The 57671-nt window shown below is 36.9% G+C and carries 51 protein-coding genes, 2 tRNA genes and 2 pseudogenes (2 of these 55 cut by a window edge); 20 read left to right on the top strand and 35 right to left on the bottom strand.

Features of this window, described 5'->3' with window-relative positions; genetic code table 11:
• From BT999_RS04645 to rpoN, 7 genes are all read right to left on the bottom strand, one after another.
• A protein-coding gene (locus BT999_RS04645) for a ZIP family metal transporter (RefSeq protein ID WP_072696590.1) crosses the window boundary here: on the bottom strand, positions 1-196 show its start. The gene continues 602 nt to the left of window position 1, outside the view; the window shows 196 of its 798 coding nt (coding positions 1-196); it begins with the start codon at positions 194-196; its stop codon lies off the left edge, out of view.
• A 9-nt stretch (positions 197-205) separates the two neighbouring features.
• Positions 206-1135 (bottom strand): ankyrin repeat domain-containing protein, encoded by a 930-nt coding sequence (locus tag BT999_RS04640; RefSeq protein ID WP_072696589.1) that lies wholly within the window; start codon positions 1133-1135, stop codon positions 206-208.
• A 36-nt stretch (positions 1136-1171) separates the two neighbouring features.
• Positions 1172-1426, bottom strand: a complete 255-nt coding sequence (locus BT999_RS04635; protein WP_072696588.1) for an ankyrin repeat domain-containing protein — start codon at positions 1424-1426, stop codon at positions 1172-1174.
• A 118-nt stretch (positions 1427-1544) separates the two neighbouring features.
• Positions 1545-2072 (bottom strand): hypothetical protein, encoded by a 528-nt coding sequence (locus BT999_RS04630; RefSeq protein ID WP_072696587.1) that lies wholly within the window; start codon positions 2070-2072, stop codon positions 1545-1547.
• 246 nt (positions 2073-2318) lie between these two features.
• The gene (locus tag BT999_RS04625; protein WP_072696586.1) at positions 2319-3608 is read right to left on the bottom strand and encodes an ankyrin repeat domain-containing protein; all 1290 of its coding nucleotides are present in this window, start codon (positions 3606-3608) and stop codon (positions 2319-2321) included.
• Positions 3609-3660: 52 nt separating this feature from the next.
• Positions 3661-3978, bottom strand: coding sequence for a hypothetical protein (locus BT999_RS04620; protein ID WP_072696585.1), 318 nt, complete (start codon positions 3976-3978; stop codon positions 3661-3663).
• Between the two features lie 49 nt (positions 3979-4027).
• The gene (rpoN, locus tag BT999_RS04615; protein WP_072696584.1) at positions 4028-5458 is read right to left on the bottom strand and encodes an RNA polymerase factor sigma-54; all 1431 of its coding nucleotides are present in this window, start codon (positions 5456-5458) and stop codon (positions 4028-4030) included.
• 366 nt (positions 5459-5824) lie between these two features.
• On the opposite strand from rpoN, the gene BT999_RS04610 reads away from it, so the two are divergent.
• Positions 5825-5911 (top strand) — tRNA-Leu (locus BT999_RS04610).
• Between the two features lie 113 nt (positions 5912-6024).
• On the opposite strand, the gene BT999_RS04605 is transcribed toward BT999_RS04610, so the two are convergent.
• A complete protein-coding gene (locus BT999_RS04605; RefSeq protein WP_072696583.1) occupies positions 6025-6627 on the bottom strand; it encodes a hypothetical protein in 603 nt (200 codons plus the stop codon).
• A 230-nt stretch (positions 6628-6857) separates the two neighbouring features.
• Here BT999_RS04605 and BT999_RS04600 point away from each other — a divergent pair, with 230 nt between their 5' ends.
• Positions 6858-7061 (top strand): twin-arginine translocase TatA/TatE family subunit, encoded by a 204-nt coding sequence (locus BT999_RS04600; protein WP_072696582.1) that lies wholly within the window; start codon positions 6858-6860, stop codon positions 7059-7061.
• A 272-nt stretch (positions 7062-7333) separates the two neighbouring features.
• On the opposite strand, the gene BT999_RS04595 is transcribed toward BT999_RS04600, so the two are convergent.
• A complete protein-coding gene (locus BT999_RS04595) occupies positions 7334-8536 on the bottom strand; it encodes an argininosuccinate synthase (protein ID WP_072696581.1) in 1203 nt (400 codons plus the stop codon).
• Positions 8537-8930: 394 nt separating this feature from the next.
• On the opposite strand from BT999_RS04595, the gene BT999_RS04590 reads away from it, so the two are divergent.
• Positions 8931-11354 (top strand): methyl-accepting chemotaxis protein, encoded by a 2424-nt coding sequence (locus BT999_RS04590; RefSeq protein ID WP_072696580.1) that lies wholly within the window; start codon positions 8931-8933, stop codon positions 11352-11354.
• A gap of 59 nt (positions 11355-11413) precedes the next feature.
• Here BT999_RS04590 and recJ read toward each other — a convergent pair whose 3' ends face one another.
• The 7 genes from recJ to BT999_RS04555 form a co-directional block, all read right to left on the bottom strand.
• Entirely contained in the window at positions 11414-13174 is a 1761-nt protein-coding gene (gene recJ / locus BT999_RS04585; RefSeq protein ID WP_072696579.1) for a single-stranded-DNA-specific exonuclease RecJ, read from the bottom strand.
• 10 nt (positions 13175-13184) lie between these two features.
• A complete protein-coding gene (locus BT999_RS04580) occupies positions 13185-14096 on the bottom strand; it encodes an HDOD domain-containing protein (RefSeq protein WP_072696578.1) in 912 nt (303 codons plus the stop codon).
• Between the two features lie 79 nt (positions 14097-14175).
• A complete protein-coding gene (locus tag BT999_RS04575) occupies positions 14176-14976 on the bottom strand; it encodes a tetratricopeptide repeat protein (RefSeq protein WP_072696577.1) in 801 nt (266 codons plus the stop codon).
• An 86-nt stretch (positions 14977-15062) separates the two neighbouring features.
• A complete protein-coding gene (gene pyrF / locus BT999_RS04570) occupies positions 15063-15758 on the bottom strand; it encodes an orotidine-5'-phosphate decarboxylase (protein ID WP_072696576.1) in 696 nt (231 codons plus the stop codon).
• A 37-nt stretch (positions 15759-15795) separates the two neighbouring features.
• On the bottom strand, positions 15796-16422 hold the full coding sequence (gmk, locus tag BT999_RS04565) for a guanylate kinase (RefSeq protein ID WP_072696575.1): 627 nt from the start codon (positions 16420-16422) through the stop codon (positions 15796-15798).
• A gap of 48 nt (positions 16423-16470) precedes the next feature.
• A complete protein-coding gene (locus BT999_RS04560; protein ID WP_072696574.1) occupies positions 16471-16722 on the bottom strand; it encodes a DUF370 domain-containing protein in 252 nt (83 codons plus the stop codon).
• Positions 16723-16725: 3 nt separating this feature from the next.
• The gene (locus BT999_RS04555) at positions 16726-17607 is read right to left on the bottom strand and encodes a YicC/YloC family endoribonuclease (protein ID WP_072696573.1); all 882 of its coding nucleotides are present in this window, start codon (positions 17605-17607) and stop codon (positions 16726-16728) included.
• Between the two features lie 362 nt (positions 17608-17969).
• Between BT999_RS04555 and BT999_RS04550 the strand changes: the two genes are divergently transcribed.
• The 3 genes from BT999_RS04550 to BT999_RS04540 all read left to right on the top strand — a co-directional run bounded on the left by BT999_RS04550 (position 17970) and on the right by BT999_RS04540 (position 23432).
• Positions 17970-18986: a glycosyltransferase family protein gene (locus BT999_RS04550; protein ID WP_072696572.1), complete on the top strand. Its 1017-nt coding sequence runs from the start codon at positions 17970-17972 to the stop codon at positions 18984-18986.
• Positions 18987-19136: 150 nt separating this feature from the next.
• The gene (locus tag BT999_RS04545; protein WP_072696571.1) at positions 19137-21164 is read left to right on the top strand and encodes an HD domain-containing phosphohydrolase; all 2028 of its coding nucleotides are present in this window, start codon (positions 19137-19139) and stop codon (positions 21162-21164) included.
• Between the two features lie 63 nt (positions 21165-21227).
• Positions 21228-23432 carry a CHASE2 domain-containing protein gene (locus BT999_RS04540; RefSeq protein WP_143145492.1) on the top strand — a complete coding sequence of 735 codons (2205 nt, stop codon included), beginning with the start codon at positions 21228-21230 and terminating at the stop codon, positions 23430-23432.
• 359 nt (positions 23433-23791) lie between these two features.
• Here the strand turns inward: BT999_RS04540 and pal are convergent, their stop codons facing one another.
• From pal to BT999_RS04510, 6 genes and pseudogenes are all read right to left on the bottom strand, one after another.
• Entirely contained in the window at positions 23792-24295 is a 504-nt protein-coding gene (gene pal, locus BT999_RS04535) for a peptidoglycan-associated lipoprotein Pal (protein ID WP_072696570.1), read from the bottom strand.
• 244 nt (positions 24296-24539) lie between these two features.
• On the bottom strand, positions 24540-25976 hold the full coding sequence (locus BT999_RS04530; RefSeq protein WP_072696569.1) for a beta-barrel assembly-enhancing protease: 1437 nt from the start codon (positions 25974-25976) through the stop codon (positions 24540-24542).
• 85 nt (positions 25977-26061) lie between these two features.
• Positions 26062-27984, bottom strand: coding sequence for a selenocysteine-specific translation elongation factor (gene selB, locus BT999_RS04525; protein ID WP_072696568.1), 1923 nt, complete (start codon positions 27982-27984; stop codon positions 26062-26064).
• Positions 27985-28118: 134 nt separating this feature from the next.
• The gene (locus BT999_RS04520; protein WP_425429656.1) at positions 28119-28304 is read right to left on the bottom strand and encodes a flagellar basal body rod C-terminal domain-containing protein; all 186 of its coding nucleotides are present in this window, start codon (positions 28302-28304) and stop codon (positions 28119-28121) included.
• A 101-nt stretch (positions 28305-28405) separates the two neighbouring features.
• Positions 28406-28573 (bottom strand): annotated as a pseudogene (locus BT999_RS04515) (flagellar basal body rod C-terminal domain-containing protein); the annotation flags it as partial.
• 119 nt (positions 28574-28692) lie between these two features.
• Positions 28693-30231, bottom strand: coding sequence for a flagellar hook protein FlgE (locus BT999_RS04510; RefSeq protein ID WP_072696567.1), 1539 nt, complete (start codon positions 30229-30231; stop codon positions 28693-28695).
• A gap of 311 nt (positions 30232-30542) precedes the next feature.
• On the opposite strand from BT999_RS04510, the gene BT999_RS04505 reads away from it, so the two are divergent.
• The 6 genes from BT999_RS04505 to BT999_RS04480 all read left to right on the top strand — a co-directional run bounded on the left by BT999_RS04505 (position 30543) and on the right by BT999_RS04480 (position 37840).
• Complete coding sequence (locus BT999_RS04505) at positions 30543-31292, top strand: M48 family metalloprotease (protein WP_072696566.1); 750 nt, start codon at positions 30543-30545, stop codon at positions 31290-31292.
• A gap of 264 nt (positions 31293-31556) precedes the next feature.
• The gene (locus BT999_RS04500; RefSeq protein ID WP_072696565.1) at positions 31557-32039 is read left to right on the top strand and encodes a toxin-antitoxin system YwqK family antitoxin; all 483 of its coding nucleotides are present in this window, start codon (positions 31557-31559) and stop codon (positions 32037-32039) included.
• A 70-nt stretch (positions 32040-32109) separates the two neighbouring features.
• Positions 32110-32736, top strand: coding sequence for a toxin-antitoxin system YwqK family antitoxin (locus BT999_RS04495; protein ID WP_072696564.1), 627 nt, complete (start codon positions 32110-32112; stop codon positions 32734-32736).
• Positions 32737-32816: 80 nt separating this feature from the next.
• Positions 32817-33587, top strand: a complete 771-nt coding sequence (locus tag BT999_RS04490; protein WP_084650587.1) for a toxin-antitoxin system YwqK family antitoxin — start codon at positions 32817-32819, stop codon at positions 33585-33587.
• Between the two features lie 314 nt (positions 33588-33901).
• Entirely contained in the window at positions 33902-35848 is a 1947-nt protein-coding gene (locus tag BT999_RS04485) for an aconitate hydratase (protein WP_072696563.1), read from the top strand.
• A gap of 81 nt (positions 35849-35929) precedes the next feature.
• Positions 35930-37840, top strand: coding sequence for a SurA N-terminal domain-containing protein (locus tag BT999_RS04480; protein ID WP_072696562.1), 1911 nt, complete (start codon positions 35930-35932; stop codon positions 37838-37840).
• Between the two features lie 192 nt (positions 37841-38032).
• Here BT999_RS04480 and BT999_RS04475 read toward each other — a convergent pair whose 3' ends face one another.
• On the bottom strand, positions 38033-38485 hold the full coding sequence (locus tag BT999_RS04475; RefSeq protein ID WP_072696561.1) for a cupin domain-containing protein: 453 nt from the start codon (positions 38483-38485) through the stop codon (positions 38033-38035).
• A 143-nt stretch (positions 38486-38628) separates the two neighbouring features.
• Here BT999_RS04475 and BT999_RS04470 point away from each other — a divergent pair.
• A pseudogene (locus tag BT999_RS04470) lies at positions 38629-38956 on the top strand (winged helix-turn-helix transcriptional regulator).
• Positions 38957-39113: 157 nt separating this feature from the next.
• Here BT999_RS04470 and ahcY read toward each other — a convergent pair.
• Both ahcY and BT999_RS04460 read right to left on the bottom strand, forming a co-directional pair.
• Positions 39114-40553, bottom strand: a complete 1440-nt coding sequence (gene ahcY, locus BT999_RS04465; RefSeq protein WP_072696560.1) for an adenosylhomocysteinase — start codon at positions 40551-40553, stop codon at positions 39114-39116.
• Positions 40554-40995: 442 nt separating this feature from the next.
• Positions 40996-41946: an NAD-dependent epimerase/dehydratase family protein gene (locus tag BT999_RS04460; protein WP_072696559.1), complete on the bottom strand. Its 951-nt coding sequence runs from the start codon at positions 41944-41946 to the stop codon at positions 40996-40998.
• A 195-nt stretch (positions 41947-42141) separates the two neighbouring features.
• Between BT999_RS04460 and BT999_RS04455 the strand changes: the two genes are divergently transcribed.
• Positions 42142-42651: a hypothetical protein gene (locus BT999_RS04455; protein ID WP_072696558.1), complete on the top strand. Its 510-nt coding sequence runs from the start codon at positions 42142-42144 to the stop codon at positions 42649-42651.
• A gap of 384 nt (positions 42652-43035) precedes the next feature.
• On the opposite strand, the gene BT999_RS04450 is transcribed toward BT999_RS04455, so the two are convergent.
• The 5 genes from BT999_RS04450 to hypF form a co-directional block, all read right to left on the bottom strand.
• Complete coding sequence (locus BT999_RS04450) at positions 43036-45600, bottom strand: autotransporter outer membrane beta-barrel domain-containing protein (RefSeq protein WP_072696557.1); 2565 nt, start codon at positions 45598-45600, stop codon at positions 43036-43038.
• A 396-nt stretch (positions 45601-45996) separates the two neighbouring features.
• Positions 45997-46449 (bottom strand): hypothetical protein, encoded by a 453-nt coding sequence (locus BT999_RS04445; RefSeq protein WP_143145490.1) that lies wholly within the window; start codon positions 46447-46449, stop codon positions 45997-45999.
• Positions 46450-46725: 276 nt separating this feature from the next.
• Positions 46726-46815: transfer RNA gene (locus tag BT999_RS04440), tRNA-Ser, on the bottom strand.
• Between the two features lie 94 nt (positions 46816-46909).
• The gene (locus BT999_RS04435; protein WP_072696556.1) at positions 46910-47350 is read right to left on the bottom strand and encodes a PilZ domain-containing protein; all 441 of its coding nucleotides are present in this window, start codon (positions 47348-47350) and stop codon (positions 46910-46912) included.
• A gap of 260 nt (positions 47351-47610) precedes the next feature.
• A complete protein-coding gene (hypF, locus tag BT999_RS04430) occupies positions 47611-50130 on the bottom strand; it encodes a carbamoyltransferase HypF (protein WP_072696555.1) in 2520 nt (839 codons plus the stop codon).
• Positions 50131-50353: 223 nt separating this feature from the next.
• Between hypF and kdsA the strand changes: the two genes are divergently transcribed.
• Genes kdsA through BT999_RS04410 form a run of 4 tightly spaced genes read left to right on the top strand, consistent with a single transcriptional unit; the run spans position 50354 to position 53375 of the window.
• Entirely contained in the window at positions 50354-51172 is an 819-nt protein-coding gene (gene kdsA, locus BT999_RS04425; protein ID WP_072696554.1) for a 3-deoxy-8-phosphooctulonate synthase, read from the top strand.
• The gene (locus tag BT999_RS04420) at positions 51169-51750 is read left to right on the top strand and encodes a KdsC family phosphatase (protein ID WP_084650585.1); all 582 of its coding nucleotides are present in this window, start codon (positions 51169-51171) and stop codon (positions 51748-51750) included. The genes kdsA and BT999_RS04420 overlap by 4 nt, the downstream gene beginning before the upstream one ends.
• A 59-nt stretch (positions 51751-51809) precedes the next feature.
• Positions 51810-52793 (top strand): LPS-assembly protein LptD, encoded by a 984-nt coding sequence (locus tag BT999_RS04415; RefSeq protein ID WP_143145489.1) that lies wholly within the window; start codon positions 51810-51812, stop codon positions 52791-52793.
• A gap of 12 nt (positions 52794-52805) precedes the next feature.
• On the top strand, positions 52806-53375 hold the full coding sequence (locus BT999_RS04410; RefSeq protein WP_084650584.1) for an LptA/OstA family protein: 570 nt from the start codon (positions 52806-52808) through the stop codon (positions 53373-53375).
• 232 nt (positions 53376-53607) lie between these two features.
• Here BT999_RS04410 and BT999_RS04405 read toward each other — a convergent pair whose 3' ends face one another.
• From BT999_RS04405 to BT999_RS04385, 5 genes are all read right to left on the bottom strand, one after another.
• Complete coding sequence (locus BT999_RS04405) at positions 53608-53880, bottom strand: 2-oxoacid:ferredoxin oxidoreductase subunit gamma family protein (protein ID WP_072696552.1); 273 nt, start codon at positions 53878-53880, stop codon at positions 53608-53610.
• A gap of 135 nt (positions 53881-54015) precedes the next feature.
• Positions 54016-54564 (bottom strand): 2-oxoacid:ferredoxin oxidoreductase subunit gamma family protein, encoded by a 549-nt coding sequence (locus BT999_RS04400; RefSeq protein ID WP_072696551.1) that lies wholly within the window; start codon positions 54562-54564, stop codon positions 54016-54018.
• Positions 54564-55307, bottom strand: a complete 744-nt coding sequence (locus BT999_RS04395; protein WP_072696659.1) for a thiamine pyrophosphate-dependent enzyme — start codon at positions 55305-55307, stop codon at positions 54564-54566. The genes BT999_RS04400 and BT999_RS04395 overlap by 1 nt, the downstream gene beginning before the upstream one ends.
• 150 nt (positions 55308-55457) lie before the next feature.
• A complete protein-coding gene (locus BT999_RS04390) occupies positions 55458-56525 on the bottom strand; it encodes a 3-methyl-2-oxobutanoate dehydrogenase subunit VorB (protein ID WP_072696550.1) in 1068 nt (355 codons plus the stop codon).
• Positions 56522-56761: a 4Fe-4S binding protein gene (locus BT999_RS04385; RefSeq protein ID WP_072696549.1), complete on the bottom strand. Its 240-nt coding sequence runs from the start codon at positions 56759-56761 to the stop codon at positions 56522-56524. Before BT999_RS04385 ends, BT999_RS04390 begins: the two co-directional genes overlap by 4 nt.
• 365 nt (positions 56762-57126) lie before the next feature.
• Here BT999_RS04385 and BT999_RS04380 point away from each other — a divergent pair, with 365 nt between their 5' ends.
• Positions 57127-57570 (top strand): hypothetical protein, encoded by a 444-nt coding sequence (locus tag BT999_RS04380; protein WP_072696548.1) that lies wholly within the window; start codon positions 57127-57129, stop codon positions 57568-57570.
• A 72-nt stretch (positions 57571-57642) separates the two neighbouring features.
• A protein-coding gene (locus tag BT999_RS04375; protein ID WP_072696547.1) for a hypothetical protein crosses the window boundary here: on the top strand, positions 57643-57671 show its 5' portion. 1354 nt of this gene lie beyond the right edge of the window; the window shows 29 of its 1383 coding nt (coding positions 1-29); the start codon lies at positions 57643-57645; its stop codon lies off the right edge, out of view.

The following is a 57671-nucleotide window of genomic DNA, read 5'->3' as shown; positions in this document are numbered from 1 at the left end:
AGCTCATTTCAATAGCGGGAGCAAGTAGCGACCAAAAACTTGCGGCGAGCATAACCCCGGCCGCAAAACCAAGCATTAAATCCAAAAGTTTACGAGATACATCTTTGGCAAAAAATACAGTTGCCGCACCCAAAGCAGTGATGCCCCAAGTGAATAAACCGGCAAGTAAGGCAAAAAATATAACTGAATCGAACATGACTTAATCCTATTTTTTATTATTTTTTTTATCGTTTTGTTTTTTCTTGGCTTTTTTTAATATATCCATCGCCTTGTAATCTTTTAATGACTCGGCACCGTCTAAAGCGGTTAATCCGTTTTTGTCTTTAGCGTCTATGTCTGCTCCGGCTTTTATTAACTCTGGAATAATCGCCTGATTGTTTTGATTAAATAAAGCCACAATTAAAATTGGATAGTTTTCATAATTAACCTCAGCACCGCCTTTGATTAATGCTTTTATTACAGCGGGGTTTGCGGCGTATTCTGCTCCACGTATTAAAGCCGTAGTCTTATAGTTATCTCTCATATTAACCTTCGCACCTGCTTTTATCAAGCCTGTTATGATAGTCGGGTCTTCGTTTTCTTCTGCTGCGTGCATTAAAGCTGTTCTACCTTCTTTGTCTTGAGCATTAACGTTTGCACCGGCTTCAATTAATATGCGGATTGACTTATAGTTTTTAGCTCTATATTTCGGAATATCAACATCCCATGGAAACCAAATTGGTTCATTGCGTGCAAGTAACATTAAAGCGGTTAAGCCCTCGTTATCTTGAGCATTAACATCAGCACCACTTTTTAATAAGTGCGTGATTACTTCGTGGCTATGAGTATATGTTACCGCATACATTAAAACAGTTTGTCCTCTTTTGTCTTTAGCGTTAACGTCCGCACCTGCTTTGATCAGTGTTTTTATTGGCTCAAGCGGTTTTGGGTTATATTTTGCCCACATTAACGCCGTCGTACCTTTTTCATCTTTAGCGTTAACGTCCGCTCCTTTTGCTATTGCTGCTTTTATTTGTTTTATATTGCCATTTTCGCATATCTTAAGAAATTCTTCGTTGCTCATGGCAAAAGCTGAAACAACAAACAAAAAGTTGAATAATAACACAGAAATTACGAAAAATAAGCGTTTTGACATGCTCGAAGCCTTAGAAAGTTTATATTGTTATTGATTTTATTTTGCATCAGCTTTCATTAACTCTTTTATTATATCAGAGTTTTTATTTGCTCTCACATAATCTAAAGTGGTCAAGCCATCTTTATCTTTAGCGTTCACATCGGCTCCTTTTGCTATTGCTGCTTTTATTTGTTTTATATTGCCATTTTCGCATATCTTAAAAAACTCTTCGTTGCTCATTGCAAAAGCTGAAACAACAAACAAAAAGTTTAATAATAAAACAGAAATTACGAAAAATAAGCGTTTTGACATGCTCGAAGCCTTAGAAAGTTTATATTGTTATTGATTTTTGATTCAGAACAATCTTAGATAACGATGAATAATAAAGCGTGTTGTAAAATTTATAAAATTAGTGTTTTCTTGAAACAATTTAATCGCTTATCCAAATTCTTTTAAACGTATTTTCTTTATTGTCCCAGTAAAAAAACGAATTAGCCCCTTCTGTTTTAAAATAATCAATCGCTGTATTTTTTATGACTATTTCAGGAGTTTCTCCCTGTTGACAATCCCAATAACCTTTTCCACAAGCTGTCTTATAAACACCACTTGCAACATCTTTAATTCCAAAAACTTGTATTAATGTATGATCTTGCATTTCATCTAAGAGGTAGGTTTTGAAATAATTATCTTTTTGACTTACAAAAGCAAATAGCCCAAAACCCATGCCGTCTTTACGCACTAACAGTTTTGCTTCATCAACTATCTTATCACTGTTAAAATCGCCTTTTACTATTGCATATTTGCCTTTATTTTCATCTCTCCACGTAGCTTTTAGCTCTTTGTCTGTGGGTAATCGCCAGTTTTGTGGAAGCCCGTTCACACATGCAGTTAGAAATGGTAAAGCAATAATGACGAAAATAAATATTTTTTGCATATTGTTCATGATTACGTTTTTCATGGTTAGGTTCTTTTTGATTGATGTAATAAAGGTTAGTTGTTGAAGCTTATTAAATCAGTTAAGCCGAGTTGAGTTAAGTTTTAATACTAATACGAAAAATAGACGAGTAAAGAATAGCACAAACGCTAAAAGAAATAAACGTTTGTGCCTAAACGTTTGTGCCTAAACGTTTGTGCCTGATGAATGTATATTTTTTCTCTATAAAGTTGTTCAGCTTTTTTTTATTGTAAGAATCAACAATAAATTTTATTTAGCCCCGGCGTTGGTTAAGACTGCTATCGCTTGAATGTTATTCCATTCTTGGGCAACAGACAGAGCTGTGGCACCATATCGACTTTTAGCATTCACATCAGCACCTGCGGTAAGAAGGTCTTTTATTACAGTAGGGTTTTTTCTATTTGAGGCTCCATAGATTAAAGGTGTTTCGCCTTTTTCATTTTTAGCGTTAACGTCGGCTCCGGCTTTAAGTAATTCCGCAATCACTTGAGGGTGTTTGTTTGAACGTGAGGCAAACATTAAAGCTGTTTCACCATCTGGGTCTTTGATATTAACATCTGCACCGGCTTGAATGAGTTCTATTATAGTTGTATAACCATTAGAATTATTTTTTGTTCCTCTTATTAAAGGAGTTTCCCCAGCTTGATTCTTTTCATTGATTTCCGCCCCGGACTTAACAAGTTTGGTTATTAGATTAGGATTTATAGTGTTAAAAACAGCCCAAGATAACGCCGTTTCACCCTTTTCATCTTTCGCATTCACATCAGCACCGGCGTTAAGTAATTCATTTATTACTTGTGGGTGGTTGTTAGTTCGTGCTGCAATAATCAAAGCGGTTGCACCTATTCTATTCTTTTTGTTCACATCAGCCCCGGCTTGGAGTAAGGTAGTAACTATTTCAGGTTTTTCGTTATGAAGTGTCGCAAACATTAAAGCAGTAGCCCCGCCTTTCCCTTGAGCGTTTACATCTGCACCAGATTTAATCAGTTCTTTGATAACAGTTAAGGGCGTATTGCCTAGTTTTATCGAATGAATTAAAGCTGTTTCACCATCTCTGACTATAGCATTCACATCAGCCCCGGCTTTAATTAAAGCTGCGATCACCTCAGGGTTTTCGTTATTGATTGCTGCAAACATCAAGGCGGTTTCATCATATTGATTTTTAGTGTTTACATCAATGCCAGCCTTGATTAATTCTTGTATGCGAATCAAAGTATTTTTTTCATTTATACTTACAGCATTCATTAATAAATTTTTATCTTGCCAGTCTTTATCATTTATATCCAACAGCCCGATCTTTATAATTTCTATTGATACGGCAGGGTCAGCGTTTAAAGCTACGGCTCTCACCAAGTCCTTTTTATAATGTCTATCATTCACATCAAAATCTACGCCACTTGCAAGAGCTTCTTTGATTTTATTGATATTGTCATATTGGCATCTCTCAAGAAACTCATCACCACTCATGGCAAAAGCGGAAACAGTAAACAAAAAGTTGAATACTAACACAAAAATTACGAGAAATAAACGTTTTGACATTGTTTAATCCTTATTCCAATTCAAGGTTATTTTATTTGGAAGCAATAGCTATTTATTGCAAATATTTTTTAGGGTTAGCCCCAAACTCTTTTATAAGATCTTGCTCAGTATATTCAATATATAAAGTTCTTAGTTTTTTGTCTTCCGTATCTAAAACATCTGAGAAAAAGCCTAAAGTCAATAGGTCTAAGAGCTTATGAAACCAAACAGATTTTGTTATGCAATTTTCATAATATTGATAAATATAAACGGTTTTTCCGCCATATTGAATATGGTCGGTTGATTCTCCAAGGAGTTTTTCAGCTTGTATTTTGGCTTTTCCTGTTTGAATAAATTCACTAAGTTCATCTTTTTTGAGTAAAGGGGGCATGGCTGTTCTCTGTTCTTGTGAATTAAAACAACTAGTTCTCTAGTGTAAGCTATAAGAGTTCTTTGCGTTTTGAAGAAGAAGGAATTTTTAAAGCTGTGCGATATTTTGCGACTGTACGCCTGGCGATATTTACTTTTAAAACATCTTTCAAATATTCGCCGATTTTTTCGTCGCTTAAGGGTTCTTTTGGGTTTTCATCGGCAATAAGTTTTTTTATCAGGGCTTTTACGCTTTCCGAGCCGACTTCACTGCCATCATCTAATGATAAAGCACTGTTAAAGAAAAATTTCAATTCAAAAGTTCCGTGAGGAGTAGCCACATATTTATTTGTAGTGATGCGACTGACTGTTGATTCGTGCATGTTTATGTCGTCTGCGACATCTTTTAAGATGAGAGGTCTTAAGCCCGAGACGCCAGAGATAAAAAAGTCTCGCTGTTTTTTGATTAAGCTTTCCAACACCTTATAGAGTGTTTTTTGACGTTGATAAACACTACGGATTAGCCAAGTCGCCGAACTTATTTTAGTTTTAAAATATTCTTTTTCTGTTTCGGAATTTAATGACATGCTTTCATCATATAAAGATGAGAGTTGAAGTTTTGGTAACCCTTCGTCGTTTAAGATAATAATAAAATCGTCATCATATTGATAAACGTAAGCATCAGGACTAACGAACATAGGCTCGCTGTCATCATAGTTAGCTCCGGGAAGCGGGTCAAGTGATTGAATAATGTCGAGATATTCTTTTAAATCTTCCATCTCGATTTTAAATTTTCTTAACAAAGGCTTATAGCGTTTTGATTCCAAATCATCGAGGTGGTCTTGGATTAAAGAAACTAAAATCGGATCACGGTCATAGTTTAAAACTTTTAATTGAATAAGTAAGCATTCTTGGGGGGTTCTTGCCCCAACACCGATAGGGTCAAAAAGTTGAATGCGAGCTAAAACCTGTTCTACCTGATTGGGGTCAGTTTTTAAAACCTCTGCCATGTCTTCAGTGCTTGATTGGAGATAACCTTTATTATCGAGGTTTCCTATAATTAATTCGCCTATTTCAACTTCTTTGGGGGTAAATCTCGAAAGATGTAACTGCCACATTAAATGCCCGGATAGAGACGTTTTTGAGATATATCTGGCTTCGGCGCTTAATCCTTCTTCAAGGTCTACCTCTTTCATGTTATGTTGGCGAGTTGTGCTTGCGAAGTCTCCGAGATAATCTTCCCAGTCGGCGTTTTGAGCTATTTCTTTGCTGTAAGCTTCTTCGTTATTTTCTGTTTTTCGTTGTTCGCTGATTAGGTCTTCTGTTCCGGCGTTGGGGTCGTCAAAGCCTTCTTCTAAAAAAGGGTTTTCCATTAACTCTTGGTTAATAGTTTCAATTAACTCTAATCTTGAGAGTTGTAATAGCTTAATCGCTTGTTGTAGCTGTGGAGTTAAAACAAGTTGTTGAGTTAATTTAAGATTTGTACGAAGTTCAAGACCCATGAGACTTACCTTATTGATACTGATAAAGCTTTGATAAAAAGTTGTAAATTTAGACTATTACACAATAATCTCAAAGTGGCTTTCGCCAGAAAGACACTCCAAAACTCAGTTTTGTAATGGTTTTAAATTGATAAAAAGTGGCTTAACAGATTGATAAAGCGATATAAATATGTCGCAAGTTCAGATGATATTGACATACTCTTATAATTATTGCAAGCGATATGCAAAGTTTATGCCCAATAGCTTTAATTTTGAGTCAATTTTATTGTGCTGTTTTTTTTAATTAAGCTAGTATAAGGGATTATTAAAGTTTTTTTGTGAAAAATACTTGATATTTTTTGTTGAAAGCGTATAATTCTTTACTTCGCCGGGGTGGTGGAATTGGTAGACACGCTAGATTCAGGTTCTAGTGTTCGCAAGGACATGGGAGTTCGAGTCTCCCCTTCGGCACCAAATTTTTTATTATTTAAAAAGTTTTTTGATTTAATTTGAGCTTGTAATTTTGGTATAAAAAAAGACTTATGTGGTTCATAAGTCTTTTTTATTTATATGCTTTATTATTTAAACTATTGTTCTATTTTTAGATCTTTACCAAGAAATCTTACGGTTGTTGGTTCGCCTTCGACATTATAAAAAACATAACGCACTCTAGTGTTGGATTTTTGTATTGCGTTTATATCACTGGCGAAAGAGTTGAGAGGGTATGAAAAATCATCTTTATCCAATAAAACAATCGCTTGTAAATCAGATAGATTTGTAATTCTTACGATATAGTCGTTATCGTTTTTAACTGCGAGTGTAACTTGATAGTTTTTAGGTTTATTTTTTTTATCATCAGCCTTTTCGCTTCCGGCAGTGTTCTCTTCAAGCGGTTCAACCTTAAGCACTTTAATTGATAGCAATTTATCCAATTCGGCTGCGTTGGTAACAATTTTTGCACCATCTGTGCTTTCGCCTTGTTTTCTACCTTCGTCTATACCGGCATCTACGCCTGAGAGTGCTTCTTTTCCGACAGAGATGATTTTTGTAACCGTGGACTTTACACCTTTTTTAACCGTGCTTTCTTCTTTAGGCGCAGGTGCTTCTTCGGCTGCTTTTACCGGAGTTTCTTGAGACCAAAGTAATATGCTACAACAACAAATAAGACAAACTTTTATAAAGTTTTTCATTCAAAGCTCCATTTTGTTTTTATTGCTAACCTTATTAAACAATAGATAATTACCCGCATACTGTCAACGGGTTAGAAGAGAATAGATGAGTTCAAGTTGCTTATTAATATTGTTTTATTTTAGTATATTAGTTTGTGGAAATTTGAAAATAGTTAATTTACGCATTTCTGCATTGACTTGCTTGCGTTGACTGCATATATATAACAGAGCAGAATTTTGGAGGGCTATTTATGTTTGGCATCGGAATGCAAGAATTATTGATTGTTTTAATTATCGGTTTAGTGCTTTTTGGCTCAAGTAAGTTGCCTGAAATTGGTGCCGGACTTGGAAAGGCAATTAGAAATTTTAAACGTGCATCATCAGAGTCTGATGAAATTGACGTTACTCCCAAACAAGGCAAAAAAGATTCGGATAAAGAAGACAAACAGGCCTAGTCTTTATCACTAATTAAGGCGATAATTGGAAGCAAGCTTGTGAATTTATTTGTTAAGCTTGTCTTTGACTAAAGGCTCGTTTTTAATTTTAATGTTTGTGTAAACGAATTGAGTTTTTGTCTTAAGGTATTTTATATTTGCCCTTATTATGTCCTGTTTTAATTAGCAGGCAAGTATGTGTTTTTTTAAAACAAACACTATTTTAAATAAATAAAAAAAGCCACTTTGTTTAAAAGTGGCTTTTTATTTTAAATAAGTTGTTTTGATCTTACTTAAATTTTGTTATGTCCTTGAATTCTGAGCCCGTTAAGTTGAATAAAGCCTGTTGCCATAGCTTGATTATAAACGTCGTCGTGTTCAAAGGTGGCGATATCTTTTCTGAATAATGAGTTAGGCGACTTACGACCAACACAAAATACGTTACCTTTAAATAGTTTTAAACGCACGGTTCCGCTGATGTTTTCCTGTGATTTATCGATAAGGGCTTGTAATACTTCTCTTTCGGGAGAATACCAAAAGCCGTTATAAATACAGGCGGCGTAACGGGGAATTAAGCTGTCTCTTATGTGCATAACTTCACGGTCTAAACAAATACTTTCAAGATCACGGTGGGCGGCGTGAATTAAAGTTCCGCCGGGGGTTTCGTAAACTCCGCGTGATTTCATTCCGACAAAGCGGTTTTCAACCATATCTATGCGTCCTATTCCATGTTTTCCGGCAATTTTATTTAAGTTCATTACCAAGGCGGCAGGGGCATATTCTTTTTCGTTAATAGCAATAGGGTCGCCGTTTTTAAATTCAATTGTAATATATTCAGGCTCGTTTGGAGTTTTTTCGATAGGCGTGGTTAAAGTATAAGTTCCTTCGCCGGCTTCTTCCCAAGGGTCTTCGAGTTCACCGCTTTCATAGCTTAGGTGTAGCATATTTCTGTCCATGCTGTAACGTTTTGAACCGGTTGGCAGGGGAATATTATTTTTTTCGGCAAATTTGATTAAGTCTGTGCGAGAGCTTAATTCCCAAGTACGCCAAGGAGCGATAACTTGTAAGTCGGGTGCCAAAGATGCAACGGAAAGCTCAAAGCGAACTTGGTCGTTACCTTTTCCCGTTGCTCCGTGTGAAATTGCGTCTGCTCCTTCCGAGCGTGCGATTTCGACTAGGCGTTTGGAAATAAGCGGGCGGGCGATTGAAGTTCCGAGAAGATAGCTGCCTTCGTAAACGACGCTTGAACGCATCATTGGAAAAATAAAATCTTTGGCAAACTCATTTCTCAAGTCTTCGACATAAGCTTTGGAAGCACCGGTATCCAAGGCTTTTTGGTCGACGCCAGCCAAGTCTTCTTCTTGTCCAAGATCGCAAGTTAAGGTTATAATATCACATTTATAAGTTTGTTTTAGCCACTTTAAAATAACAGAGGTATCTAAACCGCCTGAATATGCTAAAATAATCTTTTTAATTTTGTCTGTTTTTTTAGTCATGTTTTTATTCCTTAATATTTGTTTTAAATTTTGGTGGTTTTGAGTAAATAGTTTTAATTATATACTTGAATATAAATTTAAAATAGTATAGTCTAACAGTAATAAATTGTTTTTTTGTAAAGCCTTAATTTGTTTAAATAAAGTTTTGTCGCAATAGAGACATAAGCGAGCTGAAAAAACTTTTATTCGCAAGATTGTTACTATATTTTTGTGCTTTTGCAAAGCTTTAAAACAATGAATTATTGATTTTGGTTCATAATTTTTGAGATATATTTCTTAGGTAAAGATATTAAGTATTTATTGTTTTTTGCCGATATATCCTTTTGATGCATTTTAGAGTTTTAAATGTGTAACTATAGTTTATAAAATATTGTCTAAAAATTGGGGTAAATCTATGACGATGAAGCATAAAATAATCGTTGGGTGTGTGTTTTTAATCTTTATTATTATTGCAATTTCTTTTATTGGAACCAGAGCCCTAAACAAAAGCTCTGATGGTTTAATCGAGTTTGGACGTTTGGCATCTGTTAGTCAAACTCTTTATGACATTGACGGCGATTTTTATGTTATAGGATATAATGTTTATCGTTTTTTAGATCACCAAGATGCTAAGTTTATAAGTGCAGCGATAGCTCGCACTGACAGTCTGAAAGATAAGATTTCAATCGTCTTAAAGGTTGCTCAACGTTCAGAAAGTGTTAACAGTCTGAAACAACTAGAAGCAAATGTGAGTGTGGTGCATTCTAACTTAAGTGAAATTAACAGACTGTCTACTGTTACTTCAACTCACTATAATGAGCAAATATTACCTGCCTTAAGAGAACTCACCCTGCAGACTACAAAAACCTCAATGTTTGCTTTTGATGCCATTGAGTTTGATGTTTTATCTCAATACAGCAAATTAGCTGACCCCTTCGGAGAATTGAGAGGAGCTTTAGCTCGTTTTTACGTTGCGTTATCTCCGGAACTTGTGAGTGAAGTAAACAAACACATGGAAGAAGTAAAACAAATTTTAACAGAAGCTCTTTCTTTAACTCAAGATAATGCGATAAAACAAGAAATTGAAATTGATTTAAATTCCTTAGATTTATTTCGAGTTCATTTTTTAGAAATGGAAAATAATGCTATTAATCAACGAGTTGCTTTAACTAGCCTGAATGATATTATGCAACAGTCTTTTGTCGCTGTGGGCAGCATTTCTCAAGCTCAACTTGATATTAAAAATACCTTTGAAAATGATTTGCGTACTTCTAACGAAGACTCTCAAAGGCTGGCTCTTTCGCTAGGTATAATTGGGGTGATTGTGGGAATTGGCTTTGCTACTTTAATTATTTATAACTTAGTTAAAGTGCTTAAAGATGTAAGCAGATTTGCCAATGATATATCTATGGGCAATTTTTCTTCTATCATAAATGTTAAAGAAAAAGGCGAAATCGGAAGCGTAATTGATGCAATGCAAGAAATTTCAGGTGTCGTAAAAAATATGACCGGTCAAGTTATTGCTTTAACCGATCTTATTGCGGCCGGTGCCTTTAGAGACCGTTTAAAAGCAGATCAGTTTAAAGGTGGTTTCGGAGAAATAGCTAATGATATTAATACACTTTGTGATACTTATGTAAGTGCTTTAGATTCTATTTCAGTAGGTCTTATGACCGGAAACTCAAAATGTGAATTTAAGTTCTTAAATAAAGCTGCTCAATCTTTCGCCGGTGGTAATAAAGTTGGGGATCCATGTAAAGAGCATTTTAATACCCCGGCTTGTGATAAAAACTGTCTTGGTATGAAGGCAATGGGTTCCACAACCCCTATAACCGGTGAAACTGTTTTACGTCCGGCACTTGGAAAACCAATAGATGTTGCGGTTACTGCAATCTCTCTTTATGATAAACATAAAGAAGTTGTTGGATTTATGGAAATCTTGGTTGATATTACCGATATTAAAACTCAGCAAAAAATGATAGAACAAGCTGCGATTGATGCTTCGGAAATAGCTTCTCGTGTTGCGGCGGCGGCCGAAGAATTATCGGCACAAGTAGAAGAAGTTTCTCGCGGAACAGAAATGCAACGCAGGAGAATGGAAACAACGGCCGGTGCAATGGCTGAAATGAATTCAACCGTTTTAGATGTTGCCCGTAGTGCCGGAGAAGCCGCCGAACAAACAAACAATACCAGAAATGAAGCAAGAGAAGGTGCGGAACTTGTTAATAGAGTAATTGGCTCTATCAAGTCTATTAATCAAGTAACCCATACTTTACACTCAAATATGCAAAGCCTTGGTAAACAAGCCGAAAATATTGGTGGTGTGCTAAACGTTATTTCAGATATAGCCGATCAAACCAACCTCTTGGCTTTAAACGCCGCTATCGAAGCCGCCAGAGCCGGAGAAGCCGGACGTGGATTTGCGGTTGTTGCCGATGAAGTGCGTAAGCTTGCCGAAAAAACCATGCAGGCGACAAAAGAAGTTGAATCGAGCATTACCGCCATTCAACATTCTACTAAAACTAATATAAACGAAGTTACAAGCGCAGTCAGCAGCATAGAAGAAGCCACAGGCTTGGCTCAATCATCAGGAGATGCACTGACCCGCATTGTTGACTTGGCGGCGATTAACTCAAACCTTGTTACCTCAATTGCCACGGCGGCTGAAGAACAAAGTGCAACTTCAGAAGAAATTAACCGCTCCGTTGATGAAGTCAGCGTCGTTGTTACTCAAACCTCTAATGGAATGATTCAAGCAACAGCGGCAATTCAAGATCTTTCTGCAACTGCTCAAGAGTTAAATCGGGTTATGGCAGATCTTAAAAAACAAAATAAATAATTAAGAGCAAGATTAAACAAAATAAAAGCCTGAATAGAGTTTTCTGTTCAGGCTTTTATTTATTCGCTTTTTTTCCAGTCTTTCAAATGAAGCTCTATATACGCCATTCCGTTATAACGATTTATACGAGGTGAAAAAGCAAGAGTTATTTTTTCTCCTCTTTCTGCCGGAGTTTTGACTTCCGAACGTCGCCAGGCCTTTCCCTTCATACTCAGACCGCTTTTTTCATCTTTTACGTCAATTAAAACCAGATTTCCTTTTTGGCGAAAAGTTTGAAGTGTTAAGTCGTTAGTTGAAAATATCGGCTCAGGGTTTCCTATTCCAAAAGGTTGAAGCAACTCTATTTCTTTTAAAAAAGTAAAATCAGCCGCCTTTTTAAGGTCGATTTCTTGGTCTATTTTTATTTGTTGTGGAATTGGTTCAGACCCCAGAGTATTTTTGACTAAACGGTCAAATTCTTGCTTAAAGCTTTCAAGCTTGCTAAACAATAAAGTTAAACCGGCCGCTTGTTTGTGTCCGCCGAACCCTTCTAAAAGCTCTGTCATTTGGGTTAGGGCATCATGTAAGTCAAACCCGCCGACACTACGCCCGGAGCCTTTGACAACCGTATTACTATCAGTGTTTTTTGCGGTTATCTCTATGTTTTTATTACATAAAACAATAGTTGGGCGGTGGTAAAGCTCAACCATGCGAGAAGCGACAATTCCGACTATGCCTTGGTGCCAGTGTGCAGCATATAAAATCAAAGACGAGCTACCTTGTTTGATTTGTTCAAGGGCTTGAAGGTTTGCCTCTTTAACAATTAATTCTTCTTCATTTTGTCTTTCTGTATTTAAGCTATTTAGTTCGCTTGCCAGTTTTTCAGCCTCAGCTCTCTCTTTTGTCAAAAGCAGTTTCAAGGCTGTGTGAGCTTTTCCGACTCGTCCGGCGGCGTTAATGCGTGGAGCAATATTGAAAACCAGTTGACCGGCATCAATTTGGGCTGTGGGCGAATAGCCGGAAACAGCTTTTAATTCGGCTAAACCTATGCGTTTGGGGTTTGCAACAAGCAGTAAACCATTTTTTACCAAAATACGGTTTTGTCCTTTTAGTTCTACCATATCCGCTAGAGTTCCAAGGGCGACTAAGTCTAAAAGACTGCGAATATCTATTTTTTTCCCGTTGTGTTTTTCGAAAAAATTATTTAAAGCCGCCATTAAAAAAAAGGCAACACCCACTCCGGCCAAGGTTTGACATGGACAAGGTACAAGACGTGGATTGCAAATTATATCGGCATCGGGCAGTTTGTCAGAGGGCAGGTGGTGATCACTGATGACAACAGTCATTCCAAGTTCTTTGGCTCGTTTTATTCCGTTGTAATCAGTAATGCCGCAATCAACGGTTAAAATTAAATTAGCCCCTTGATTATATAATGATTCTACTGCTTTAACGCCTAGTCCATAGCCTTCCTCTATACGGTCGGGAATATGATAAACACAATTAAAACCATGTTGACTCATAAAATCTAAAACCAACGCCGTTGAGGTAACGCCGTCTACGTCATAATCTCCGCACACGCCAAGTTTTTTTCCGTTTAAGATGGCTTCGCCGAGTAGTTTTGCCGCGGCGTTAAACCCCGTCCATTGTTCTAAAGGAGCGAGTTTTTGCAAGCTCGGGTTTAAATATTCGGCTAGGTTTTCATAAGACTCAAAGCCTCTGTTGATAAGTAACGAGGCGATTTCATGGGATATATTTAATTTGTCTGCCCATTCTTTGAGCTGTTTTGTGTTTTCGTCAACTTCTTGTTTATCGTTGTTGCGAAACGTCCAAATTGAATTCACAAGTTCTCCGCTATAGTTCGTCGGCTATAGATATATATTTGTTGTCTTCAAATATTTTTAATATATTTGGCATGATGCTGTCTATATTTATATCAAGCTCATTAAGATGTTGAGTTATTTTTTTTGAGAGAAATTCGCTTGGCGTATTGTTTTCTGAGAAAAAGTTTTGCAAATTGTTTTTTTCACTCGCCAGATAATTGGCTATTGCGATAAATAACGCCGTCTTTTTATGTTCTTTTGCCAATTCCGGGTAATGATGCCAGATTATGGGTTCTGTTAAAGAGCGGGGAAGCCCCCAACTTTCTAAAACTCGTCCGGCTATAAGCCCGTGATCAAGCCCCCAATAGCTGTCTTCTGCTTCTTGTGTACTTAATTGTTTTTCTTTTTCAAGTTGGTTGATGGCGAGCCAGTCGTTTGGGCGTAAGGCGGCGATCATTACCTTACCAAGGTCGTGTAAGAGAGAGGCGGTATAAACTTCATCATGGTTTATATTTTGTGAGCCAATATTGTTGTTTTGTGCGTAAGATAAAACTCTGGCACAGGCACCGGTCAAGAGTTGATGTTGCCAGAGCTCTGTAAAATTAAATTCCAAAGGAAATTTTTTTGGTTTTATGCTTAAACGTACGCCTGTAATCAAAATTAAATTGCGGATTTCGTTTAAACCTAAAACAGTTACTGCCGCCAGTGGTGTAGAAACCTGAGAGATTAAAGAGTAACGAGGAGAGTTTGAAAGTCGCAGTATTTTTGCCGTAAGCCCCGGGTCTTTTTCGATTAAACCGGCAATGTCTTTGGTTGCAGAGTCAGATTTTGGGTGAGTCATATCAAAAAGCTTACTAACAATTTTAGAATCATAAGGTAACCTTGGTGGGTTGTTTTGTAATTCTTCTAAAAAAAGTTGTGCTGTTTTGAAGTGATTGCTCATAGCCTACTCTTGTTTTTATATTCACCTTTTTATATATCAAGCTTTTTGAAGACAACGGTATGTATTTTGTGAAATTAACTTAGCTTTGGGGCAAAATGGACTCTATCTTCTTTTTTTGTTCCGGATTTAAAAAGTTTTTTGCCTGTAGCCACATAACGGCTTTAGCGGCGATTTCATGTTTGGGGTCAAGTTCGAGTGCTTTGATAAAGTGTATTGCCGCATTGCTGTAGTCTTCTTTTTCAAGATAAGCACGCCCCATATTGCAGGATAAATTTTCGTCATCAGGCGAGATTTCTATTGCTCTTTTATAATAATCAACGGCTTGGTCAATCATTTTGTTTTTTCTTAGCGAAATTCCAAACTCATTAAAGAGGTGTTTGTGTTCTTGTTCAAACGCTCCGTCTAATTTAACCAATCTTTCAAAAATATTATCGGCTTTTCCCGTATCGCCTCGATCAAGATAAGTAAGGCCGAGTCCGAAGTTTGCTCTAATATTTTCTTCGTCTATTTTTAACGCCGAGCTATATTCCATTTCGGCACTAAAACTTTCGCCGTTGGCACGGTGTCTATCGGCTCTGGCGATTGTTTTATTGATTTCGCGTATTTTGGGTAAGACATTGACGGTATAAAATTCAGGTTCGGGAGAAAATTTAGTTAAAAATTCATCACGCGGAATAGTGCGTTTTGGTCCTGATGGTATATAATTTGAGTTTAGCGGTTGAACTTCGATATTGCCTGAATCTTGTTCAATAGCGTCCCAAAACGCTTTTTGAATAGTTTTTCGTGATGTTGTGCCTGTTCCGACTTTTTTTACCTCTTGAGAGGAAAAGATACCTTTTATTTTTACATAGCCGTCATTATTTTTTTGTTCTTCTGACATATTTTTTCTCTTTTTGCTTTTAGGTTGTAAGAATAAAGCACCTTAACATGTTTTTTAATTTGTTGTTATATAATTTAAACTTAAATTTAATTATTGGAAATAATTGTTAAAATTTCTTGAACTATTTGCTTTGGGTTTTCAGCTTGGGTGATGGGGCGACCGACAACCAAAAAGTTTGAACCGGCTTTAATTGCTTCTTGAGGAGTCATAACCCTGACTTGATCATGATTTTTATCATCTTTGTTGTTATTGGCAAGGCGTATTCCCGGTGTTAAACAAAGAAAATTGTTGCCACACTGCTCTTTGACTGCTGTTGCTTCCATTGCGGAACAAACAACTCCATCAAGCCCCCAATCTTTTGCGTTTTGTGCCATTTTTACTATTTTTTGTGGGTCTGTGTTTTCTTCGCTGGTTAATATTGTAACTCCAAAGAGAAGAGGGCGTTTTTGAGTTTTTTCCAAGTTTAAATTTAAAGCGTTAACGGCCGCTTTCGCCATTTTTTCGCCGCCACTGAGGTGAATATCTATAATGTCAACGCCCAAAGTTATGGCAGATTGTATTGCCGAGGCGACAGTATTGGGTATATCATAAAATTTTAAATCCAAAAATATTTTAAAGCCCATTTGTTTTAGTTTTTTGATAAGGGTCGGGCCTTCGGCAACATAAAGTTGCAAACCAATTTTAAGTAAGGGTTTTGGGTTTAAATCTTTGCAAGTTTCAGCAAGGGCGAGAGCCTTACTTGCACTTGGGTAATCGAGAGCGATAATAAGTTCTGTTTTCATCTATTGTCTCTTAAGCGGTTTATTTGATAAATATTTTTTATGACCATTGTTTTAACAAGTCGTTTAAAAAGTGAGAGCGACAAACGGGGGCAAGGGTAGCCGCAATATAAGCCGAGCGTAACTCATCGTAAGCGGTTTTAATATCATCATTAATAATAACACAATCAAAAAGAGGCGCATCAGCTATTTCTTTAGTAACAACGGATAGACGTCTTGCGATTACTTCATCGGAATCTGTTCCTCTTGAACGCAGTCTTTGTTCCAAGACTCTTCTTGAAGGTGGTAGGACAAACACATAACGCCCAAGATTTTTTAAGCTGGCTTTTATTTGCCTTGCACCTTGGACATCAACATCAAACAAAATATCATTACCGTCAGCAAGGGTGTTTATAGTGTTTTGCAGGGGGGTTCCGTAATAGTTCCCGTGTACTGTTGCCCATTCTGCGAAATAATTTTCATTAATCAGGTTTGAAAATTCTTCTTTCGTAACAAAATAATAATCTTTGCCATGAACTTCGTGGGGGCGAGGCGGTCGAGTTGTATAAGAGACGGAAAAAACAAAACGTGGAAATTCGCTTAGTAACCTTTTTGTAAGGGTTGTTTTTCCCGCTCCCGAAGGTGCACAAATTATTAAGGCTATTCCTTTTCTGTCAACAGTATTCATAAAACACCCTAAAAAGAGATAAGATAAGTTAGAGAGGTTAAAATTTTATTAGTTTCCGTCTTGTACTAAACGTTGTGCGAGTGTTTCGGCTTGTATTGCTGATAAAATAATGTGATTTGAATCAGTTATGATAACAGCTCTGGTTTTACGCCCTTGGGTTGCGTCAATTAACCTTGATTCATCTTTTGCGTCTTCTCTAAGCCTTTTAGCCGGAGAAGAGTTTGGGTTTATTATGCTGATAATTCTTGAGATTAAAACGGCATTCCCAAAGCCTATGTTTAAGAGCTTATATTCCGCCACACCTTACTCCAAGTTTTGAACTTGTTCACGACATTTTTCAAGTTCATTTTTAAAGTCAACAACTATTCTGGATATTTGCACATCTTGAATTTTATTTCCACAGGTATTTATTTCTCTGAAACATTCTTGCATGGTAAAGTCAAGCCTTCTTCCGGCATCATTTCCGAGGCTTAAGAGTTCTCTCAAGCGTTCTAAGTGAGAGGAAAGTCTAGTTAATTCTTCACTTACATCAAGTTTATCGGCAAGCAGGGTGATTTCTTGTAAAAAACGCCCTTCGTCCAATTCTTGTTGATGATTTGCCAAGATTTCGCCAATTCTCTCTTTAACCGCTGAAAATCTTTCTTCTTTTATTTCCGGAGCCCTTTCAATAATAAGATCAAGCCATTCTTCCATGCGGATAATGCGTGATAAAATATCGCTTGATAAAGTTTTTGCTTCGCTTAATCTTGCGTCGTTCCAATCGGTTAAGGCGGCTTCTAAACCTTGAACAAGATTGTCTGATAATTCTTCGTTGTTGCTTAAGTTGTCTGTTTCCCATAAATGAGACAGGCCTAAGAGACGGTTATAATCAGGTGTATAAATATGACCACGTTCTTTGGCAAAAAGCGTTAGACGATCTAAAATACTTGATGCCGCATTGTCGTTAAACGTTAAGACGTCTGAATAATTATTATTGAATTGAAGGCTTAAAGAGACTTCCAAACGTCCTCTTTGTGCAAAACGCCTTAAAGTTTTTTCAAAGATTGGTTCAAAGGACCTAACACATTGAGGCAGACGCCACTTTATATCAAGATAGCGACTATTTACGCTACGTACTTCCCAAGTTTGCACACATTTTTCTTCTTCTTGAGAATAGCGACCAAATCCGGTCATGCTTTTTAACATGGTACTCCGATCTTATTTGAATTATTTAGAGTTTAAAGTATAGTAAGTTTAATAAATAAAAAATTTACCAAAATATAAGATACTCTCTTGTTCTTAGCAAGTTTTAATATTTAATTTATGCTTTTGTTTTAAAGTAAGAGAACTGCAACCCTCTGTTTTACGTGTTTTTTCTCGTTTTATGTTTTGTATACACATAGTATAAAACGTCTTAAGTCGCAAAATTACTTATATTTGTTTATATCTTTCTAATAAATAGCCTTGTGCAATTCTGTTGTTTGTGTTATTATCAAGCCCGATAATTTATTTAAAAAGAGTTGTCAGAGGCTTTTTCTTTTAACAAATCAGGATAGTTATAGTCGTTTATGAAAAAAATGAAAATCGCTTGGATTGGTCATCTTTATTTTCCTTTAGACTATTTTCCCCCATACTTTGATTTTTTTCATATCCCTTATTCAGATCCGGGCGTTTATAATTGGAATGAGCTGGTTGAAAGGGTCGGTTTTACGCCTGATATTGTAGTTTTAGCCGATTATAGTACGCCTCCGCCTTTGGTCAACCTTGAAGAATTTCCTTGTTTAACGGTTTTTTATGCGATTGATACCCATATTCATTCTTGGTATCCTTTTTATGCCCAAGGTTTTGATTTGTGTTTTATCAGTTTAAAAGATCAGTTTGCGGAATTTTTAAATAAACGTCTGAGTAATGAACAAGTCTTTTGGTTCCCGCCTTGTGCCTCTTTACGGTCTATTCCTCTAGATCCTGATCCGCTTTTACCAAAATACCGAGCAATTTTTGTGGGTAATTTGAATCCCGAGCTTAAACCGAGGCGTGTAGATTTTTTTAACGCCTTAAAAGAACAGTGTCCTGAGTTACACCTGCAAGAGCAAGGCTCTTTTCCCGATTTATATGCCAACTCTGATTTGGTTTTAAACTTTTGTGATCATGATGAACTTAATTTTAGAGTATTTGAGGTTTTGGGTTGTAAAAAACCTTTGTTAACACCCTTGATAAAACATGGTTTAACCGAACTTTTTGAACCTGAAAAAGATTTTTTTGGATATGACCCGGGTAATATAGAAGAGACCGCACAAAAAATAAAATTTTTATTGGAAAATCCAGAGTTGTGTAAGCTTGTCGCTGAAAGTGGGTATAACAAAGTTAATGAAAGTCATAGACCACAACACAGAGTAAAGTTTCTTTCGGAGCAAATAGAAAAAATAGTTTTTAACGGGGTTGCCGATTCTCTTATCCAAAAACGTTTATCGTCAAAAGAGTTTATTCATAACGCTTATTTAAAAATGTTATATTTGCTTCTTGCGGAAAAATCTTCTGATTTTATTCGTCAAAAAGCTTATTTAAAAGCTGGCAAAAAGTATTAAAAAGTGTATTCTGTGATTGTTATTTTTCTGGCTGTATAATATTAGATATAAATATTTAAAAAATTCAGGTTTATTGTTTGAAATTATTTAGTTTAATCGATAGTTTTTAGTTATATATTTAAAAATCTTGGCTAAAGAGGGGTTGTAATTATGGAAATAGTCCTTTGGGGCGTACGCGGAAGTATATCAAGCCCATCTCCGACAACACAGTTTTATGGTGCGAATACTACTTGTATTGAAGTTCGCACAGACAATAATGACTTGTTAATTTTTGATGCGGGTTCCGGCTTGCATCATTTAGGAACAACCTTGCCTGATAGCGGGGTTTGTCATCTTTTTTTAAGTCATGGACACGCAGACCATATTCAGGGTTTGGGTTTTTTTAAACCTATTCATAACCCAAATTGGACAATTCATGTGTATGTACCTGCTTCTTTAAAAAGAGTGGTAAAAAACTTTTTTGATGGAAAAACTTTTCCCGTAATGTTTAAACAACTTCGCAGTAAGATTGTTCAACATATTGTTACGCCCGGAAAAGTAATTAATGTTTCTAAAAGAAAAAATAATCCGATTAAGGTTAAACCCTTTTTAGGTAACCACCCCGGTGGTAGTGTTGCTTATAAAGTTTATGCCGATGAATCTGTTTTTTTATATAGTGGTGATCATGAGATTACAAGTGATCCTGTTGTGCGTTCAAATACTTTCGAACTGCTTTCTCGCATAGATGTTGCCGTTGTTGATGCCGCTTATGGAAAAGATGATTACCACGAAGGTTGGGGGCATTCCAAGTGGGAAGATTGGGTTGAACTTGCAGCCAGAGCAAAGGTTCCTTGTTTGGTTTTATCTCATCATATGCAAGATAGAAGCGATAAAGAACTTGATGATTTGCAAGATACCGTTATGCCAAAGACAAGCGGAAGCAGTGATTTATATAACCGAGTTTATGTTGCTAAAGAAGGTTTAAGATTTATTCCCAAAAAAGATACCTCTTTTATTCCTCAACGTAGCGATTGGATGTTTGAGTTCGTAGAAAATCTTGGAATTCATAAAGATGAAAGTATTATCTTAGATCGTATTTTAGCAACAAGCAGGGAAATTACACAGGCTGATGCGGGAACTGTTTTTCTGGTTGAAAATAATCAACTGGTTTTTGCCTATACACATAATGATACGCTTTTCCCTGCTGATAGTTCATATAAACATGCTTATGTAAACGTGCGTCTTCCTATCTCTCTTGATTCAATCGCCGGTTATGTTGCCAGTACGGGAAAAACTCTTAATATTCCCGATGTTGAAACTTTGCCTAAAGATTTGCCTTATCATTTTAATGATAGTTTTGATAAAGCAACCGGCTATCAGTCAAAATCAATGTTGGTCATGCCATTTTTTGACAGGAATAAAAACTTGTTGGGTGTTTTACAACTTATTAACAGTATAAACCCTCGTTCTAAAAAAATACAGGCTTTTGACATTAATATGGAAAATAACGTGCGTCTACTTGCTAGAGAAGCCGCGAATGTTCTGGAAATAAGTGGAATTTTGCGTAAAAACATTTATCGTATGTTAAAAGTAATTGCCATTCATGATCCAACTGAAACCGGTCCTCATGCGGAACGTGTTGGTGCTATTTCCGCAGAACTCTATCAACGTTGGGCAGAAAAACACCAAAAAACACCTGATGAAATTCGCTTTTTTAAAGGGCAAATTCGTCTGGCAAGTATGTTACACGATGTTGGAAAGGTGGGAATAAGCGACCTTATTCTTAAAAAGAAAGCCCGCTTGACCGAGGAAGAATATATAACAATGCGTAATCATACCAGACTCGGTGCTTCTTTATTAAGTAGCGAAACAAAAGATATTACCGAACTGGCACACGACGTTGCCCTACACCATCACCAGAAATGGAATGGACAAGGTTACGTTGGCTCAGACGACTCTGATAGACTTGAAGGAACATCTATTCCGCTAGTTGCCAGAATTGCCGCTATTGCCGATGTTTTTGATGCACTCGTTTCGTCTCGTTGTTATAAAAACGCTTGGAGTTTTGAAGAAGCAAGACTTTTTTTAAACAGAGAAGCGGGGCAACACTTTGACCCTTTATTAGTAGAATGTTTTAACGATATTTTTGATTTGATTCATAAGATTTATGAACGCTTTCCTGATGTTGCAACTGCTTAGGTGTTGTGGCAAAACATATAACAGCTTATAAAAGCGTTATTAACTCATAATTTAGGCTGGTTTATGTATTTTTTTAGAAGTTTAATGAGATTGTTGAGACTTAGATGGGTTTCAATTATTTTTAGTGGCTTAGCGATTATTTTTATACTTATATCTTTATATATTTCTCAAGTTTCTCTTATCCGTCAATTTGATTTTAAGGTTTATGATACCTTGTTGCCACTGGCAAAGCGTGAGGCACTAACGGCGGTTCCGGTTGTTATTGATATTGATGAAGCCTCTCTTGACGCATATGGTCAATGGCCTTGGCCACGTTATTTGGTTTCTAATCTTTTGATTAAGCTTAAAGAACAAGGTGTTTCGGCGATAGCCTTAGATATTTTATTTTCTGAACCCGACCGTTCTTCTCCGACCAGTATAAAAAAATATCTGAAAGAACATGAAAATCTTAATCTAAACCTTCAGGGTTTTCCCCAAGCTATGCTTGATTACGATCAAATGTTAGCAAAAACGCTAAAAGATACTCCAAGCGTTTTAGGGGCTTATGCACACTTTGAAAAAACAAAACCGTCTGAGGCGTTAGATATGCCCGGCTCAGTTAATTTGATTATAAAGGGAAGTCAAGGTGCAAAAGAGTTTGAGTCCAGTGTTTTAAATATCAGTTCGGCGACCCTGCCTTTAGAAAGCTTTTGGAACAATGCTCCTATTGGTTTTATTAATGTTTCGCCTGATAGCGATGGAATAGTTCGGCGTGTTCCTCTGTTGTTTAAATGGAATGATGAAGTTTATTCTTCTTTGTCTTTACGGGTTTTGATGTTGGCTTTGGGAGCAAAAAAACTCACTGTGAATATGAATCCTGAGGGCATTGAATCTGTGCGTGTCGGAGCTTATACTATTCCGCTTAGTCCTGAGGGTGAGTTTCTTTTACCCTTCCAAGGACCTCACAAAACCTATACTTATATTAGTGCAAAAGATGTTTTGCAAGATAAGGTTGACCCTACTATATTAAAGGGGGCTGTTGCTTTTGTGGGAACGTCTGCCCCGGGGTTGTTGGATATTAGGGCGACTCCGTTTGATACTTTTTATCCCGGAATTGAGATTCACGCAACTTTGTTGGACGCAGTTCTTGCTCAAAAATTTATTCAAGATATTCCTTGGGTGCATGTTGTTCAAGTTTTAATCATATTTATTTCCGGTATAATTTCGATATTTATTTTTGGTTTTGCACGTCCTTATGTATATATGCTCGTTGGTTTGTTTATGGCGGGCAGTATTGTTTTTATCAGCCGCTATTACTTTATACAAGGTTATTACCTTTCGCCTTTATACGGGCTTATTACAATAGGTTCGCAAGGTGTTTTTATTTTGTTTTTACGTTTTTGGCAGGCAGAAAGACAAAAAGCCTTTTTATACAATACGTTTTCTCGTTATGTTTCTCCGGAAATCGTTAAACGTATTACAAAGTTACAAGGTAATATTTTTGCCGGTGAGGAACGCAACGTAACGATCATGTTTACTGATATCCGCCGTTTTACCGCAATGTCTGAGAGTTTAAAACCAGAACAGGTGGTTAATCTGCTTAATCGATATTTTACTCCTATGACGGCTTTGGTGCGTGAGAACAGCGGTACTTTAGATAAATTTATCGGTGATTCTCTGATGTGTTTTTGGAACGCTCCCGTGCCTGTTCCTTATCATGCGGTTAAGGCTGTGGAAACTGCCATTAAACTGCATGAAAACTTGGAAAAGTTGAATGTTGAACTTGCAACAGACTTTGGTTTAACTATGTCTATGGGCGTAGGGGTTCATACAGGTAAAGTTTATGTTGGAAATATGGGGTCTGCTGACCTTTTAAACTATACGATTATTGGCGATAACGTAAACTTGGCTTCACGTATAGAAGGGCTTTGTGCTATTTATCAAGCAGGAATAGTTATTAGCAGTATAACAAAAGAAGAGTGTGAATCTCACTTTGGGTTTCAGTTTTTAGATGTTTTAAGGGTAAAGGGGAAACAACAGCCTATAGCCGTTTATATTCCCATGACACTCGAAGAAGCAAAAAAGCGGGAAGAAGAGTTGAAAACTTGGGATACTGCTATTGATAGTTATCAAAAGGGTAACTTTGAAGATGCCTTAATTGATTTTGAAGCCTTAAGAGAAAAATTCCCCACAACCTATATTTATGAATTGTATGTTGAACGCACTAAAAAACTACTCGCCAATCCACCTGAAAATTGGGACGGAGTTTGGGTTTTAAGTATTAAATAGAAATTATAAGACGAGGGCTTTTCTCTTTGTTACTCTCTTTTCCTTAATTATCATCTTAAGGTCATAATAAATCGTTAATAATTAAAGTCTTGTGATGTTGAGGCTATTGCATAATAGTCTTACAGTGGCTTAAGACGTTTTATGTTATTTGTATACAGAGCTTAAAACGATGAAAAACACGCAAAACCTAGTTTTGCAATGTATTTGTTAAAGAGATATAACTCGCTTGTTAAAGACTACAGTGAATAGTCTTTGATTGTATTAAAATTTGATTGCATTAAAAAATATTTAGCCAATAAAAAAAGCACCCGCAATTAAACGAGTGCTTTTTTTGTTGATTTTAGAAACTTTTTAAATTCTTAGTTGATAGGTGGGAACACAACGCGGAATTCGCAACGACGGTTCTTAGCCCAAGCGGATTCGTTGTTACCTTCAACGGCTGGACGTTCTTTACCGTAGCTAACCATTTCTAGTTGCTCAGGTCTAACACCTAAGTTAACTAAATATTCGTAAGCAGCACGGGCACGACGCTCACCCAACGCTAAGTTGTATTCAGCAGTTCCGCGGTTATCTGTGTGGCCTTCGATAAGTACACGCACGATTGGGAATTGTTTAATTAAAGCAGCACTTTGGTTAAGGGCTTCTTTTCCTTCAGGTTTGATTTCATAGCGATCAAATGCAAAGTAAATAGTTTTATTAGAAAGAACAGCTTGAACTTTTCTTGCATTTTCAACATCAGCTTGGGTATATCCGCCACCTTCACCAGTAGGGGTATCAGTACCAACTTTTTTGGCACAACCAGTAGCAACAGCCATCGCCAACAACATAACAGCCATAAAAGCATAACGTAATGCTTTATTCATAAGACCTCCTGCAAACAGCAAAAAATATAAAGTTATAATATAAATACCAAGACGAAATATTTAGCTACAACGTCTGTAATATTCTTAGTAATGCTTATCTATATGTTGAAATTTGTCAAGGAATAAGTTTAATTTTTTTGACTAAAATCATATTTTTTACTTAATTTTCAAAATATTTAAACGTCAAATATGTTTAGAGTTGCGGTTAAAAGTTGTTTTTTTATCGTTAACATATTGTAATAAATTATCTTATGTATTTTTTTCTTTCTGTCATAATATTTTCTATTTTATCGGTTTCATCTTTTTCATTTTGGGTCTTTGCCAGCTCTTTTAATTTAACAAGTTGAGCCTCATATTTTTTTCGATTGTTTTGATAAACATAGCTGTAAGCTAAATGTAGATTGGCTTTAAACATTTCGCCTTTACTGCCGAATACTTTGGCGATTGCTTCATGTACATCAGGGTCATTGGGCAAATAACGCAAAACTTCTTTAAAAAGTTGTTCCGCTTCTTTTAAGTTTCCATTATCGGCCTGAAGTCTTCCGTAATAAAAGTTTGTTAAAATATCTCTTGGGTTTTTGGCGAGTGCTAAGTTAAGATATTTTTCCGCCTCTTTTATATTTCCTTTATAATAGTTAAAAATACCAAATTCTCTAATTGCCATATTGTCATTCGGGCTACATTGTAGAGCCTTGTTGAAAAACTCATTAGCCTCTTTAACCTTGTTTTGGCGTGATAAAACTATTGCCATTCCTAACTTGGCGAGGCATTTTTGTTGTTCTGTTCCACTTTGTAAAATTTCATTAAAACGAGCCAAGGCTAATTCTTTGTCGGCATATTTTGCGGTTATTAACGTTTGGATACGCCAAAATTGAGCGTTATCTTCTTTTCTGTTTTGGATCGCTTTGGGAAGCTGTCTTACCCTTGCTTCTATGTCTTTGATACGCTCGCTAATTGAAGGGTGAGTAGAGAGATAGGCGGGAATGCTTCTTCCCGTTGCCCATTGCCTGCGTTGCATTTTTTTAAAGGCATCTACCATTCCCTCTGGTTTATAGCCTGCGTCAACGTAATATTTAAAGCCAATTTGGTCTGCTTCGTCTTCATCGGCTCTGGAGTAACTGAGCATGGACGATTGTCCGAGGGCCATAGAACCGGCGACGCCCGCCCCTTTAGCCTCGCCTTGTCCAAATATGGCGGCGGCTAAAGCTCCGACCAAGGTTAAGGCAGTCATTTTTTTTCCGTGTTCTATGCGTCCTGCGATATGTCGTTGGGTTGCGTGGGCTAATTCATGGGCAAGCACGGCGGCAACTTCGCTTTCTGAGTCCATATTCATAATAAGACCCGTATGTAAAAAAAGATAACCGCCCGGAGCCGCAAAAGCGTTCATTGCACTATCTCTTAAAACGGCAACTTTAAAATCAAAGGGTTGGGGTGGAGCTTGTTTTAAGAGTTTTTGGAACATCTCTTCCACATAGTTTTTTATTTCCGGGTCTTCTATTAAAGGCAAGCGAGATCTTACCATAACATCAAATTGTCGCCCCAGTTCTATTTCGTCTTTAATTCCGAAACTAAACAAATCGGCTTTTGCAGACAAAGGGAAAATAGATGTAATGATAAAAATGTTCAGCATTAAAAAAACAAGTATTTTTTGTGTAAGTATTGTATAAGTTTGATTTTTCATAATATTGACCTTTTGTTGTGAGCTTTACAAAGTTAAACTGCGTTGAGTTTTTACGATTATATACACAAATATTTTGTTTTGTCGTTTATTTTTTTGAGCCTCTGAGAAGGCGTTTATCACCCACTCGCACGGTCAGTTTTTCCCTGTCAAAATATTCTAACAGGGCAATCAAATATTTTCGTGAAAGACTTGTTAAATCTTTTAAAACAGCTAAATTCAAATCGTCATTGCTTTCAAACCAAGCTGTTACCGCTTCCCAAATTTTGTCTAAAACAGGACGATAATAATAAATTTCGTCGCTTATTTTAACTAGTTCGCCACTATCTTGCAGATTTTTTAATAGGGGCAAAGCTTCTTTTTGATTTAAGGCAAGACTTTCTAAAATTTCTTTTATGTTTAATGGTGTTTTGTCAGACTCTTTATATATGTTTAAGAGGGCTGTTTTTATATCTTGTTGATTTGTTTCAAGTTTTGCTTGGTGAGACGGAATCCGCACCAAGTCTCCTTCCACATGAAGCAATTTCTTTTTTGATAAACGCTCAAGTAGAAAATGTAAGAGTTTAGGGTATAAAGAAGCCCCCCAGCCGGAATAAAATTCATTTTTGCCCAAGCCGTTTTTCGCAGGGTTTTGTTTATGAAATTCATTAATAAAACTCAGGGCGGAATTTTCCAAAGCTTGCACTATACTTTGAGCAATATAGCGTTTTTCCTCTTTGTCAAAACAGGAAAGTTCTTGTTTTCCGTTTAATAAAGCGAGTTCTTTTTCGAGCGTTTTTGAGTTAAGGTTGGTAAATGCTAAAAGTTCATTATAATTAAGCCCTTGTTTTTCTGCTAACTCAAGACGCATCAAAATTAAATCTTTTGCTTCTGCGTTTCCAAGTTGTAATAATTTTTCGGTTTTTTCTTGAAAGAGAGGGTCTTTTTTCTTTAACTCGAGAGATAGGGGATTTAACAATTCGGCTCCGGCAATGGTTCGAAGCGGTGAATATGCCCTTATAACACAGCGATCTCCAAAAACTCCGACCATGGGTTCAGTAAAGCGAACTTGACATAAAGCCGTTTCGCCGGGGTTAAGTTTATCTCGGTCAAAAAAATACAGACGGGCAAGAGTTTCTTTTGTGCCGTGGTGAAAGTGGATTTCGGTTCTGTGTTTTATGGCAGTGGGCGTTGAGCTTAGACAAGTTAGTTTAATATCCCAATGTAAAGAGGGAAATAATGAATCAGGGCGAGCCAAAACTTCGCCTTTTTGAATATCGCTTACTTCCAAATTACTTAAATTTATGGCTGTTCTTCCCCCAGCTTCGGCTATTTCAACGTTTTTGTCATGACTGTGCAGGCTACGGACTTTGGTGTTTTTTTCTTTTGGATAAACAGTTAATTCTTCACCGTTTTTAACTTGTCCTGCGATCATTGTTCCGGTTACGACGGTTCCGTGTCCTTTTAATGAAAAGATTCTATCGATAGGCAGGCGAAAAAGGTCGCTACGTTTTTTATTGCGTAAGTTTTTTTCTCTGGTCAGCAGTTCTTTTTTTAATGACTCTAAACCTGAACCTGTTTGTACGGAAACGGGGAAAATATCGGCGTTTTCCAGAAAGCTTCCTTTAAGAAAGTCTTTTATTTCTTCTTGAACCAAATCAAGCCATTCTTGTTCAACTAAATCTGTTTTGGTTAAAGCGATAAGCCCTTGTTTTATTCCCAATAAAGAACAAATTTCAAGGTGTTCCTTGGTTTGGGGCATAATACCTTCGTCAGCCGCTATGACTAAAAGCACCAAGTCAATGCCGCTTGCACCCGCTACCATGTTTTTTACAAAGCGTTCATGTCCGGGAACATCTATGATACTAAGGCGTTCTCCGTCGTCGTTGTTTAAAAAGGCAAAGCCAAGCTCTATTGTTATGCCACGTTTTTTTTCTTCGATTAAACGATCGCAGTTAATGTCGGTGAGTGCATTGATCAGCGAGGTTTTACCATGGTCGATATGACCGGCAGTACCTAAAATTACGGGCATGGAGACTTCCTTCTTTTGGGTATATTTTTTGATAAAACATAAAAATAATAAAGATTATAAATGAAAAATGACCGCCATAAAAGCATAATATGAATACTTTGTATAGCGGTCAAGTTTTAAGCGTTAAATATATTTTAGCGTTTTAGTTCTAGTGCCTTTTGAATCATTTGATCCGAGGTTGTAACAACCTTGCTGTTCATTTGAAAACCCCGTTGAGTTACGATCATTTGAACAAACTCGGTGGTCATATCAACTTTTGAAGTTTCTAAAGAATAACCCGTTAATGCCCCATAATTTTCTGTTTGGGTATATTTTTTGATAAAACATAAAAATAATAAAGATTATAAATAAAACTTGACCGCCATAAAAGCATAATATGAATACTTTGTATAGCGGTCAAGTTTTAAGCGTTAAATATATTTTAGCGTTTTAGTTCTAAGGCCTTTTGAATCATTTGATCGGAGGTTGTAACAACCTTGCTGTTCATTTGAAAGCCTCGTTGAGTTACGATCATTTGAACAAACTCGGTGGTCATATCAACGTTTGAAGTTTCTAAAGAATAACCAGTTAATGCCCCATAATTTTCTGTTTGGGTATATTTTTTGATAAAACATAAAAATAATAAAGATTATAAATAAAAAATGACCGCCATAAAAGCATAATATGAATACTTTGTATAGCGGTCAAGTTTTAAGCGTTAAATATATTTTAGCGTTTTAGTTCTAAAGCCTTTTGAATCATTTGATCCGAGGTTGTAACAACCTTGCTGTTCATTTGAAAGCCACGTTGAGTTACGATCATTTGAACAAACTCTGTGGTCATATCAACGTTTGAAGTTTCTAAAGAATAACCCGTTAATGCCCCATAATTTTCTGTTCCGGGAAAACCTTCTTCAATGCTACCAACTCTGTCAGAGGCTGAAAAAAGGTTGTTTCCGCTGTGGGTTAAGTTATCTTGACTGGTAAAACGGGTTAGTGGAATCCTGTAAAGATTTTGGCTTTCTCCGTTGGTATATTGTCCGACAAGATAGCCGTCGGGGTCTATTCTTACTCTTGAAAGATAGCCGGTAGTATAACCGTCTTGAGAAACTTTTGAACTTGAAGTGCCTTTATATGCGGTAGAGCTGTGTGTTGCAAGCTTGCCCGGAGTCGGGTTTGATACCCAATTTTGTCCGAGTGTATTCATTTGGGTGGGGTTATCAATAGCGTTATCCCAACCGCTTGGAAAAGACATTCCAAAATCTATTCCGACGTTTTGACTTGCGGTAGAAGCCGCATTTTTGCCCTTAAAGCTGATATTGGCAACGGGCACTCCTTGGGCATTCATTCCCGCCTTTTTCCAAGTAGTAAAATCTTCGGGGTTTTGAGAACCATCAGGCACGAACGCAGCCATATCTTTCATATTTCCGGCTGAATCAAAGACGATTGTTCCACTCATCAAAATACCCGCACTTTTCGTGCCTTGTATTCCGCTTCTGGTATCAGATTTAGGGTCAACGGTCATGATAAATTCATAGGCTTTGTTTCCGCCAGCCACGTCTCCAACATATTTAAAGAAGCCATTGACAATTTGGGGGTTCCCTTCACTGTCATAAATTTTTACCCCTGTGGAATAGTCGGAAATTTGGGCAAAATTTTTAGTATCAGTCTGTCCATTCCAAGAAGATAAGAGCCCTGTAAAGCTACTTGCATTGGTGATCTGTTTACTCTCGGCAAAGCCTAAATTTAAGATAAAACCAGCATTTGTTGTTGCTTTTGGTGGAATAACGTTTTGACTGCCGTTTGTGTTGCTAAAGTCTATTTTTATTGGTTCGGCAGTTCCGGAAGTAACGCCATCGACAACTTTATTTCCCATTAGGTTAAAGCCGTTTGGTGTAATTAGGTCGCCGTCTTTGGTAAAGCGAAAGTTTCCGGCTCTGGTATAATATACTTCTGAGGATTCTGGCTTTTGTACCGCAAAAAAGCCTATTCCCGTAATAGATAGATCGGTTGCGGTTGTGCTTGATTCATAACCACCGTTTTCAAACATGGTTCTTACAATTCCGGGGGTAACCCCTTTACCGGCTTGGCTAAAGTTAGTCATACCGTTTGAAGAGGTTGGGACATTGGTACTGCCAAGGTCTTGATATAACATCATGGCCCGTCTAAAGCCAACAGTATTTTGGTTTGCCAAGTTATTTGAGACTACCGCCAAACCTTCACCAAGGCTTTTCATTCCGGTGGCGCCTACATAGAGTGAACTCATCATTTGCTTAATTTTCCCCTTTGTGCGTCCTTGCACTTAAAAAGATTTTTATAACGTTTTTTGTTGAAATTTTTATTATTACATAAAAATAACAATATGTTATAAACATCTGTTCTATTTTTTAATGATATTGCCGCTTTTTTCTTCCCCGATAAAAAACAGCCTGAAATAGTAATTTGTGGGAATATTTTTCCCTTTTTTCTTTTTCTGAGTTATTAAAAGCATAATGTGTGCCTAATATTTTTTTTATAAAACCCCCTTGTATATTTTATTGATTCATGTATAGAAATATAAAATTATTTTGGGAGGGTTTCATGAAAAAATTATTACTTTTGTGCCTTAGTTTCAGCTTGTTCGCTTTTGGCGGTTGTGTCGTTAACACCAATACGGCTTTAGATGCCGCTGCTGATGGCTATAAGGCCGCTACCTTGAGTGAAGCTGATGTAATCAGCATGTCTAAACAAATGCGCGAAGCTGGCGACAAAGAAAATAAAGTTGCATCTAAAAACAGCAAATACACTAAACGCCTCAACAAGGTTGCCGCTAACCTCAAAAATGTTGAAGGTTTACAGATGAACTACAAAGTTTATTTAACCGACGAAGTTAATGCTAACGTTACTCCTGATGGCTCTGTTAGAGTATATTCTGGTTTAATGGACAAGCTTAATGATGACGAACTTTTCTTCGTTTTAGGTCATGAAATCGGTCACGTTAAAGGTGGCGATACTATGGATAAAATGAGACTGGCTTATGCTGCTTCCGCCGCTCGTAAAGGTGTTGCCGCCAGCAACAGCACTGCCGGTGCGTTAGCTGCTTCCGAACTTGGTGCAGTAGCTGAAGCATTTTTAAAAGCTCAATTCTCTCAAGACCAAGAATATAAAGCTGATGCTTATGGTTTAGAGCTAATGAAAAAGTATAAGAAAAACACCAAGGGTGCTGAAACAGCTTTGCGTAAGTTTGCTGATATGGAAAGCTCTTCATCTGGCGTTGATGCTTGGTTCTCAACTCACCCAGGTTCTGCAAAACGTGCCGACAAAATGGCAGAGATGCGTGCAGGCAAGTAATTATTTGATTATTTAATACTTTTTTATAATCGTATATAAACGAGAATAAAAGAGGATAAAACTTAAAAGACCGATATTAATTTATCGGTCTTTTTTTTGTTTTTGATTCACTTATAGAATAAAAGCAAGGAAAGTGTTTTGTAAATAAGGCTATTGTGCAAGGTCATTGCCTTTTTTTTAAAAGGCTTATAAGTAAATTAATCATATAAACCATATAACCCATAGACCCCAATAAAACCCATAGCCACCTAGGAGACAGCCTTTATGAAAAACTTTATTGTGATAGTTACGTTGTGTTTATTTTGCCTATTATCTATTCATACCCCAAATGCTTTTTCACAAGAGTCCTGTCCAAAAACTCTCGAAGAGGTAAAAAAAGATAAAAAATATAAATTGGTAACAGAGAATTTATATGAATTTAAGCAAGCAGATTTTTCTCTGCGTTGTTTTTATGGAAAAACTGAAAAGCTCGAAGCTGAAATTCCATTTGTCGCTGATAAGATAGAGGGAATTTGGAAAGCATATTACGAAAGTGGCAAGATCAACTCTGAAACTCCATATGTAGCAGGTAAACGAGAGGGGGTTGCAAAAGGATATTACGAAAATGGCAAGCTAGAATTCGAAATTGTGTTAGCAAATAGCTCACCCGTTAGTGGTATTTGTTATAAGACAAATGGAGAAACAAGAGCTTTGACAGATCAAGAATTAGCAGATTTTAGAAACGGCAAGATGCCTAAGTGCGATTAGTTAAGATCGCGAATAATAGAATAAAACCCATAGCCCCCATAAACTTCATAACCCCGAGGAGACAGCCTTTATGAAAAACTTTATTGTGATAGTTACGTTGTGTTTATTTTGCCTATTATCTATTCATACCCCAAATGCTTTTTCACAAGAGTCCTGTCCAAAAACTATTGAAGAAGTACAAAAAAATAAAAGGTATGAATTGGTAAAAGAGAATTTATATGAATTTAAGCAAGCAGAATCTTCTCTGCGTTGTGCTTATAGAACAAATGGAACGCTGAGATATGAAATTCCATATAAAAATGGTAAAGTAGAAGGAACTGGCAAAGAATATTACGAAAATGGCACGCTCAAATCTGAATACCCATATGTAGCAGGAAAAAAAGAGGGAATGTTCAAATCCTACTCCGCAAGCGGCAAAATTTTGCTAAAAACCCCATATGTTGCTGGTAAAGTAGAGGGAATGGGAAAATCTTATTATGAAAGTGGCAAGCTCAAAGCTGAAATTCCATTTGTCGCTGATAAGATAGAGGGAATTTTCAAACACTACAACGAAAGTGGCAAGCTAGAATTCGAAATTTCATATGAAAATAATTTAGCAGTTAGTGGTATTTGTTATAAAAAAAATGGAGAAACAAGATCTTTGACAGATCAAGAATTAGGAGACTTTATGAGGGGCGAGATGCCTAAGTGCGATTAGTTAACTGAGCGAGTAATAGAATATAAAACATATAACCAATAAACCCAATAAACCCCATAGCCCCCAAGGAGACAGACTTTATGAAAAACTTTATTGTGATAGTTACGTTGTGTTTATTTTGCCTGTTATCTATTAATACCCCGAATGCTTTTTCACAAGAGTCCTGCCCGAAAACTCTCGAAGCGGTAAAAAAAGATAAAAAGTATGAATTGCTAAAAGAGAATTTATATCACTTTAAGCAAGGAGATTTTTCTCTGAGTTGTGCTTATGAGGAAAATGGAAAGATTCATTTCGAAATTCCATATGTAGCTGATAAAAGAGAGGGAATTAGTAAAAATTATTACGAAAATGGTAATCTTAGCTCCGAAGTTCCATATGTAGCAGGTAAAAAAGAAGGAGTTGAAAAACTCTACTACGAAAGTGGTAATCTTAGCTCCGAAACTCCATATGTCGCAAGTGAAAAAGAGGGAATTCAAAAAATCTATTACGAAAGTGGTGCACTCGGATTTGAGTTTCCATATGTAGCAGGTAAAGTAGAGGGAATTATAAAAGCATACTACGAAAGTGGTAGGTTAAAAGGTGAGTTTCCATATGTAGCAGATAAACAAGAGGGAGTTGAAAAACGCTATTACGAAAATGGCAAGATCAATACTGAGATTCCACTTGTAGCTGGCAAGCTCGAGGGAACTGCCAAGTACTACAACGAAAGTGGCAAGTTGGAATTCGAAATTTCATGTGCAAATGATTTAGTCGTTAGTGGTATTTGTTGTAATAAAAATGGAAAAACAAGAGCTTGGACAGATCAAGAATTAGCAGACTTTGAAATAGGAAAGATGCCTAAGTGCGACTAGTTAACTTAGCGAATAATAGAATATAAACCACTCTAGTGCGTGCAAATGTAAAAACAACCTTCAATAAAAATTAGGCAGTACCGCTTTAAAACGGCATTGTCTTTTTTTATTTGTTTCAGCAGGAAAATATAATTTTAAAAAATATATACTTTATTTAAATTGAGTAATATTATAGAATCCTTTTGGTAATAAGCTAGTGCTAGATGATTAATCAAATTACCAGTTATAAATTAAGGCTAGTCTTAATTGCATGGCATTGTATTTATTTATCATCTCATAAAAACTCTCTATAAAAATTACTTTAGGAATTAATAATGAATATTACAAAAAAAATTATTTCTGCTCATTTAATGTCCGGCAAGCTCGAAGATTTTAAACCCGGCGACGAAATTGCCCTTAAAATGGATCAAACTATAACCCAAGACGCAACAGGCACAATGACCTATTTGCAGTTTGAAGCCATGGGGATTCCTAAAGTAAAAACAGATCTTTCCGTAAGCTATGTGGATCATAACACCTTACAACAAGATTTTCGTAACCCTGATGATCATCAATTTTTACGCACTATTGCCGCTAAATATGGCTTGGTTTATTCCCCAGCTGGCTTAGGTATTTGTCATCAACTACATTTAGAAAATTTTGCTAAGCCCGGTGCGACTTTAATTGGTGCGGATAGTCATACTCCGACCGCAGGCGGTATGGGGTCTTTAGCTATGGGAGCAGGAGGTCTTTCCGTTGCTTTGGCTATGGCAGGGGCAGCTTATAAAATCCCTATGCCAAAAGTAGTAAAAGTTGAATTAACAGGAAAGCTTAAAGGCTGGGCGAGTGCTAAAGACGTTATTTTAGCCTTGTTAAAAATACTCACTGTTAAAGGCGGTGTTGGGCGAGTTTTTGAATTTACAGGCGAGGGCGTTTCAAGCTTATCCGTGCCTGAGCGTGCTTGTATTACTAATATGGGAGCAGAACTTGGAGCAACAACCTCTATATTCCCTAGTGATGAACGCACAAAAGCATTTTTAAAAGCCCAAGGGCGTGAGCAGGATTATAAAGAGCTAAAAGCTGATGCAAATGCCCTTTATGATGAGAGTTACACCATTGAATTAGATAAACTTGTGCCTATGGTCGCTTGTCCTCATATGCCTGATAAAGTTAAAGCTGTGGCTGAATTAGCAGGCTTAAAGGTAGACCAAGTGGCGATTGGTTCTTGTACCAACTCATCTTTTTCTGATTTATCTGCTGTTGCACTCATTTGGAAGGGTAAACAGGTGGATAGAACTACAGATACTTTGGTTTCTCCCGGTTCCAAACAAGTTTTACGCCTTTTAGCCAGAGAAAATTTATTAGATAATATTATTGATTCCGGGGCGAGAATTTTAGAATGTGCTTGTGGCCCTTGTATTGGTATGGGCGGTGCTCCTATTTCCAAGGCTGTGAGTGTGCGTACTTTTAACCGTAACTTTGAAGGGCGTAGCGGAACAAAAGATGCTTCCGTTTATCTTGTTAGCCCGTTAGTGGCGGCGAAGCTCGCTCTTGATGGTAAATTTTCTGACCCAAAAACATGGGGAGAAGCACCAAAAATGTTAGACTTCCCTGATAATCCACCATCTATTCGCCATTTATTTATTGACCCGTCAAAAGATGATAAAGAGAGAAGTAAAGTAGAAATTTTACGTGGGCCGAATATCGTAGCCTTAGAAGTGTTTGATGTTTTACCTCAAAATATGAATGCAAAAGTAAGTATCAAACTTGGCGACGATATTACGACAGATCATATTATGCCGGCTGGTGCGGCTATTTTGCCTTTACGTTCTAATATTCCTGCGATTTCGGAATATGTTTTTTCTAAAGTTGATAGTGATTTTGTTAAGCGAGCTAAAGAGTTTGGGACTAGCGTAATTGTTGCTGGTCATAACTATGGTCAAGGTTCTAGCCGTGAACACGCTGCCTTAGCCCCAAGACATTTAGGTATTCGTGCGGTTATCGCTAAGTCTTTTGCACGTATTCATAAAGCAAATTTGGCAAATTTTGGAATTTTAGCCTTAACTTTTGCAAATCCTGATGATTATGATAAAATCGAACAGTGTTCAAGCTTAGGGTTTGATTTTAGCCCTCTTTTTGATAAAACAAAAACTCATGCTTCTTTAACCGTAAAACTTGATAATAAAGAAAAATTAAATCTTAATCTGGAATTGTCCGATAATGAACTCGAAATGGTGCTTGCCGGTGGTCTTTTAAATCAAGTTAGAGCCAACAAAGCCTAAATTTGTGTTATTGATTTGGTTTTATTTTATTAAGTGATGTTTAAAAATTAAAATTTATATTTTTTAAGGATAAGGTGTTTAATGTTAGACTATATTCGTAATAATTCCAGCTCTTGGATAGTAAAAATCATTTTTGCTTTGATTATTTTTGTGTTTGTGTTTTGGGGTGTTGGAAACATAGGGCAAAGCAACTTGAATGTTGTTGCCACTATCGGTGATGAAAATATTATGATTCAAGAGTTGCAAATGCTTGAATTTAGAGAGGTTGAGGCGATTAAAGCTCAAAACCCCGAAATTAGCGAGAGCGACTTGATCAATCAAGGCTTGAAAGTGCAAGTTTTTCAAAAGCTTGTTATGCAAAAACTGCTTGAAAACGAAGCTAAAAAACTTGGAATTACGGTTACTCCAAACGAATTATTGGAACTAGTCAAAAATAACACCGTGTTTTTAAATGATAAAGGTGAGTTTGACCCCGAAGTTTATAAAAGAGTCTTGGCGGCAAATAATAGAACTCCGGCAAGCTATGAAGCAGATATTTCAAAAGGTATTTTAATAGAAAAATTACAAAATTATATTAGCGAAACCGTTAAGATAGATCCAATTATCGCACGTATGGAATTTGAATTACAAAGCCAAAAACGTGCTATGCGTTATCTTTTGTTCCCGATTAAAGATTTTGTTGGAGAAGTAAAAATATCTGATCAAGAGATCAAAGATTATTATGATAAAAACCAAAGTCTGTTTTTAGTGCCTGCAAAAAAGAAGATTGAATATTTAAGCCTTACACCCGAAACTTTAAAAGGCGTAGCTGTGTCTGATGCCGAAATTCTGGAATATTACAACGCCAATAAAGATGCTAACTACAGCGTTCCGGAAGCATTCAAGACGCGTCATATTTTATTGCGTTTAGCTAAAGATGCCACAAAAGAAGAAGAAAAAGCCGTTAATGATAAAATGGAAACTATTTTGTCAGAACTTAAAAAAGGTAAATCTTTTGAAGCGTTGGCAAAAGAATTTTCTCAAGACGGAAGTGCTGAACAAGGCGGAGAACTTGGTTGGATAGCAAAAGGTGACACAGTTAAACCTTTTGAAGCTGTCTTGTTTCAATTAAAAAAAGGTGAAATCAGCCAGCCTGTACGCACTGATTTTGGAATACATTTAATTAAAGCCGAAGATTACCGCACCGCAGGCGTACAACCTTTTGAAGAAGTAAAAGATGAAATAAAACAAGCTCTTAATTCAAAAAGAAACGATAAAATTGTTTTAGATGCTACGTTAAAAACCATAGAACTTTTGAAAAACTCTTTAACCTTTGAACAGATTCGTGATGAATTAAAAGTGCCTGTGGCAACCACTGAATTGTTAAGCTCCGCTGAGTTGGCCTCAGCTCTGGGTTTAAGCAAAGAAGGAATAGTGTTGTTGGAAGAGCTTAATTTGGATAACCCTTTATCTTTACAACCTTTACCTGTGAAAAACGGTAGTGTTATTGTAAAAGTTGTTGAAAATAAAGAGGCTTATACCGCAGCTCTTGATGAGGTCAAAGAATCAATAAGAGAAACTTTAGTTCAAAACAAAGCCGCGGAATTGGCATTTGAAGCCGCTAAAAAGGCAAGAACAGCCTTTGTTGACAATAAAATTCCTTCAAGCTTGGAAGCAAAAGCAAAAGAAACCGTTGCTGTAAACAGAGGGATGAGTTATTTCCCCGAGCTTCCCGGTTCGCAGGCTTTAATTGCAAAGATTTTTGACCTAAGCACACCAAATAAATGGCTTGAAGAACCGTTTAAAGTTCAAAGCGGTGCTGTTTTGGCAAGTCTTGGTACTGTGGTGGATATAGATAAGGCAGAGTGGGATAATAATGCAGAAACAGTAATTTTATTACTCGAAGGCAAAAGAAGGCAAGAAGCCGCCCAAACTTATTTGGAAGAACTATTTCGTCTAAATCCGGTTAAAATAGTTAACCCCGCTTATTTGGAAAATAAAACAACCAACTAGTTTAGCCTTATTGATGACACGCTAAATTGAACAAAATAAAAACGCTATTGTGGTTAAGCAATAGCGTTTTTTTGTTTTATAATTTTGAGTCTAGGTGATTTTTGTTTTGCTCTGTTTTTACGTTTCAAAGCAATCTACAAAAAACTAGATATATTATACTTATAAAAATAAATGCTTAATAGGATACTTGCATTACTTGTCTATTTTGGAATCATCAAAAACTCCAAAAGTGCTTTCACTCACAACCATTATTTGATTTACTTTTGGTAAATGAGCAATATCAATCTCGCTTTTGGTTCCAAAATCAAGGTATATTAAGTTTTCTGTTGCAGATGTGTTTTTAACAACATGAGCTCCGCCTTTTCCTGTAGGGAAAGAAAGAATATCACCTGTTTTAATAGGCACATCTCCATTTATAGTTTCAACAGTTCCTGAACCGCTTATAATATAAAATATTTCTTCATTTGTTTCATGATAGTGATAACCATAAGCCGTATTTCCAGGCTCAAGTTCAACAAATGATGCTGTGCATTTTTTAAGCAGGTCTGAGGTACAAGCGGGCTTTACATGATACACATTGCCGTTACCCCTGTTAGTAGTTTGTGCTTCAATTGAATTGATGTTTCTAACTTGTGTTGATTTCATAAATATTCCTCTCATAAAGTTATTGTAATTACTGTGTAGAAATTGTAATTACTGTTGATAAGCGGTTTATAATATAAATAGTTTCTTATGGAAAGTAGGCACTTTAAAGTGCTGTAGTTGCTTTTGGGATACTATTGTGTAGAATGAGGGATATTATGCTAAAAAAAGATTTGCCTTTATGTCCAGTTGAAGTAACGTTGTCTTTAATTGGCGACAAATGGAAGATTTTAATTATTAGAAATTTATTGAATGGAACAAAAAGATTTAACCAACTGAAAAGCTCATTGCCGGGCATTTCTCAAAAGGTGTTAACACAAAATTTGAGAACAATGGATTTTACATCGAAAAGTCTTTGCAGAAGTCCCTCCCAGAGTGGAGTACACTTTAACGGATTTGGGTTGTAGTTTAAAAATGGTACTTGATTCCCTTATGAAGTGGGGGGAAGGTTACCGACAAGGTTTAACGGAATAAGATCTGTTTTGGGTTTAATATTCCAGACTTGATTGACTCATCCAAATAAGGTCAAGATAAAAAACATAGAAGATAAAAAAACGCTATTGTGTTTAAGCAATAGCGTTTTTTTAGTGTCTTTTATTTTTTTAATTTTAGCGAGTTAAGCTAAAAAACCTTAATATCTGTAGTGTTCGCTTTTATAAGGGCCGGCAGGGTTAACATCAAGATAGTCGGCTTGTTCTTTAGTTAAGGTAGTTAGCTTAACACCGAGTCTGGCTAAGTGTAGGCGGGCTACTTCTTCGTCTAATTTTTTAGGTAAAATATAAACCTGATTTTTTAGGTTGTTTTCTTTGGCAAGTTCTAATTGTGCTAATACTTGGTTAGTAAAGCTGGCAGACATAACAAAGCTTGGGTGTCCTGTTGCACAACCTAAGTTAACGAGGCGACCTTCGGCAAGTATAATAATTGAACGTCCGCTTGGTAGCATCCATTTGTCTACTTGAGGTTTGATATTAATGCGTTTACACTCAGGCGTGGTTTCGAGGTAAATCATTTCAATTTCGTTATCAAAGTGGCCAATGTTACAAACTATAGCTTCATCTTTCATCTTTAACATATGGTCTTTGGTGATAACGTGAAAGTTTCCGGTAGCGGTAACAAAAATATCGCCTAACTCGGCGGCTTCTTCCATAGTTACAACTTCATAACCTTCCATTGCGGCTTGTAAGGCACAAATCGGGTCAATTTCCGTGACTAAAACTCTGGCTCCAAAACCACGCAAAGATTGAGCACTACCTTTACCCACATCACCATAACCACAGATAACGGCTACTTTACCGGCAATCATAATGTCTGTTGCTCTTTTGATACCGTCAGCCAAAGACTCACGACAGCCATAAAGGTTGTCAAATTTTGATTTTGTTACACAGTCGTTTACGTTAAAAGCCGGGAACAAGAGAGTTCCATCTTTTTGCATGTTGTATAAACGAGCTACTCCGGTTGTAGTTTCTTCTGATACTCCACGGATTTTCTTCGCTATTTCTGTCCAATGTTTAGGATTTTTTTCATAAGATAAAGCGAGTCTGTCCATAACAACTTGGAATTCTTTATTGTCATAAGATTTTTTTAATAGACTTGGGTCTTTTTCAACAGCTACGCCTTTGTGAACCAATAAAGTTGCGTCGCCACCATCATCAACGATAAGGTCAGGGCCGCTTCCATCTTCCCAAGTAAGAGCCATTTCAGTACACCACCAAAACTCTTCTAAGCTTTCGCCTTTCCAAGCAAAAACTTTAGCGAGTTTAGCATCAACAACAGCGGCGGCAGCGTGGTCTTGGGTAGAAAAAATATTACATGATGCCCAACGTAAATCAGCCCCTAAAGCGTGTAGGGTTTTGATTAACATGGCGGTTTGTATGGTCATGTGTAAAGAACCGGCGATTTTTAAGCCTTTTAATGGTTTTGTATCACCATATTTTTTGATGAGTTCCATAAGCCCCGGAACTTCACGTTCTGAGAGCTGCATTTCTTTATGTCCAAAATCAGCGAGTTTCATGTCTGCAACTTTAGAATTAAGTTTAAGATCTAAAGGAGCAGCTCTTTTTGCGTCGGTCATTTTTATTTCCTTTTGTGTAATAAATTTAGAATATTGTTTTAATAAATGCCTTATGAACAAAGCTACTAAGTATGTAATTAAACAACTATATCAAGTTATAGTGATTTATGCAACATTTAATTCATAAAAAGTGGTTTACAGGTTTAAAAGTTGTAACTCTTTAAAATTTTAGTTCTTTTGCCCAGTCATACATACGCTTTAAACCGCTGTCGAGTGTAAACTTTGGTTTATAACCCAAGATTTCTTCGGCTTTTTGTTGTGAAGCATAAATACCGTGCATATCACCGGCAGTAGAGCCTTCAAATTTTACGGGAATTTCTTTTCCGCTAGAACTTTCAGAACTTTTAAGTTGAACAAGTTTATCGATAAGAGAGCCAACGGTTGTGCGTCCGCTTCCGCTAATTCATAAAAAGTGGTTTACAGGTTTAAAAGTTGTAACTCTTTAAAATTTTAGTTCTTTTGCCCAGTCATACATACGCTTTAAACCGCTGTCGAGTGTAAACTTTGGTTTATAACCCAAGATTTCTTCGGCTTTTTGTTGTGAAGCATAAATACCGTGCATATCACCGGCGGTAGAGCCTTCAAATTTTACGGGAATTTCTTTTCCGCTAGAACTTTCAGAGCCTTTAAGTTGAACAAGTTTATCGATAAGAGAGCCAACGGTTGTGCGTCCGCTTCCGCTAATATTTATAGCTTGTCCCGCGGAACTTTCTCTTTCAAGACAAAGTAAAAAAGCGTTAACCACATCATCAATATAAACAAAATCACGATAGCGTTCGGGGCTTCCTTTAACGTGAATTTTTCCGTCTTTAAGCATCATTGCCATGAAAATGCTGACCATTCCTTGACGCAGGTTAGACATATTTTGCCCTGTTCCATATACATTAAAAAGGCGTAGGGCGGTTGAACGCATACCAAATTGTTCATAAAGTCTTAGATAATGTTCACTTGCCAGTTTTCCCACTCCGTAAAAGGATAAAGGAAAAGTAGAAGAGCTTTCATCAATTTCTTTATCGGGTTGCATTCCGTAAACGGACATTGTGCTGGCATAAATAAAGCGCTTACAATCATTTGCCAAACCAAACTTTAATAAGTGTAAGGTTGATTCAGTATTTGTTCTAAGGTCGTAAGATGGGTCATCAAAGCTGATTTCTCCGCTACTTTGTCCTGCGATATGGAAAATAGCGTCATATTTTTGTTTGGGCAACTTTGAGGCGTATAAGCTTGGGTCTTGGCAGTCAGCTTGAAAAAAAGTAATTTTAGATGAAACGTTTTCCGGTGAACCCGTAGTCATATTGTCTATTCCGACAACTTCATGCCCTTGAGCCAAAAGGGCGTTTGCTACTGCCGAACCGATAAAACCGGCGACCCCGGTTACTAAATATTTTGACATAGGATATTAACTCGCTTTATTTTTTATTTTGGCTTATTATTAAAAAGCCTTGATATTAGAGTTTATGACTCTTTTCTTTATTTAGATAATTTAGCCTATAAGCTCTTTACCTGTCCAGCATTTACTTGTTGTTATCAATTATAATATAATATAATTTTGATTTCCGAATATGCAAAACTGATTTGGAGTGTTTTTATGAAAATTTCAACTCAAACACAAAAATGGCTGAAAATATTACATTTATTAAGTGTAAGTTTTTGGATTGGCGGGGCTGTAAGCATTGCGATTTTGCATCTTTTGCGTAGTGAAACTTATGCGCTTGAGGGAATGCTTGCGGGTATTGATGCGGCGAGTCGGATAATTGATTTAGTTGTTGTGATTATCGGCGGAGCGGTTTTTACGAGCCTTACCGGACTTTTTTATTCATTGTTTACGCCTTGGGGTTTTGTGCGTCATAAATGGATTATTGTTAAGTGGGCGACGACGATTTTCTGTATTTTGTTTGGGACTTTTTATCTTGGTCCTTGGGAACAAAATATGGCTGATTTGTCTTTAACGCTAGGCAATAAAGCTTTTGTAACCCCTGAGTATCAGTGGCTTCGGGTAAGGCATTTAGCCTTTGGCTCGATACAGGTATTTATTTTAATGCTTTTGGTTTTGGTGTCTGTTTTAAAGCCTTGGCGAAAGAAAGTTTCTGAAAAGTAGTAGGCGAAAAGTACTCTGTTTTTAAGCTTATATCCAAATAAAGACCATTGCAAAACCGTACTTTGCGTTTTTTGTCATCGTTTTTTGCTCTATATGCACATAGCGTAAAACATTTTAAGCCACAAAAAACATTTATTTTACAGGAAAAGTAATTTTTCCCTTTGTTGCTAGATACCCCAAAGCCCAAACTTCTCACAGTTCACTAGCAGGCAAAGCCCGCCAGTGGCTTTATATATTTCGTGTTTTTTTGAGGGTTTTCCTAATGTAAGGGCTTAGAGGCTATTGTGCAATCACCTCAAATAATTAAAAGCGTGTATAATTTTCAATAAACAAAGCGACCCAGTAAAACCGAGTCGCTTTTTATCTTTTGTTTTTTTACTTTTTCTAAAACTCAAACTTTATTTGCAAGTTTCCGCTTATTCCTTCTCTTTCGCCGGTATATCCTTGAATGCCGAGGTCAATATTAAACCCGCTATTTACAATCGGTTTAAAGTTTATGCCAAGTTCACCTATCCCTGTTCCGCCTGTGAGTTCGGGAGCGTTCATTCTTTCACCGTATACCGTGGCGTTGGCTTTTCCGTCAAACTCATAATCATACGCTGCTCCGATATAAGGCGTAAAGCTCGTGCCTGATTCGGTTGTTACAGTGTAGTTTAGTCTTGCACCGTTACGCCAACGGTGCGAATCAGCGGAATCAAAGTGGAACGGATCGCCAGCAACCGTTAAAGAGTCGCTGTTTTGGTGAGTCCAGAGATATTTTGTGTATAAATCAAGGTTGATTTTTTCGCTTAAGTTCCAGATATAGCCAAGCCCTGCGTGAGCACCGTAATAAGGCGAGCTACTATCATAAGAAACAGAAGTTTGTCCTATAGCACTTTGGAAATCGTTGCTTGAAAAGTCCGTATTACTGCGACCAAAGCGGAAAGAAGCTTCGGAATATACTCCGGAAAGTGAGCCTTCGGTAAAAGAATAGCGAGCTAAAACGCCAGCCCCGTAATAGTTGGTATCTCCACTGCCGTTAATAGACTGGGCGTTATTAAAGCTGTTGTGGCTGTTATAATTACCTTGACCTGTTTCAAAAAAAGCAGCCAAAAGCAAATTGTTTTCGGCTATTGGAGCGTTCCAACCAAGGCCCGTCATCAAAGAAAAGCCGTCAATATCAGAGTAAGAACCTGTATCATAACGGCTAGTTCCGCCGCTCATGATGGCAAATGGCACCAGAGAATCTTGATTATTTAATGTTTCTACCATGTTATATATGCCTTTACCAATGATTAAATCATATCCTTGGTTAAGAAAGGCAAGCCCGGAAATACGCCCCTCGCTAAGAGCCTTGGTTTGGGGGTGAACTTCTTTTGAGTTAACAGTCGCAAAAAGGCTGTTGCCCACTTGGTTAACAGTCATATTATAAAGTAAGCTGATGCCCTTAATTGCGGCTAATTGATTTTCTATGTATGTTCCGTTCATGGTTGTTGTCGCACGGAGTAACTCAAATCTATCGCCGACACGAGGAAGACTCCCTCCGCTTGCGATTCCTAGTCTGTCTACTGTTGCGGTATGAGTTACGCCACTGACAGAACCTTCCAGATTAATCTCATTTGCTATAAGCATTGGCGTAGCACTTCCGGCTGTATTTGGTAATAAGAAGTGATAAGATGCAAAATTTTTTATTTTATTTACCGAGCTTGCGATAGGGTTTAAAACGGTCAAGGTATTTCCGCTAAAAGCGTCTCCGCTTGGAGCTAAACCGCCAGATATATCTGTGTTGGTGTTGTGAAAAGTTGGATTACCTGAAAGGGTTACGCTGTTACCTGTGGCATTGCCTGATCCACTATATCCTCCACGGATTTTGTTTCCTATATTACCGCCACTTATATTAACGCTGTTATTATAAGCATCACCAGCTAAGCTTATTCCGCCGTATACAAAAGTGTTTGCAGTTCCGCCACTGATAAAAACTCTGTTGTTATAGGCTGAGCCGTTGTCTTCGCTATATCCGCCACGAACATCTTGGTCAACAGTACCGCCACTCATAAAAACACTGTTATTATAAGCATTACCGTTTTCATTGCCTCCCCCTGAGAGAGTCCCAACTACAGTCCCGCCACTCATAAAAACATTGTTGTTATAAACCGCTCCTGTCCCCATGTCTGCATATCCGCCGAAAACAGTAACTATAGTGCCGCCACTTATATTAATGGTGTTGTCATAGGCTGAACCAGATTCACTCCACCCGCCGTAGACGGCTTCTGTTATATTGCTTGTTGTGCCACTGATGTTGACTTTGTTGCTATAAGCATCACCTTTTGTACTTCGACCTCCATATACATTTTTTACAGTTCCACCACTGATATTAACGTTATTGCTATAGGTATCACCGTCATAACTCGATCCACCTCGTACATATCCCTTTATCTCTCCACCGCTTATTGTAACGTTATTATTGTAGGCATTATTATATAAGCTGTGTCCGCCGTAGACATTCTTTTCGATAGTTCCGCCACTGATGCTAACGTGATTGTTATAAACAAAGTTATTTTTGCTCCAGCCACCGAAGACATAGTTGTCAATTTGGCTTGTTTGGCTGATGATTACGCTGTTATTGTAGACTGCACTATTTTCACTGTACCCGCCGTAGACAGATGATTGTATCGTAGCACCACTGACTCTAACAGTGTTATTATAAACAGCATTATTTTCGCTTATTCCGCCCAAAACATGACCGACTATTGTTCCATCGGTTATATTAATAGTATTTCCTGCGAGGTCAGAGCTTGAGTATACTGAGTTTCCTGTTAGAGATGTCCAGCTTGGTGGGGCTTTTAACAGCGTAGTATTGAGTCCATCATAATTAATAGTTTCCGCCTGAATTTGAACAGGCAAGATGAAAAAAAGGCAAAAAACAAGATAAAACTGTCTGGATCTGGAGAACAAATGTCGCTTGAGCATAAAACACCTCTGAATGATTTAATGAAGTGAATTAAAGTAAGTTGCAATTCCTTTGCCGAGAGTAGAACCATTTTTATATGTTTTTATATGCGGAAAAACGTGTAGCAAATATAGACGCATGTTTTAAATTTTGTTAGTTCAAACAGTAAGTTACATGCTAAATATTCTATAAAAAAATATATACACAGAATAATTATAAATGCAATCAAAATATACTTGCCAATTTATCAATATTGAAAAAATGAAAAAGCTTGTTTTAAATAAATATTCGTTAACTATTTAATTTTAATAATAAAAAAGACCGTGATTATAACAATACGGTCTTTGAAGTATCAATTAAATATATTAAAGATAAAGCTCGTTAAGTCTTTGTTTATATAAAGATAATAGACAGATTTATTTGGCTTGTGGAGAAGTCTTGATTGCATCACACCAAGTTTTGTAGTCTTCTTTATTAAAATTTGGGCAATTATTTATTTTTCTGATTTTTATATATATATTGAGTTCAACGCCTGCGTAATCATAATTCATATAATCGTCAACTTCAGGATATGCATAATAATATGTATAATCTTCACCATAAATCCACCATTCGCCGGAACCGTTATTTTCTACCGTTGGCTTAAACGTAAAAATTGATGAATCATTTGGAATAAAATATCCTCTATCTACAATAAGTCTACAGCTATTTAGAACAAGCGTAGTTCCAAAGACAATAGCAATCATTACAAATAATATTATGCGGACAATTTTATTCTTAAGCGTATGTATTTTATTCTTCATAAAAATAAGACCATTGCAAAACTCCGTTTTGCGTGCTTTTATTATCGTTTGATGCTCTGTATGCACATAGCATCAAACGTCTTAAGACACAAAAACTACTCATTTTACAGGAAAATTAAATTTTACTTTTGTTTCGTGGGATACCCCCGAAGCCCCAAGCCACCGTCAGGCAAAGCCAGCCTATTGGCTTTATTCGTGATTTTTGGAGTGTCTTTCCGAAGTATCTTTTTGGCGAAAGCCACTTTGAGTCTATTGTGCAATAGTCTCAAAATATTAGTTGGCTATATGTAAAAAAATAATCCCCACAATGTTTTTAATGCATTACGGGGACTTTAAAAAATCTGGCGGAGAGGAAGAGATTTGAACTCTTGGTACACTTCCGCGTACACACACTTTCCAGGCGTGCTCCTTCGGCCACTCGGACACCTCTCCACATGAGAAGAAGTTTTTACCTTAAGATTTGGTTTATGGCAAGTAAAAAGCTTAAACTCTGATTATTTTTTATATTTTGTTGTTTAAACCGTTTTTATAAAGAGGCACTAAACTGGCTTAACGCATTGTTGATCAGTCCGCCAAGGGCTATGCTTTGGTCTTCGTCAACATTAATAAATTTAATTCCGACACAATAAGAACCGGCTTGAGACTTACACCACGCAACCTCTGAAATAGCGGTAAAATATTGATCGGCATCATTCTCATAATATTTGAAAAAGCCGGGTGAATATTTGTTGAGTCGTGGCATATGAATTTTAACTTGCAATTTATCGCCTATTGTATACGCACGGCGAGTTTCAAGACTAAGCCCGCCTTTGCTGATGTCTATACAATAAGCATCATGGTTAAAACTTGAGGGGGAAAAAGTTAAAGGGCAAAGCATAACCGGAAAAGGTTTAGGTAAGCGTTTATGTTTGCGACTATTGTTAATTGTGTTGCCTTGGCTGAAACTGCCTGAAACTAATCTGGTCATAAAAGTTCTCCTTCTACTCAGATATGAATAATTTTTTGGTATTGCACGGATACTTGTGAGATGTGCAATACTTTTGGGTCTGTAAAATTGCTTATTAATAAAGCATGAATTGTTTTAGAAAAAATTTAAAAATACTCTAAAACCGTACTACAAATAATATGCCATGATAAAATTATTCTTTAAATATAGTGAGATATTATGTGTTATGGTTAGATTTAGTATTGTTTGATAACCGAGCTAACTATGTTTTATGGAAAATTTTATTTTAAAAGCTGTCCGAAAGAGGCTTGCCCTAGGCTTATTGCCCCATCGCCAAAAGGTAGTTTGTCGGAATAAAAAACATCTAAGCCCTTGTATTTAGCTTCTTTAATACAATAATTTAATAAAAAGCGGTTGGCAAAACAACCACCGGTTAAACCCAATTTATTGATTTTATATTTTTTACTCATTGCTTCGCTTGCTTCCATAAAAGCCTTGGCTATACTGATATGAAAAGCAAGGCTGATTTCATGCTTTTCTTTTTTTAAATTTATATCGTTAAGCAGTTGAATAAAGAAGGGTTTTAAAGAGATAAAACAGTCTAAGTCTCTCTTGGTTTCTGTGATTAAAGGTAAATCATAGGTTTTAATCTTGTCAAAATTTTGAAAGGCGGAGTATGAATATTTTTTTGAACTATTTTCGATAGTTGACTGATAAATTGCTTGTTCAAGGCGTTGAGCTGCTTGCCCTTCATAACTGATTACAGAACTTAAAGACAATAATGCCGAGACAGCGTCAAAAAGCCGACCCAAGCTACTTGTTAGGCTTACGTTTAGTTTGCGTTGAAACATAGTCTCTAAAATGGGAAGCTGGGCGTGTTTGTCTTCGCTTAAATTTTTTATCCACGAGTCGGCAAAAGGTAATAAATTATACTGCAATAAAGCTCCGTATGCTAAACGCCAAGGTTCTTTTATGGCAATATCTCCGCCTAAAATCGGGAAAAGGTCTAAGCTGGCGAGGCGTTTTTGTGCTGTTGAACTTGGGTCAATAAGAAGTAACTCTCCGCCCCAAATAGTTTTGTCTTCACCATAACCCGTTCCATCTAAACTCAGGCATAAAAAAGGGCTTTGCGTCTGGGTTTCCGCCCCTAAACTGCGGGCATGGGCATAATGATGTTGCAGTTCAACAGCAGGAATTTCCCATAATTCCGCCAATTCTTTGGCAAGCTTGGTTGATAAAAAATTAGGGTGTAGGTCATGGACAAGGCAGTCGGCTTTAAAATTTAAAAGCGTTGAAAGGTGTTCGATAAGTTCTCTTTGAAAGTCTACAATTTCTAAATTGTCCAAATCGCCGATATGTTGACTAATCAAAGCCTTATCGTTTTTTATAAAACACAACGTTGATTTTAATTCAGCCCCCATTCCTAAAACTTGCTTTTTATTTTTTGTCTTTATAAGTTCAATTAATTTAGGAACATAACCTCTGGCACGCCTTAAAAAAATAAAATTGGGCAAAATATTTTGGGAGCTTTCGGTTTCTATATTGTTTTGATAAAAAACTTGTTGAGCCGCTACAACCGAATCGTCGATGCGTAATAAAATATCCCTGTCATGCAACAAAAAAGCATCGACAAAGTCTGATAAGTGTTCGATAGCTTCTCTATTTCCCTTGCAGAGCGGTAAACCCGATTTATTTCCGGAAGTCATGATTAAAGCTGAATAGCTTTGTTTTTTATTGTCTTTTTTAGCAAGTTGTTTCTCTTGCTGATACTTGGCAAAAGACTCCAAAAGAATTTTTTGCATGGGCGTATAAGCCAACATAATTCCAAGTTGCTCGCTGTCGGGTGCGATAAGTTCCTGAGGTAATTTGCAATCTTTTTGTTTTTGACACAAAACAATAGGACGCTCGGGCGAACTTAATAGTGCTTTGTCTTCAATAGTTAAAATACTTATTTTTTCGGCTTCGTTTAAATCTTTGAGCATTAAAGCAAACGCCTTATCGGGGCGTTGTTTGCGTTGTCTTAAGTTTTGAATCGCTTCAATATTAGAGGCATCGCAAACAAGGTGGAATCCGCCTAAACCCTTCATGGCAAGAATATATCCTTGACTTAAAAGACGAGCCGCTTCGTCTATTGCCTCAAAGTCTTTATATTGTGCTTGTTGATAAGTTGTATGTGGAAATTTTACTTGAGTAAGGGTATTATTGTCTTGTGTTTGGGGTTTAACTAACCAAGTTTTAGGACCGCAAACGGGGCAAGCGTTTGGCTGGGCATGAAAGCGGCGATCTAAAGGGTTTTCATATTCGTTTTTGCAAGCATCGCATAAAGGAAAACAAGCCATGGTAGTAAATTTTCGGTCGTAAGGCACTTGTTTTATGATGCTGTAACGTGGACCACAGTTTGTGCAGTTAGTAAAAGGATAATCTTTTCTGCGTCCTGAGAGCATATCTTTTTCACAATCTACACAAATTCCGATATCAGGCGGAATGGAGACTTCGAGTTCGCTGTTTGAAAGATTGTTTTGGCTATGAGCAATGACAAAGTTTTTTTCGTCTTGTTGAAGCGGTTGCGACTCTATTTTACACTCAGTTATTTTTGCGAGGGGCGGAAGTTTAAGATAAAGCTCTTTTTCAAACGCATTGAGAGAGCTTTGGTTCCCTTGCAACTCGATATAAACACCTTGGGCATCATTTCTGACAAAACCCGTGAGCTTATTATCTAAAGCGAGTTTATAGATAAAGGGGCGGAAACCGACACCTTGAACTTGCCCTTTAAGGCTATATTTTTTGCGTTCTTGGTTCATAAAAATATTTTAGTATGATTTTATAAATGGGGCAAGTCAGAACTCGGTAAATTAAGCTGAAACAAAAATAAAAACCGATTCTAAGTTTAGTCGTTGGGGATATTGCGACAAAAACACAAAGATGATATTAAAACTTTTGTTGACCTCTTGAGGAATGTGTTTATTTAAAATTATTGTTTAGATTTTGAACAACAAGTAACCTGAAACGTAAAAAAGAAAGAATATGACATATTTTCCATATAAAGATTTTTCTTACGAAACTTTGTTAAACCAACCTTTTATTATTGTTGGTCCTTGCGTACTCGAAAGCTATGAGCTAGGGCTTGAGGTTGCGGAAGAAGTTAAAAGAGTAAGCGAAAAATATCAAATTCCCGCTGTTTTTAAAAGCTCTTATGATAAAGCAAACCGCAGTTCGATTAAAAGTTTTAGAGGTCCGGGTTTGGCTAAAGGCTTAGATTGGCTTGCTCAAATCAGGGAAAAAACCGAATTACCTATAGTTACTGATATTCATGAACCTCACGAGGCCGATGAAGTGGGAAAAGTCGCGGATATTTTACAAATTCCCGCTTTTTTGTGTCGCCAAACTTCTCTTTTGTGGGCAGCCGGAAAAACCGATAAAATAGTTAATGTCAAAAAAGGACAATTTCTTGCACCTTGGGAAATGGCATCAGTTGCCGATAAAATTAGAGAAAGCGGAAATTCAAAAATACTTTTGACCGAACGTGGAAATTCTTTTGGTTATAATAATTTAGTTGTAGATATGCGAAGTTTTTCAATTATGTCAAAGTTTTCTTTCCCTGTTGTTTTTGATGCGACTCATTCCGTGCAATTGCCGGGGGCTAAAGGTTCTTCTTCCGGTGGCGATCGCTCTTTTGTGCCTGCTCTTTCTCGTGCGGCTGTTGCGGCCGGTGCGAACGGAGTTTTTTTAGAGTGCCACCCAAACCCTGATGCCGCTCTTTGCGATGGTCCAAACTCGTTAAATCTTAAAGATTTGGATAAATTAATCGGACAACTTAAAAATATTTGGAGTCTTTTGATATGAGTGAAAAAAAATATAACAGAGAAGATTTTTATCCCTCATATTATCACGACCCTGAGTTAATAAAGTTAGCAAAACCCATTACGACACTGGTTTTTGATATTGACGGCGTTTTTACTGATGCCGGTATTTATCTTGATTCAAACGGTGAACACAGCAAACGCTTTAATATTCAAGACGGGCTTGGAATTATGCTTGCTCATGAAGCAGGGCTTAAGGTTGCGGTTATTACCGGACAAAGTTCTCCGGCGGTTGATAAGCGCATGAATATTTTAAAAATAAATAATTATTATCACGGGTTTATTGATAAACGAGAACCTATTAACGACTTGAAAAATAAATATAATTTGTCTTGGAATGAAATAGCTTATTTGGGCGATGATTGGGTTGATTTGTCATGTTTGGCAAGTGTTGGCTTTCCTGTTGCCGTAAATAATGCCGTGCCTGAGGTGAAAGAGGCGGCTAAGCTTGTTACTTTGGCGAGTGGCGGACATGGTGCTGTCCGTGAATTTATTCAATTTATTTTATACACTCAAAATAAATTGCAAACTATTTTAAACAAGTTTAATCAACCGGCATGATGTATAATATAAAAGCTCATTTAAAATTTTACGTTAAAAAAAATATAATTAAGACAAGTTTGATCATTTTTTGTCTGCTCTTTATTTGCGTTCAACAGATAAAAGCGGAACAGCAAAACGCAACCGAACAGGCTCAGACTTCTGAACAGGCTCAGACTTCTGAACGGGCTCAGACTTCTGAACAGGCTCAAGTCTCAACTTTAAAGAGTACATTAGGCGATAAACTCGGTACGGTGAGCGATAAAATAAGCAGTGTAACCAAACAAGACCCTCTTGCCTTAGCTTTAAAAACAATAGAATTAAGTATGGGCGAAAAAGGTTTTGAACTTTGGCGTTTAAAGGCAGAGTGGGCTTCGGTTAAATCCGAAGACGGAAGCGTTCGTGTAGTTAATCCTAAGATTTTGTATTTTATGAATAATAATTATGCCGAAGAGCAACAAAGAGTTGAACAAGTTTTAAGCAATGAACAACTTAAATTGCAAAATCAAACCATAAATACAAATTCAACAATTGCTACAAACTCTACTCAAACCGCAAACGACAAAAATGACGCACTTGAAAAAATTTGGAAAGAGCTTGCCATTAACTCAAAAGATATGGTTTTTGTAACCGCAGATTCGGGGCTTGTTAACCAAAAAGAAAAAAGTATACGCCTTGAGGGTAATGTTTTGGCGTTAAATGCTGATAAACATTTAGCCGGTTCTCTAATGCTTTATGATGGAGAAACAAAGACTTTGGTTTTTCCTGAAGGCGTTGATTTTATTGGTGAAGGCGTAAAAGCTCATGGCAATAAAGGCAGTTGGGACTTGAAAAACAATGAGGTTAGTGCAGAGGGCGGAATTTCCGTTTCTTCTGATTTACCTTTAGGGTTAACGCAAAGTGGATCGGAAGATTCCGTGAAAGCTTCAGTAAAACCTTCAGATGGTAAAATAGACGGTACGGCTGTTGGAAAAACGCCTGTGTCTGTAAAAAGCAAGAAAGCAACGCCTAAAAAAAGTGTTAAGAAAACAAAAAAGCCGACCAATAAAAAAGCTAAAAAGTAAAATGGAGTAATTATGATATATTATATAAAAAAGATAAGTTGCTTGTTTATTGTAAGCTTTTTATTTTTGTCTGCTTTGTTTATAGAAACAAATATCGCCCTTGCTCAGGCAAAGAAAACAGTTCCGACCGATATTACCGCAAATAGTATGCGTTATAGTGATGCCAGTCAAACCGTTGTTTTTGAAGGTAACGTTCACGTTAAAAGACCCGATTTTGATTTAAAAGCCAATAAAATCACCGTGTTTTTTGCTAAAAAAGATAAAAAGGCAAAGACGGAAAATGGAGACGACCAAGGGTTAAATATGCAGATGCAGGCAGGGGCTTTGGAAAAAATTGTTGCTTTGGGTAACGTTAAAATTACTAAAGACGACAAAGTAGGAACGGCCAACCAAGGCACTTATTACGCAAAAACAGGCGTTTTGACTATGGAAGGCAACCCTGTGATCAAAGATGGAAAAAACAGCAGTATTGGCGGAGAGATTATTAAGTTTTACATTAATGAAAATCGTAGCGAAATTCTTGGCGGAGTAAAGGCGAGCTTTTCCGGGCCTATGAAAGAACAGGCAGTAGGTAAGAAATAAAGCTTTTTTATTCAGTTTTTTTATTATGTAATTGCAATCTCTTCAAGCTTAATCTAAGACCATTGCAACACTCTGTTCTGCATGTTTTTATCATCGTTTTATGAGAACATAGCGTAAAACGTCTTAAACCACAAAAAACACTCATTTTACAGGGAAATTAAATTTTCTTTATTAGTAGTTTTTGGAGTGTCTTTCTAATAGAAGCCACTTAGAGGCTTTTGCACAATAGTCTTTAATCTTGCACAAAATCAAAACCGAGTTCCAAGGCTTCTTCGTTTTTTGTTTTGAGGTGCATATAATGGATTGAAATAACATCGTTTAAGCTTTTCTTTACTTCTGTAAGCGGTAAGATCTGGGTTACTTTGATAAAAGCTCCTAAAATTACCATATTGGCGAGTTTTGGGCTGTTAATTTTTTCCGCAAGTTCATTGGCGGGAACGCAGATAGTTTTTATGTCTTTTCTGAAATATTGGATACTAATTAAACTGGAATTGATTATTTGCATTCCGCCTGATTCCGTGCCGCTCTAAGTGTTGCATAAATTTTTCAAGCGACAAAAACGTTTTTACTGGTTCAACATTCGTGTTTTTTGGAGTGTCTTTCTAATAGAAGCCAATTAGAGGCTTGTGCACAATAGTCTTTAATCTTGCACAAAGTCAAAACCGAGTTCCAAGGCTTCTTCGTTTTTTGTTTTGAGGTGCATATAATGGCTTGAAATAACATCGTTTAAGCTTTTCTTTACTTCTGTGAGCGGTAAGATCTGGGTTGCTTTGATAAAAGCCCCTAAAATTACCATATTGGCGAGTTTTGGGCTGTTAATTTTTTCCGCAAGTCCATTGGCAGGAACGCAGATAGTTTTTATGTCTTTTCTGAAATCTTGGATATTAATTAAACTGGAATTGATTATTTGCATTCCGCCTGATTCCAGACGCGGCATAAATTTTTCAAGCGAAGGTTGGTTCATTGCAATTAAAGCTTTTGGGTGTTTAACCAACGGTGAACAGATGTCTTCGTCTGAAATGACAACCGTACAGTTAGCTGTTCCGCCACGCATCTCAGGGCCGTAGACGGGAATATAAGAGGTGTTTAGTCCGCTGTTCATGGCAGCATAAGCGAGCAGGTTACCGATAAGTAAGATACCTTGTCCGCCAAAACCTGCGAGTATAACATCAAGATATAAATGTTTCATTATTTTATCCCTAAATTAACACAGCCACATTCACTGTCTCTTAAATCTTTAAAAGTTCCAAGCGGAAATACGGGAATCATATTCTCGGTGATATGCTTATTAGCCGCCACAGGGTCTAAACGCCAGTTTGTCGGACAACCTGATAATAATTCAACAAAACCAAGACCCAAGCCTTGAGTTTGAACTTCAAAAGCACGCCTGATTGACTTTTTTGCTTGGCGAATATTTTTTACACTGTCTAAAGAACAACGTGCGGAATAGGCGGTTCCTCCAAGTGTGGCGATTATTTCCGCCATACGCATGGGGCTTCCTTCTCTTTCGCTACAACGTCCGCTTTGACAGGTTGTGGTTTTTTGTCCGATTAAGGTTGTAGGAGCCATTTGTCCGCCGGTCATTCCGTAAACCGTGTTGTTGACAAAAACCACAGAAATACGCTCTCCACGGTTTGCGGCGTGCATAATTTCAGATAAACCGATAGAGGCAAGGTCGCCGTCTCCTTGATAAGTAAAGACAAAATTGTTGGGGCTGGCGTGTTTGACACCGGTTGCCACCGCCGGGGCTCGTCCGTGCGGAGCTTCTACTGTATCAACATTAAGATAATTATAAATAAAAACGGAACAGCCGATTGAACTTACGCAAATAGTTGTTTTTATTAGATCAAGCTCTTCCAGTAACTCTCCAACCAATCTGTGAGCTATGCCATGATGACAGCCGGGACAGTAGTGGGTCGGGCGATCAAGCATGGCTTGAGGTTGTTTAAAAACGAGTTCCTCATCTTCTGTTGGTGTAAAAACGGGTTTTGTTTCATTATTGTTTTCAAATTGTGAAATAAAATCTAAGTCAGGAGTCATTATAGCCTCAATAATTTCTATTTATAATTCATTAAAATAAAGTCAGATATTAAATTCTTTTTTTAATGGTTCGATAAAGTCTTCCGTAGAAGGAAGATTTCCGGGCATACAGCCAAAAAAGTTTACCGAACTTAAGCCGTTAACAGCGAGTTTGACGTCTTCGACCATTTGTCCCAAGTTATGTTCAATAACCAAAAACTTTTTATTTTGCTTGGCAAGTTTGTTTAAAACGGCTGATGGAAAGGGAAATAAGGTTATTGGTCTGATTAAACCAACTTTTAAACCCTCAGCCCGCAGTTTTTTTATGCTACTTTTTACTATGCGTCCGATTGAGCCAAAGGCAACGGCGATTACTTCGGCGTCTTCTGTTTCAATGCTTTCAAAACGTACATCAGCTTGCATAGAGTTATATTTTTTTGCAAGTTTTAAATTATGTTCAGCCAAACTCCCTTCGTCTAACAACAAAGATTTAATCAGGCGTTTTTCTCTATAACTTTCACCACGTCCGTCTAAACGCCAAGTTGTGGAATTATATTGGTTTATTGTGTTTGGTTGGTGCATTACGACAGGTTCTTTGGTTCCGCCGATAATCGCATCTCCCAGTAACATAACGGGGTTTTTATATTTAAAGGCAAGGTCAAAGGCATCAATCATTAAATCGTAAGCTTCCTGACAGCTTGAGGGTGCTAAGACCAAAAGCTTGTAATCTCCGTGTCCGCCACCTTTAACCGATTGAAAATAATCGCCTTGAGAAGAACCTATATCGCCAAGCCCCGGACCACCGCGGCTTATATTAACGATAACAGCGGGAAGTTCGCTTCCTGCCATATATGAAATAGCTTCTTGCATAAGTGAGATTCCGGGGCTTGATGATGACGTAAACGCTCTTACGCCTGTAGCGACCGCACCAAGCAACATACTTGCGGCGGCGGTTTCGCTTTCTGCTTGAATAAATTGCCCGCCTGTTTTGGGCAGTAATTCCGATAAGGTTTCGGGAATTTCATTTTGTGGTGTGATCGGATAACCGAAATAAGCCTTACAACCGGCTGCAATAGCACTATGGGCGATTGCTTCGTTTCCTTTCATAAAAACTTTTTTTATTTCGCTCATAATATTTCGCTTTTTGGTTTTTTGTCTTTTTTGGAACGGAAGACTGTAATTACCAAATCAGGACAAATTAAAGCACAAGAACCACAACCTGTACATGCGTCCATATTTTGCACTTCTGCGACTTTATAGCCTTGTTTGTTAAGACGCTTTGATTGTAGGATAATAGCTTTTGGACAGACTAAAGAGCATAATAAACAGCCCTTGCAACGTTCTTCGTTCAAAAGAACTCGAGACATGATTTCGCCTTATTTATGTTTGTAATCGATTTATTTTGTTTAATTATTTATTTGTATTTTTTTTAGTGTGCGACTTAGAGGCTATTGTAAGATAGTCTCTAATAGGTATCTTTACTGATATTTTTACGGTAATGTTTATATGCAAAAATTACAAGCTTTAATGCAAATATTTTTTTTATATATTTTTTAAAGTGTTATCTTAAAGCTAGGTTATTATTTCTCACGTTTAGTAAAAGACGGTCTTGGTCTTGCATTATTTCCAATAAGAGAATCTAAAAGGGCAAAATTTTCCCGGTCTATTGTTTTTTAATGTCTGTTCAACACTAAAGTTTTGTTGAAAAAAGACGAATATTAAGGAGTAAATAATGCAATCAAGACAAAATAAAAAAGCGCATGAAAACATGTTAGAGTTTTATCGCTTTAAAGCTGTCTATGACTTATTTGCACAAGGATTTTTTGATGAAGCAAAAGCGGCCTTAGCGTCTTTACAGCAAGCTTATATTAGTCTTTGTGATGAAAATATTGTTTTGAAACAACAGGTTAATGAGCTTGGTGATATTTTGCATTTATCACAAAACCTTGTTCTTGATGGAACGGTTTGTTGGGTAATTGCCGATAAGATTAAACAAGGACCGTATTGTTGTGCTTGTTTCTCAGAAGAGGGAATTTTAAGTCGCCTTGTTGAAACCAAAGACGGCTGGCAATGCCCTCATTGTGGAGAACTTTTAGATAAAGATGATGTTAAAGTAAACAATTTTTTAAACAACAACGGAACAACAGGCTTTAGTAGTTCCTCTATTCTAAAATAATCTTTCCCCATAAAATCAGTATAAAATCAACGATTTAAGGGGTAAGAGTTAAACCCCTTGGTCGGATTGTTTATGTTATTAGCTGATTTTAATCATGTTTT

The organism is Desulfovibrio litoralis DSM 11393, from assembly GCF_900143255.1.
In the GTDB taxonomy this organism is placed as follows: Bacteria; Desulfobacterota; Desulfovibrionia; order Desulfovibrionales; family Desulfovibrionaceae; genus Frigididesulfovibrio_A; species Frigididesulfovibrio_A litoralis.
Note: the sequence above shows the minus strand (reverse complement) of the source record. Positions and strands in the feature narration are given on the sequence as shown.

Excerpts from the sequence above, each read along its gene's own strand:
- BT999_RS04400 (WP_072696551.1), bottom strand. The coding sequence starts at position 54,564 with ATGAAACATTTATATCTTGATGTTATACTCGCAGGTTTTGGCGGACAA.
- BT999_RS04475 (WP_072696561.1), bottom strand. The coding sequence starts at position 38,485 with ATGAAATCAACACAAGTTAGAAACATCAATTCAATTGAAGCACAAACT.
- rpoN (WP_072696584.1), bottom strand. The coding sequence starts at position 5,458 with ATGGGTCTTGAACTTCGTACAAATCTTAAATTAACTCAACAACTTGTT.
- BT999_RS04595 (WP_072696581.1), bottom strand. The coding sequence starts at position 8,536 with ATGACTAAAAAAACAGACAAAATTAAAAAGATTATTTTAGCATATTCA.
- BT999_RS04480 (WP_072696562.1), top strand. The coding sequence starts at position 35,930 with ATGTTAGACTATATTCGTAATAATTCCAGCTCTTGGATAGTAAAAATC.
- BT999_RS04590 (WP_072696580.1), top strand. The coding sequence starts at position 8,931 with ATGACGATGAAGCATAAAATAATCGTTGGGTGTGTGTTTTTAATCTTT.
- BT999_RS04600 (WP_072696582.1), top strand. The coding sequence starts at position 6,858 with ATGTTTGGCATCGGAATGCAAGAATTATTGATTGTTTTAATTATCGGT.
- kdsA (WP_072696554.1), top strand. The coding sequence starts at position 50,354 with ATGACATATTTTCCATATAAAGATTTTTCTTACGAAACTTTGTTAAAC.
- gmk (WP_072696575.1), bottom strand. The coding sequence starts at position 16,422 with ATGAATACTGTTGACAGAAAAGGAATAGCCTTAATAATTTGTGCACCT.
- BT999_RS04530 (WP_072696569.1), bottom strand. The coding sequence starts at position 25,976 with ATGAAAAATCAAACTTATACAATACTTACACAAAAAATACTTGTTTTT.
- BT999_RS04485 (WP_072696563.1), top strand. The coding sequence starts at position 33,902 with ATGAATATTACAAAAAAAATTATTTCTGCTCATTTAATGTCCGGCAAG.
- BT999_RS04460 (WP_072696559.1), bottom strand. The coding sequence starts at position 41,946 with ATGTCAAAATATTTAGTAACCGGGGTCGCCGGTTTTATCGGTTCGGCA.
- BT999_RS04540 (WP_143145492.1), top strand. The coding sequence starts at position 21,228 with ATGTATTTTTTTAGAAGTTTAATGAGATTGTTGAGACTTAGATGGGTT.
- BT999_RS04580 (WP_072696578.1), bottom strand. The coding sequence starts at position 14,096 with ATGAGCAATCACTTCAAAACAGCACAACTTTTTTTAGAAGAATTACAA.
- BT999_RS04385 (WP_072696549.1), bottom strand. The coding sequence starts at position 56,761 with ATGTCTCGAGTTCTTTTGAACGAAGAACGTTGCAAGGGCTGTTTATTA.
- BT999_RS04410 (WP_084650584.1), top strand. The coding sequence starts at position 52,806 with ATGATATATTATATAAAAAAGATAAGTTGCTTGTTTATTGTAAGCTTT.
- BT999_RS04450 (WP_072696557.1), bottom strand. The coding sequence starts at position 45,600 with ATGCTCAAGCGACATTTGTTCTCCAGATCCAGACAGTTTTATCTTGTT.
- BT999_RS04625 (WP_072696586.1), bottom strand. The coding sequence starts at position 3,608 with ATGTCAAAACGTTTATTTCTCGTAATTTTTGTGTTAGTATTCAACTTT.
- ahcY (WP_072696560.1), bottom strand. The coding sequence starts at position 40,553 with ATGACCGACGCAAAAAGAGCTGCTCCTTTAGATCTTAAACTTAATTCT.
- BT999_RS04545 (WP_072696571.1), top strand. The coding sequence starts at position 19,137 with ATGGAAATAGTCCTTTGGGGCGTACGCGGAAGTATATCAAGCCCATCT.
- BT999_RS04640 (WP_072696589.1), bottom strand. The coding sequence starts at position 1,135 with ATGTCAAAACGCTTATTTTTCGTAATTTCTGTGTTATTATTCAACTTT.
- BT999_RS04390 (WP_072696550.1), bottom strand. The coding sequence starts at position 56,525 with ATGAGCGAAATAAAAAAAGTTTTTATGAAAGGAAACGAAGCAATCGCC.
- BT999_RS04505 (WP_072696566.1), top strand. The coding sequence starts at position 30,543 with ATGAAAAAATTATTACTTTTGTGCCTTAGTTTCAGCTTGTTCGCTTTT.
- BT999_RS04405 (WP_072696552.1), bottom strand. The coding sequence starts at position 53,880 with ATGCAAATAATCAATTCCAGTTTAATTAGTATCCAATATTTCAGAAAA.
- BT999_RS04555 (WP_072696573.1), bottom strand. The coding sequence starts at position 17,607 with ATGTTAAAAAGCATGACCGGATTTGGTCGCTATTCTCAAGAAGAAGAA.
- BT999_RS04435 (WP_072696556.1), bottom strand. The coding sequence starts at position 47,350 with ATGACCAGATTAGTTTCAGGCAGTTTCAGCCAAGGCAACACAATTAAC.
- BT999_RS04620 (WP_072696585.1), bottom strand. The coding sequence starts at position 3,978 with ATGCCCCCTTTACTCAAAAAAGATGAACTTAGTGAATTTATTCAAACA.
- BT999_RS04380 (WP_072696548.1), top strand. The coding sequence starts at position 57,127 with ATGCAATCAAGACAAAATAAAAAAGCGCATGAAAACATGTTAGAGTTT.
- BT999_RS04500 (WP_072696565.1), top strand. The coding sequence starts at position 31,557 with ATGAAAAACTTTATTGTGATAGTTACGTTGTGTTTATTTTGCCTATTA.
- BT999_RS04455 (WP_072696558.1), top strand. The coding sequence starts at position 42,142 with ATGAAAATTTCAACTCAAACACAAAAATGGCTGAAAATATTACATTTA.
- BT999_RS04420 (WP_084650585.1), top strand. The coding sequence starts at position 51,169 with ATGAGTGAAAAAAAATATAACAGAGAAGATTTTTATCCCTCATATTAT.
- pyrF (WP_072696576.1), bottom strand. The coding sequence starts at position 15,758 with ATGAAAACAGAACTTATTATCGCTCTCGATTACCCAAGTGCAAGTAAG.
- BT999_RS04395 (WP_072696659.1), bottom strand. The coding sequence starts at position 55,307 with ATGCTTGATCGCCCGACCCACTACTGTCCCGGCTGTCATCATGGCATA.
- BT999_RS04605 (WP_072696583.1), bottom strand. The coding sequence starts at position 6,627 with ATGAAAAACTTTATAAAAGTTTGTCTTATTTGTTGTTGTAGCATATTA.
- BT999_RS04575 (WP_072696577.1), bottom strand. The coding sequence starts at position 14,976 with ATGTCAGAAGAACAAAAAAATAATGACGGCTATGTAAAAATAAAAGGT.
- hypF (WP_072696555.1), bottom strand. The coding sequence starts at position 50,130 with ATGAACCAAGAACGCAAAAAATATAGCCTTAAAGGGCAAGTTCAAGGT.
- selB (WP_072696568.1), bottom strand. The coding sequence starts at position 27,984 with ATGCCCGTAATTTTAGGTACTGCCGGTCATATCGACCATGGTAAAACC.
- BT999_RS04635 (WP_072696588.1), bottom strand. The coding sequence starts at position 1,426 with ATGTCAAAACGCTTATTTTTCGTAATTTCTGTTTTATTATTAAACTTT.
- BT999_RS04490 (WP_084650587.1), top strand. The coding sequence starts at position 32,817 with ATGAAAAACTTTATTGTGATAGTTACGTTGTGTTTATTTTGCCTGTTA.
- BT999_RS04495 (WP_072696564.1), top strand. The coding sequence starts at position 32,110 with ATGAAAAACTTTATTGTGATAGTTACGTTGTGTTTATTTTGCCTATTA.
- BT999_RS04630 (WP_072696587.1), bottom strand. The coding sequence starts at position 2,072 with ATGAAAAACGTAATCATGAACAATATGCAAAAAATATTTATTTTCGTC.
- pal (WP_072696570.1), bottom strand. The coding sequence starts at position 24,295 with ATGAATAAAGCATTACGTTATGCTTTTATGGCTGTTATGTTGTTGGCG.
- BT999_RS04510 (WP_072696567.1), bottom strand. The coding sequence starts at position 30,231 with ATGATGAGTTCACTCTATGTAGGCGCCACCGGAATGAAAAGCCTTGGT.
- BT999_RS04550 (WP_072696572.1), top strand. The coding sequence starts at position 17,970 with ATGAAAAAAATGAAAATCGCTTGGATTGGTCATCTTTATTTTCCTTTA.